Raw genomic sequence first — 57,671 nt, 5'->3', positions numbered from 1 at the left:
ATTAAGTAATGATTATGTTGCTCCTCGAAATAAAATTGAGGAACAGCTATTTGAAATTTGGCAACAAATCCTTGGCATTGAAAGGATAGGAATCCATGATAATTTTTTTGAACTTGGTGGTGATTCGCTGATAGGTATTCAACTTATTGCAACGTTAAATAAGATATTTAAGGTAAATATTTCTGTTGCAAAACTTTATGAATATCCGAACATCAGTTCGATGGCAAAGATTTTTACACCTGAAGAATCTCAGGAAAATATTTTTGAACAAAGACTAATGCGAGGACAGAAGAGAAGACAGATGAAAATCAAAAGTAACTAAAATATGTTAACTTCAGTTAGTTTATCTAGATCGAGAAATTATGAATACCAATATACAACAAGAACAAACAGCAAATATAGATATAGCAATAGTAGGAATGTCTGGCCGTTTACCTGGAGCAAAAAATATTGATGATTTTTGGCATAATCTTCAAAATGGTGTTGAGTCTATTTCATTTTTTTCCAATCATGACTTAGTAGATTTAAATATTGAAGAGGAAGTTTTAAACGAATTCAATTATGTGAAAGCAGCACCTGTATTAGAAGACATTGAGTATTTTGATGCTAAGTTCTTTGGTTGCAGCCCTAGAGAAGCTGAATTAATGGACCCCCAACATCGCCTATTCATAGAATGTGCCTGGGAAGCTCTTGAAAATGCTGGATACGATCCAGAAACCTATGAAGGTTTGATTGGGGTTTACGCTGGCGTAAGTACAAATAGTTACTTTTTTCACAATATATATGAAAACGTTAATTTAATAAATATTTCCAATAACTATACTCTGAACAAAGATTTTTTGACCACCAATATATCGTATAAATTAAATTTAAAAGGACCAAGTGTAGGTATCCAAACTTACTGTTCTACTTCATTAGTCGCTGTACATTTAGCCTGCAAAAGTTTACTTGATGAAGAGTGTGATATTGCTTTAGCAGGTGGGGTTACGATTATAGTTCCACAAAAGTCAGGTTACTTATATGAAGAGGACGGAATTTTGTCTCCTGATGGTCATTGTCGAGCCTTTGATGCTAAAGCACAGGGTACTATTTTCGGCAGTGGACTGGGAATAGTCGTTTTAAAAAGATTAAAAGATGCAATAGCAGACAGAGATTACATTCATGCAGTTATTAAAGGTTCAGCAATCAACAATGATGGCTCTTTAAAAGTTAGCTATACAGCACCTAGTGTAAATGGCCAGGCTGAAGTTATTGTAGAGGCTCTGGCAAATGCTGGAATAGATGCTGATGATATTTCCTATATTGAAACTCATGGAACTGGAACAGCTGCTGGAGACCCAGTAGAAATTGCTGCGCTCACTAAGGCTTTTCGTGCTTTTACGCGAAGAAATGGCTTCTGCGCTGTAGGTTCAGTAAAACCAAATATTGGACATCTAGACACAGCATCTGGTGTTGCAAGTCTGATCAAAACTGTCCTAGCATTAAAATATAAACAAATACCTCCTAGTATAAATTTTGAAGCTCCCAATCCTGAGATTGATTTTGCTAACAGCCCCTTCTACGTTAATACTAAACTTACCGAGTGGAAAGCTAACAATACTCCCCGGAGAGCAGGAGTTAGTTCCTTAGGTTTTGGTGGAACTAATGCCCATCTGATTCTGGAAGAAGCCCCTGACATTAAATATTTTGATGACTCTAGACCTTGGGAATTGATATTATTATCAGCCAAAACTAGCACAGCCTTAGATACTGCGACTGAAAATTTGGTTACGTATTTAAAACAATATCCAGATATAAATTTAGCTAATGTTGCTCACACTTTAAAAGTGGGTCGTAAAGCTTTTAACCATCGCCGAATTTTGGTGTGTGAGAGTGTTCAAGATGCTGTAAGTGTCTTGGCGACACAGGCGCAGGAACGGATTTTTACTGTATGTCAAGAGCATAGAGAACAGCCAGTCATCTTGATGTTTTCAGGACAAGGGTCACAGTATGCAAACATGGGTCGGGAACTGTATGAAGTCGAACCGACGTTTAAAAAACATGTAGATACTTGCGCTGTGATTTTGCAAGAGCATCTAGGTATTGATATCCGTTCCTTACTTTATCCCAGAGAAGAAGACACTCAAGCAGCTAGTTTGCAACTACAACAAACAGCCCTGACCCAAAGCGCGTTATTCGTTACAGAGTACGCCCTGACTCAGTTATTAATGTCTTGGGGTGTGCGACCAGAAGCAATGATTGGTCATAGTATTGGGGAATATGTCGCCGCAACCATTGCAGATGTATTTTCTCTCGAAGATGCCTTAAAAATTGTGGCAAAAAGAGGACAGTTGATGCAACAGTTGCCCTCTGGGAGTATGCTGGCAATTAGGCTGCCAGAAAAAGATGTGCAGTTGCTGCTGTCTGCACAAACGTTGTATCAAACATCTCTACAAATCGCAGCGATTAACAGCCCATCTTCTTGTGTAGTTTCCGGAACAAACCAAGCAGTTGCAGCCCTAGAAAAACAATTATCCTCTCAAGAAGTTGAATGTCGGCTGTTGCATACATCTCATGGATTTCATTCGGCGATGATGGAGCCAATATTGCCAGCATTTATTCAGGTGATAAAAACAGTCAAACTGAATCCACCACGCATCCGGTTTATTTCTAATGTAACTGGCAGTTGGATTAGTCAAGAGCAAGCGACAAATCCGAATTATTGGTGTCAACATTTACGAGAAACTGTCAGATTTTCAGATGGGATATCCCAACTCATACAGCAATTTGAAGGTGTTTTTCTGGAGGTGGGACCAGGGCGAACTTTAAGTACATTAACGACACAGCATTTGGACGGAAATGCCAAGCAACAGGTATTGACTTCCTTACGCCATGTTAAAGAACAGCAATCGGATGTTGCTTGGTTGTTGCAAACATTAGGTCGCTTGTGGCTTTCTGGTGTCGAAATAGATTGGTCGGGATTTTATACCCATGAGCAGCGTCATCGTTTGCCTTTGCCTACTTATCCTTTTGAACGACAAAGGTACTGGATTGATGCGAAATCCCCATCCACTTTAGTAAATACAAAATCAATAACATTAGATCATAAACAAGATATTGCTGACTGGTTTTATATTCCTTCATGGAAGCGCTCTTTACTGCATAATTCATCCTCTTATCCAATAAAATCTGCACAACAAAAATGGCTATTTTTTGTGGATGATTTGGGAATGGCGGAAAAAGTAATTGATGTATTAAAAAATCAAACTAAAAATATTATTTTTGTTAAAAAAGGAGAATATTTTAGTAAGTTAAATGAGGATATTTATACAATTAATCCATATATAAGTGAAGACTACAATACTTTAATAAAAGAATTAGTATTATCAGGTCAAACTCCAGAAAAGGTTGCTTATTTTTGGAGCGTAAGCTATGTTGAAACCCGTCAAAAATGGAATTATTTAGAATTAAACAGTTTACTATTTTTAATGCAGAGCTTTAGTAAACTGAAAATTAGCGATCGCTTGCAAATTTTGGTCGTATCGAACAACATCCAAGAGGTGAATGGGAATGAAAAATTAGACCCAGAGAAAGCAGCCATCTTAGGTTTATGCAAAGTCATCCCTCAAGAGTATCCTAATATTACTTGTCGATGTATTGATATTGCTTTAACTAATCGCAAAGACGCAGAAAAAGGACAAGAAGATTGTGAGAGTAATATTATTGACCAACTTTTGGATGAGTTGACCTCTGTATCGTCAGACATAGTAGTTGCTTATCGCGATCGCTACCGTTGGGTACAAACGTTTGAGCCAGTTCGCTTAGAGTCAGTAGTTAACGAAAAAACACCATTGAGAAAACAAGGTGTTTACCTGTTTACTGGCGGTTTAGAAAGTATTGAAGTTGTGCTTGCAGAATATTTAGCAAAAACTTTTCAAGCAAAACTCATATTTATCGAGGGTTCTAGCTTCCCAGAAAAAGACGATTTCTCGCAATGGCTGGAATCTCACACTCAAGAAGATGAAGTGAGTTGCAAAATTCAACAATTGCTTGTATTAGAGAAATTAGGTGCAAAAGTTTTGGTAATGCGTGCAGATACAACTAATTATGAGCAAATGTCTCATAGTCTTACATCTGAAAATATTAGACAAATCAATGGGGTCATTTATTCAACTAGAATAAAACGCGAAAATATATTTGGTTCAATTACAGAAATTAGTAAAATAGAATTACAAAAACTTTTAGACTCCCAACTTTGTAAGATTACAGTATTAGAACAAGTCTTACAAAATATAAAATTAGATTTTTGTATTATTTTTTCTTCTTTATCTTCCATTTTAGGAGGATTTGGATTAGGCTTATATTCAGCAGCTAATCAATCCATTGACACCTTTACTAATCGACACAACAGGAATAATTCTTTTCCGTGGTATATTATAAATTGGGATAAATTACAACTGAATACTAACCAAGAAGAAACAACACTTGCTCAAGTATATGGGTCAAAATTAGATATTACCCAAACAGAAACTGTAGAACTATTTAAACGAGTATTTTCTTTAAGAGAAGGAACTCACATTATTCTTTCTAAAGTAGATATTAATATAAGAAAGAATCATATATTTAGCCTCAACTCTCTGGCACGTTCAACATCAACTAATCAATTAAATTTATCTTCACACTACTCTAGACCTAGCCTTAGTAATTCCTATGTTGCTCCGACAAATGAGTTGGAAAAACAAATTACAGAAATATGGCAAGAGGTACTTGGGATTGCAGAAATCGGTATTTACGACAACTTCTATGAGTTAGGAGGTGACTCACTAATTGCAACTCAATTAGTTTCTCGATTGCGAACCAAATTCCCTGTAGACTTACCACTACGTGATATTTTATTTGAAGCAATGATACCAGCCAAACAAGCAGAAATAGTTGAACAACTTCTATTGGCAAAGATTGAAGAATTATCCGAAGAAGAAGTAGCAGTTCTTTTGTTATAAGTTTCCCAAAATACTTGATTTTAAATTTTTATCTAGAAATAGGAAAAACAGTTTATGTCTTTAGCCAATAATGATGGAAATCACAATCCTATTGCTTCGGTCTATAACGCTATAGGTGTCACTTCCGAGGCGGAAAGTATAGCACTAGTTTTAGAACAATTAATGCTAAAACACCTCTCTAAAGGAACACATATTCTTGACATTGGTTGCGCTAACGGACAGTTAGTCCAACAGTTTCATATCAGAGGTTATCAAACAACTGGACTTGATTGTTCTGAAAAACTATTGCACCACGCCCAAATAAATGCACCTGAAAGTAAATTTATTCTTAGTGATATACGTAATTTTGAGTCGCTACCCACCTATGATGCAGTTTTTTCAAGAAACACTCTCGGCTTCATTCTAAACCTTGAAGAATTGACAACTGTCTTCCGAAACGTATATGGAGCGATGCATAATAATGGTATTTTTGTGTTCGCCATAGTAACTGGGGACAGTGTATTGCGTGATAGTTTTCTACAAGATTACAATATATGTGATGTCAATGATAAATATGTTTATCTTGAAAAAGGCAAATACAACCCAGAAGAAAGGATACGGGAACTCAAGTCCACCACGTTTGAATTGATAAATGGAATTTGGGAGCGTTCGGACAGTACTCTACTGGAAAAAAATTACTTCTCATCAGAAATTCAGTCGGCTTTAGAAAATGTGGGGTTTATAGAAATTAATCAGTATGATAGCAAAGATTTTGGAGACCCTACTCCAGCAGGTGAAGATTGCTTCGTTTGTCGAAAACCATCCCTGACGCCATAGTATAATTGCAGAGATTAGTGGCTAAGTCAAAATTAATTTTTTTGATGATAGGACTTGTCACTTAATAAGCTTTTGATAACAGTATAGTTATCTGAATCAAGAGTTTGGGAATGAAAATTTTTATTAAGCGGCAAGTCAAAATTTAGCTAAAAAACTAAAAGTAATAAATATTAATAATTTCTTGGCAATGGATAAACAAGACTTTAATTTATCACCAGCAAAAAAAGCCCTTTTAGAAAAATGGAAGAGAGGAAATATTCAAGCTGATATTATCCCCAAACGTCAAGTATTTAAAAATATTCCCTTATCTTTTTCCCAACAAAGACTGTGGTTTATCGACCAGCTTTATCACGGGAGTTCTTTCTACAATATTCCCATCGCTTTTCATATCAAAGGACAGCTGAATATTAAAGTACTTCAGCAAAGTCTGAATGAAATTCTCAAGCGTCATGAAGTTTGGCGAACAACTTTTACCGTTGTAAATGGAGAGCCAGTACAGGAGATTGCACCCCAATTAACTTGGGATTTATCTATTATTAATCTTGAGCATTTGTCTGGTAAAGATTGGGAATCTGAGGTTAAACAACTTGTAGCAGAGTCAGCGAAAAAACCTTTTAATTTAGCTAAAGGACTTTTAGTCAGAGCAACTTTACTTCGCTTGAGTGAAGAAGAACACATTTTGCTTGTGACCATGCACCACATTATTACAGATGGATGGTCTTGTAGTGTGTTCCTGCGCGAGCTGTCAATGCTATACGCTGCTTTCTTGACAAATCAACCTTCTCCCTTACCCGAACTCCCCATTCAGTATGCAGATTTTGCAATTTGGCAACGCGATCGCATCCAAGGTGAATTTCTCGCAACCCAACTAAATTATTGGAAGCAACAACTCAAAGGTGAGTTACCTGTACTACAATTACCTACATCCCGTCCGCGACCGAAAGTTACTACTTTCAGTGGTGCCAAGCAGTACTTTACATTCTCAAAAGCCCTGACCGATGTACTCAGACAATTAAGCCAGCGAGAAGACGCAACTTTATTTATGAGTTTGCTGGCAGCATTTAACATATTATTATATCGCTACACAGACCAAGAAGATATCTTAATTGGTTCTCCAATTGCCAACCGCAACCGCGCAGAATTAGAAGGGATGCTGGGTTTATTTGTTAATACTTTGGTGTTACGTAATAACCTCAGTGGTAATCCCAGTTTCCGCAAATTTCTACATCGAGTCCGTGAGGTGACTCTCGATGCTTATGCACATCAAGATTTGCCTTTTGAGATGCTTGTGGAAAAATTGCAACCCGAACGCCACTTAAGCCGAAATCCACTTTATGAAATCATGTTTGTCCTGCAAAATACTCCAACGTCTGTGCAGGAAGTGTCTGGATTAACCTTACGTACTTTGGAATTTGATAGTGGAACAGCTCAACTAGATATTTTCTTGTCGATATCTGAATCTCAAGAAGGGTTAACAGGGTCTTTGGAGTACAATACAGATATTTTTGATTCAACAATGATTACTCAATTTATCAACAACTTCCAAACATTATTAGGGAATATTGTTGATAATCCAGAGCAGCGCATCAGTGAGTTGTCACTACTAACTGCTTCTGAGCAAGAACAACTATTATTTAAATTTAATCAAAATATTGCTGATTATCCTCAAGATGCATCTTTGAATCAATTATTTGAGCAACAAGTAGAATTAACACCTGATTCTTTAGCGTTAATTAGCCAGTCTGAGAAACTGACTTATCGTCAACTTAACCACAGAGTTAATCAACTTGCACATTATTTACAGAAACAGGGTGTAACAAAAGAAACGCTGGTAGCTCTATGTGTGGAACGCTCCATAGAGATAGTGACAGGAATTTTAGCTATTCTTAAAACTGGTGGTGCATACATTCCCCTCGATCCAAGTTATCCAGTGGAACGCCTGAATTTCATGCTTTCTGATTCCCAAGCATCGCTGTTAATTACCAAGCAAGAAATATTAGAAAAACTATCATTATCTTCGGCTAAAACCGTTTGTTTAGATATCCAAAAAGATGAAATTAGTCGAGAAAGTTCAGAAAATCCCATTAGCATCTCTGCATCTGATAAGCTTGCCTATATTATCTATACTTCTGGCTCAACAGGAACACCTAAAGGCGTTCTTGGCACTCATCGCGGTACAGTTAATGGCTTACATTGGCTATGGAAAACCTATCCTTTTACCCAAGGAGAAGTTTGTTGTCAAAAAACAGCTATTAGTTTTGTAGATTCTGTATGGGAAATTTTTGCTCCTTTACTTCAAGGAATTCCTACAGTAATTATCAGTAATGCAACTATACTAGACCCGCAACTATTTATAGAAACTCTGGCCGTTCATCAAGTAAGCCGTATTATACTTGTACCCTCACTACTGCGCTTACTGATTAACAATTACAGTCATCTGCTCAAGAAATTATCGCAGCTCAAACTTTGGATAACTAGCGGGGAAACACTATCTATTAACTTAGCTAAAAGTTTCCGAGAATTAATCCCATTTGCAAAACTAATTAACCTTTATGGCTCCTCGGAAGTTTCCGCCAACGCTACTTACTATGATACTAGTTTATTAGAAGACCAAGCAAGCAGTGTCCCTATCGGTCGTGCTATTGACAATACTCAAACTTATGTGTTGAATCGGGTTTTACAATTAACACCTATAGGAGTGATTGGAGAGCTTTATATTGGTGGTGATGGATTGGCGAATGGTTATTTACATCGTCCGGAATTAACTCAAGAAAAGTTTATTGATAACCCCTTTATTCCTGGAACCAACCTTTACAAAACAGGCGATTTTGTGCGTCATCTAAACGATGGGAGTTTAGAGTATTTTGGTCGTCAGGATGAACAAGTAAAAATTAGAGGTTTTCGAGTAGAATTGGATGAAATTACATCTGCGATCGCACAACATCCAGATGTACAAGAATCTGTTGTAATTACCAGCAATGATGCTCAAGAAAATCAGCGTTTGATTGCCTATGTCGTCACAAATAAACAGGATATAGCTACACAACTGTTGCCCTATTTGCAGCATCATTTGCCTAATTATATGCTACCGTCTGCTTTCGTTGTACTGGATAAGCTTCCACTTACACCTAATGGCAAAGTAGACAAGCATTCTCTGCCAATTGATGAAGTTATCCGACCAACTACTATCCAATCATTTGTTGCTCCTCGGAATTTTACAGAATTATCATTAGTAAAACTTTGGGAAAATCTCCTAAATACTAATCCTATTGGGGTAACAGATAACTTCTTCGAGTTGGGTGGTCACTCGTTTTTAGCTGTACGCTTAATGGCTCAAATTCATGACAGATTTGAGCATAATCTTCCCCTGTCTACTCTTTTTGAAAACCCAACAATTGAAAAACTAGCAAGCATTGTCAGTCAGCCAGCCCGTCAGAGTTCTAATTCTCCTTTAGTAGCAATTAACTCTTCTGGTTCTAAGATACCTTTTTTCTGTATGCATGGTGCTGGTGGAGGTATTAGTCACTATTTTAATTTATCCAGAAGACTTGGTGAAGATTATCAATTTTACGCTTTGGAAGATACCTTAGAACAAGACAAACCAGAAATTATTTCAGTAGAAGAGACAGCAACTCGCTACCTCCAAGAAATTCGCAAAATACAACCAAATGGCCCTTATCTTTTAGGTGGTCATTGTTATGGCGGTGTACTTGCTTTTGAAATAGCGCAACAATTACAAAATAAGGGTCAAACAGTAAGTTTATTAGTTGTCATCGATGCCATACTATCAGAAACACCCATTGAATCTACAGACGATGACGATGCAAAATTTTTACTCCGTATCGCTGAATCAATAAAAACCGATAATAATATAGACTTTTTAGTACCTTTTGAAGAACTTCGAGATTTGCCATTAAATCAGCAACTTAATTTTATTAATCAAAAAGCAAATTTCATTTTTAGCGAGCCGGAGATTAACGATTTCCTTCACCATTACAAACTGTTTAAATCTCATGTTCAAGCTATGCGAGGTTATATCCCGCAGATTTATCCTGGAAAACTGACTTTATTCCGAGCAAATCAGGAAATAATTCATGATTTTGAAAACCCCGAATGGAATACCGACGATCCATTTCTAGGTTGGAAGAAATTTTCAAAGCAACCTATACAAATGATTGAAATTCCTGGCGACCATTTCTCAATTTTTGTAGAACCTTATATTCAGGAATTAGCAAGATATCTGAGAGTTTGTATTGATAATGCTGTATAAAATAATGGGAGTAAAAAAGACTGATGAAACTACCTCCAGGGCCAAAAACTCCTGCTTGGTTGCTAGCTCTGCAATTCGAGGCTAACCCCTTTGGCTATATGGATGCTAATTCCCAACTTTATGGGGATATGGTGACTAGAATGCTTGGTTCTACGCCGATGATTTATGTTAGTAATCCTTTAGCTATCAAGCAACTTTTCACCAATACTAGAGAAATTACCGCATCTGGTACCTTGAACCAAGATTTTGCCCTGTTCACAGGAACTCAAGGAATACTGCAACTTGATGGTTTAATTCACAAAAATCGACGTAAGCTCCTCATGCAGGCTTTTCATGGAACGCGAATGCAAGCCTGTGGACGACGTATCTGCGAACTTACACAAAAAATTATGGCTCGACAAGCGATTGACAAACCTTTTATCGCTTACTCAAGCATAGAAGAAATTACGCTGTCGATAGGTATAGAGGTTGTACTGGGATTACCTGAAGGTAAACGCTATGACAAACTCAAGCATTTATTTGTTTCTATGTTCAAATCCGAGCGATCTAAACTTTTTAAATTTATTACCAAACTACCTTTAGGAAACCGGGATTTAGGTCGGTGGAGTCCAGAAGGATATATGCTTCATCTCCGACGGGGAATTTTTCAATTGCTATATACGGAAGTGCAGGAACGCCGCCAGCAAGCAGATTATTTACGCACTGATATGCTTACCGATCTGATATTTGCTGCTGATGAAACAGGTGAACCATTAAGTAATCAAGAAGTGCGCGACCTTCTATTATCGCCTATATTTGCAGCTCAAGACGCTTCCGGAACTGCGATCGCTTGGTCTTTGTACTGGATTCACCGTTTACCTGCTATACGATCGCGCCTGCTGGAAGAAATTGATAGTCTTGGTGAAAACCCAGACCCTATGAACATTGTCACATTACCCTACCTAAATGCTGTTTGCAACGAAGCTTTACGAATTTATCCAACTCAGTTGTTTGCATTTCCCAGGTTGGTAGAATCGACCGTTGAGATGATGGGTTACGAGTTGAATCCCGGTACAATACTTATTGCTAATATTTATTCTACACATCAGCGAGAAGATTTATATCCCAATCCCAAAGAATTTCAGCCAGAGCGCTTTTTAGAAAAACAATTTTCTCCCTACGAATTTCTCCCATTTGGTGGTGGTTCTCGTATTTGTATTGGCGGGACTTTTGCTTTATTTGAAATGAAACTTATATTAGCAACTATTCTGGCAAATTATGAATTAGAGCTAGTTAGTCAGCGCCCAGAACGTCCCAAATATGGAGGTCTGATTTGTTATCCAGCTAGCGGTGTGAAGATAGTCATACGTAGTCTGCGTCAAAATCAAAGACAATCGCAACCATCCGTAGTCGGTTTAGTTTAAGAACTATCAATTATTTAACATTTGTCAGAAAAATACCAATGAAACTACCTGATGGACCAAAAACTTCTCCCCGATTACTCAATCAATTTGAAACCGATCCTCTTGCCTTCATGGATGCTATGGGCGATCGCTATGGCGACATTTTCACTATTATGGCTGATTCAATACCTCTAGTAATAATCAGCAACCCAGAAGGGATGAAGCAGATTTTTACTAATGCAAAAGAGATTACAGCTTCTGGTAAGTTGAATCAAGGTGGAGAATCAATTGTCGGCAAGTATGGGTTGCTTGCACTAGATGGGTTGCGTCACAGAAATCGCCGTAAGTTGTTGATGTCACCTATGCGCGAAACCCAGACACAAGAATATGGACAGCATATTTGTAGAGTAACAGAAAAAGTAATGAATCAACTGACTTTAGGTAAATCTTTTTTTGCTTACCCCACTATGCAAAAGATTACCTTAGAAGTAGTTTTGCCATCATTATTTGGATTACATCAAGGAGAGCGTTACGAACAATTTCGACAACTGTTTTCTAATTTAATAAGTTACGCTCGGTCTCGCTGGTTAGATATATCTCTGTCCTACCCTTTTCTCAAAAGGGATTTGGGTCGCTGGAGTCCTTGGGGATACTGGCTTCACTTACAACGGCAATTTGACAAACTACTCTACATCGAAATTGAAGAGCGCCACCAACAAGTAAATCTTTTGCGTACCGATGTATTATCAGAACTGGTCTTGGCTTGCGATGAAATGGGTCAACCAATGACCTATGAATATATACGAGATTTGTTTCCATCATTGCTATTTGGTGGTCAAGATGCGTCAGCTACTGCTATAAGTTGGTCTTTGTACTGGATTCATAGTGTACCTGGTATTCGCGATCGCTTATTAGAAGAACTTGACACTCTTGGTGAATCCCTAGAACCTGCGAAGATTATCGCATTACCTTACTTAAATGCTGTTTGTAATGAATCCCTACGAATTTATCCAACTCAGGTTGTGACATTTCCACGACTTGTAGAATCACCAATTGAAGTCATGGACTACAAATTAGACCCAGGAACCGTAGTAAGAGGATGTATATACTTGACTCATCAACGAGAAGATTTATATCCACAACCAAAGCAATTCAGACCAGAGCGCTTTCTAGAAAAAGAATATTCTCCTTATGAGTTTCTACCATTTGGTGGTGGCGCTCGTCGCTGTCCAGGTGAGCTACTAGCACTTTTTGAAATGAGACTGGTATTAGCAACAATTCTCTCACGCTATCAATTAGCGTTAGCACATAAAAGAGTAGAGAAACCTAAAGCTAGGGGCGTTAACTATCCTCCTGCTAGTGGCTTGAAGATGGTAATGCTTGGGTCACGGTAATAAGTAAATCAATTAAAAATGACTTCAAAAAATCAATCTAAAATAAAAAATGAGATACTTCAAGGTAACATCTTAAAACTGATGTTAAAGTTATCAGCTCCTGGCATTATAGTAATGCTGCTGATTAATATGAATGCTTTTATTGATGCTCTATTTGCTGGGCAGTTTATCGGAGAAACAGCAATTGCTGGCATATCTTTAGCTCTACCACTTACTGCTATCATTGATGGTTTTGCTTACTTAGTTGGAACAGGTTCAGCTTCTGTACTGAGCCGAGCTATTGGTGCGGGAGATATAAAAACTCAGTCCAAAATATTTGGCAATTTAATTATAATGGGTATTTTTATATCCTTTTTTATTACTATAATTGGCTACAGTTTTAGTGAAGAATTAATTAAACTAATGGGAGGAAGTGGTCAAGTAGCTTTTGCCGGTTCTGAATATTTTAAAACTTATATACTAGGCTCAGTATTTTATATTTTAGCAGTAGCTTCCAACCAACTTATTAAGTCAGAAGGTAAAGTTAGATTAGCTATGATTTTTGCAGGTATTTATGTCATTATTAATATAATTTTAAATCCTATATTTGTTGTAGTTTTTCATTGGGGTATCCGAGGAATTTCTCTTGCTACCGTTATTGCTATGATAGTATTTTGCATAATAAACTTTATATATTTCTTATCTGGTAAAAGTTCTATTCCAGTTAATCCTAGAAAGCTTGCTCTAGCAATAAATTTACTTCCGGGAATTTTATCAGTGGGAATGTCAGCACTACTCGCTAATGTTATGGAATTAGTTCAAAATTTTGTTGTTTTTAAATCTATCTCTTATTATGGAACAAATAGTGATATTGCTTTCTATGGAGCAACTATAAGATTAACTTTATTAGCATTCATTCCTTTAAATGGATTTGTTCAAGCATTACAACCAATGATTGGCATAAATTATGGAGCTAGAAATTACGATAGAATAAAAAAAGCTTATTTTACTTTTAGTATTTGTGCGACTGCTTTGGCTGTATTATTTTGGTTACCAATGCAATTATCACCAGAAACATTTCTAAGTTGGCTATTGCCAAATTCGACTTTCACAAACAATGATTTACTCAATTTTCGCGTTTTGAGTTTATTAATACCAACAATAGCTTTTGTTCCCTTTGGTTCAGTTTTATTTCAGTCTATAGGAAAGGGTAAAACTGTTTCTATAATAATTATTTTAAACAATATAGTTTTATTTATTCCATTAGTGGTAATTCTATCAAAATTACTAGGTGTAAATGGTGTATATTATGGAATAGTTCTAACAGATTTTTTACTTATGATTGTTGCCCTTTTGTTAACATTTATTGAATTCAAAAAAATGACGATAAATCATCTAAAAGATAATCCTTATTAGACTATTTATAAAGATTCAATTGTATTGATTTTAAATTGTAGTTCTCACACATCCATATATATTCATTATAAAGGCCAAAAAAATGAATCCAAATAATACAGACCTTCAAATCAGCCCAATGGAATGGGTACATGCTTACTGGGTTTCACAGTGTGTCTATGTCGCCGCTAAATTTGGTATTGCTGATTTGCTTAAGGATGGTTCTCAACATTGCGATACTTTAGCTGCTGCAACAAATACACATAGTGATTCTCTATATCGAGTTTTACGGGCACTCGCCAGTATCGGAATTTTTGCTGAGACACAAACTCGATGCTTTGAGCTAACACCGTTGGCAGATTGCTTGCAAAGCAACGTTCCTGACTCAATTCGTGCTACAGCTATTTTGCGAGGTGAAGAACACTACTATAAATCCTGGGGAAATTTGATGTATAGCGTACAGACAGGGAAAAGTGCCTTTGAAGATTTGTACGGTATGGATTTGTTTAAGTACAACGAGCAAAATCTTAGCCGAGGAGAAATATTTGATCGGGCTATGTCTTCGTCAAAAGACGAATATGCCCCATTAATAGAAGCTTATGATTTTTCGTCAATTGACAAGCTAATTGATATTGGTGGTGGTAATGGTAGTTTACTCACTGCTATCCTCCAAGCTTATCCCACAATAAAAGGAGTGTTGTTTGACCATCCAGATGTGATTGACAGAGCTAATAATTTGCTCGAGACAACAGTTGTGAATGATCGCTGTCAATTAATAGGGGGAAATTTCTTTGATTCTGTCCCAGCAGGAGGAGATGCCTACTTGCTCAAGAATGTTCTTCATAATTGGGATGATAAGCGTGCAAAAGATATTCTTAGGCGCTGTCATAATGCCATGAAAGAACAAGGACGACTATTAGTAATAGACTTCATAATTCCTGCTGGCAATGAGTTTTCTACAGGTAAGTTTATGGACGTAAATATGTTGGTGATGTGCCCTGGTGGACGCGATCGTACTGAAGCTGAGTTTGAAGATTTATTTAAATCAGCAGGTTTCAAACTTACTAAAATTTATCCAACACAATCGGATGTTAGTATTATTGAAGGAGTTAAAATAGATATCAATTAATAATGAAGAATGCTGAGTTAAAAGTGCTGAGTTCTGTGTTGAAAGACAACCCATGTGTATGGTGAAGGATAATGGAAAGTTCGCACACATGGGGTAGGTAAACGACGGACGTGGCGGAAGTTGCATTTGGGAGTCGATCGAGGAAGCGGAGAGATTTTGGCTCTGACTTTTCCCGTTAAGTCTCTCTAGCAAGCTTCCACCCCTCACAGAGGTCGTGTAATTTTAACCAACCTCGCTACAGTACCTGGATATCAATAGGCCTTTTATGTCGATGTTCCAAGTAACCCCCTAAACGAGCGATGCCTACGGTGGTCACTGAAGCTCACTCGAAGTGCGGGCTTCTCTACGAGACGCTTCGCGAACGCCAACGCTTCAACAGCCCAACTAACTGTTAACACCTTGGGTTATCTGGGAGATTTAGCTTTCAAAACGCAAAATTGAAGGGGATTGAGAATTTCAATGGCTGGTGCTAAAGGCTGGGTACGATGTAGGTAAGTCAATTGCAAAAGTTCTACAGCAATCACGCTCAAGAAACCAATTAAAGCCTTCATACCATCAGCAGCAAGTCTGTATCGTTCTACTTGACAAAGCGGTAGCGCAACTAGTAGAACGTCCCATAGAAATAGTTGAGTATCAACGCCATACCTGTATATGTGATTGTGGCAATTTACAAACAGCCGCCTGGCCACAAGACATTATTCCAGGACAAGATTTAGGAACGTCGTTACAGGCATTTTTAGGGTGGGCAAATAATTATGCACATATGCCCTATGAAAAACATATGGATTCACCTTATGGAGCATTTCCTATTTCCCTAGAGGAATTAGAAAAAGCAGATGGCGATATTTTATTTGTGACAACTTATTCAAGGGGTGGCAATCAATAGACCTCTTGCAAAAGTGTTTTTTGCAAGAGGTGGGAAAAGGGAAAAGGTAAAAGGGGAAAGCGAAAATAACATACCTTTCCCCCTTTCCCTTTCCCCTTTTACCGACTTCTGCAAGAAGTCTAATTTCTTGAAGATAAACAACGAGAGCCACTTTGGAAAACCCTTAAAGCTGTTCAAGAGAATCATGTTTATTATGTTGATTTTATGTCATGGGCTGCGACAAATATGCTTGGAACTGATGCAGTAATTGATGATCTCTTTAAATATCTCGTCAACACCCCTGAATCCAAATGACCAAACACACGCTATTAGTCTGCAAGTCTTGCCACCGTTCATCTGAAGAACGACCAGAAAATCCGCCTTTTGATGGTGCTATTTTAATTGATCGACTAAACACTTTATGTGTCGAACAATTTCCGTCTGATGAAATTAAAATTCAGCCTGTTGGATGTTTATGGGCTTGTAGTAAAGGCTGTGTTGTATCTGTATCAAGCCATAACAAAGCCACATATCTTTTTCTTAATCTTACCCCAGAAGATAGCCCAGCAGCATTATTAGAATTTATGCAACTGTATATCAAGAGCCGTAAAGGAGTTTTAGCATGGGAACAGCTTCCTGAGCTTTTACAGTCTGCGATTTTCGCGCAAATTCCGCCTGTAAAATCATAGCTTTGATAATACAGCACTTCCTGCTGTTATGAAGTACAGTCTCTGTGCATCCACACTCCCTGGTTTTAGACCCTTTCAGCACTAAATACGTACCTCACAATAGCAGGAACTGCTGTATATGTTTTTGCGATCGGGATAAATATCACTTTGACACCCTACTTTTTATTTCATCCTTGACTGCACGTTCCATAAACCAGCATAAATCCCATTTTTCTCTAACAATTGTTCGTGTGTTCCCGATTCCACTAATTCTCCATATTCCATCACATAAATACAATCAGCGTTGCGGATAGTGGAAAGACGATGGGCTATGGCTATCGTCGTTCGATTTACAATAATCCGTTCCAAAGAACGCTGAATAGCAGCTTCAGTTTCATTATCTACTGCTGAGGTAGCTTCATCTAAAATCAAAATTGGTGGATTCTTTAGAACAGCCCTAGCGATCGCAATTCTTTGGCGTTGTCCACCAGATAATTTTTGACCCCGTTCTCCAACTATTGTCTCATAACCTTGGGGTAGGCGGATAATAAAATCATCAGCTTCGGTAATTTTCGCAGCTGCAATTATTTGTTCGTCGGTAGCATCGAAAGTACCATAGGCAATATTTTCAGCAATAGTACCATGAAATAAAAATACGTCTTGGCTGACCAAACCAATACTGCGACGCAAATCATCCAGATTTAATTTTTGGATATTAATACCATCAATAGCGATCGCTCCAGAAGAAATATCATACAATCGCAATAATAATTTAACTAAAGTGCTTTTACCAGAACCTGTAGAACCAACAATAGCGATCGTTTTACCTGCGGGTATATGTAAAGATAGTTTTTTAATTACTGGCTCTCTATTGTGATAAGCAAAAGTAACTTCTTTAAAGTCTATTTCACCACGCACTTGCTCAATAGGTAAAGATTTCTCTCCCGCCGTAATGTTGATAGGAGTATCTAATAAATCCATGACCCGCTTGGTAGAAGCCATTGACCTTTGATATTTGTCAAATATTTCTCCTAATTCTACGAAGGGCCACAACAATCTCTGTACTAAAACGAGTAAAACACTGTAATTACCAATAGATATCTTACCAGCATACGTTGCCATTCCTCCCCAAAATAATAAAGCTGTAAACCCTGCTAAAACTAGCATTCTAATTAAGGGCACAAATGCAGCAGAAAGTTTAATTGCTTTGGCATTACTTTTTCTATATGCTTCGCTTTCTCCTGCCAGTCTAGCGCTTTCATAATTTTGAGCAGTAAAACTTTTAATTGTGGTAATACCACTGATATTATTTGCTAGCCGTGAGTTTAGAAAGCTTACCCTTTCTCGCACTTCAGCATAACGAGTTTCCAGAAGCTTTTGATATGTAAAGGAACCCCAAATAATAAATGGTATTGGCAACATTGCTACCAAAGTTATAGAGACAGGTAAAATTAAAAAACTACCACCAATTAAAATAATAATTGAGGCGATTATACTAATAATTTGATTGGCTCCAAAATTTAAAAAATCTTCTAGTTGGTTGATGTCATCATTCAGAATTGACATTAAACCACCAGTGCTACTTTCTTCAAAGTAAGCTGAATCTAATTCTTGTACATGATTGTAAGCATCCAAGCGTAAATTATGCTGAATGTTTTGGGCTAAATTACGCCAAAGTTTATTATACGCATACTCAGAAATTGATTCTAGTATCCAGACAATAATAGTGATAAATGAAAGCAATAAAAATTGCCAAAATACATCTTTTACACCCAACTTGGCAAATACAGAATTTTGCTTTTCCACGAGAATATCTACTGCAATACCAACTAACCACGGTGGTGCTAAATCTAAAATTGTATTGATGATAGAACATGATGTTGCCTGCCAAACTTGTTGACGATATTGACTACCATAGTTGAGCAAACGTTGTAAAGGTTGGGCTGAGTTTGTTCGATTTTTAGATACTTTAGAAGATTTTGATGTGATTGTCACGACTGTTTATAATTTGTACTTATGTGATTGATGAGAGCGATATCTCTAGTAGAAATCGAATTAGGAATTTAAGTAAATTTCTTTATTATTTATTTTTCCCTTTCGTCCTATTGGTACACACATTGGCGTCTCTACCACTGGATCAGGAATAATCCGACACTCCAACCCAAAAACCTCTTGAACCATTTCTTGAGTCATCACTCGCTTTGGTTCCCCAGCAGCAAAAATTCGACCATCTTTGACTGCAACTAAGTAATCAGCATAACGACACGCTTGATTTAAATCATGCAGTACCATCACAATTGTCCGTCTCTGATTTTGGTTTAACTCATACAACAAATCCAAAATTTCTATCTGGTGCGCTAAATCTAAAAAAGTAGTCGGTTCATCTAAAAGTAAAATCTCTGTATCTTGCGCCAACGCCATTGCAATCCAAGCTCTTTGTCGTTGTCCGCCAGACAAAGTATCTAATGCTCTATCAGCTAATTTCAACAAATCTGTAATTAAAAGTGCCTGCTGCACGATTTTTTCATCTTTTGTCGACCACTGCTGTAACCAATTTTGATAAGGATAACGTCCTTGTGCTACTAAATCTTGCACTGTTAACCCTTCCGGTGCTACTGGTCCTTGGGGCAAAATACCCAACTGCTGTGCTACTTGTTTGGTAGAAAGATTGAAAATAGACGTTCCATCAAGATAGACTGTACCGCTACGGGGTTGAAGCAATCTTGCCAGACCTCGTAACAAAGTTGATTTCCCACAACCATTAGCACCAACTAAAGCACTAATTTGTCCAGCCGGGATTGCCAAATTTAGGTCACGGATAATCAGCGCCCCATCATAAGCTAAAGACAGACTTTTAGTTGAGAGTCCTTTCATAGGTGATATTTACCAGCTTTATTTTTTGCGATTACGAATTAATAAATAAAGAAAATAAGGAGCGCCAATAGCAGCAGTTACAATCCCACAAGGAAGTTCGATAGGTGCAAATAGTGTTCTTCCTAGCAAGTCTGCCATCACAACAATCACTCCCCCCAAAAGTGCGGAAGTAGGAATCAAGCCTTCATGGGTTGCACCTACCAACTGTCGTCCTAAATGGGGTGCGATTAAACCAATAAAACCAATATTTCCGGCGGTGGCGACTCCTGCACCTGCTAAGGCTACACCTACCAGTACGAGTAAACCACGTTGCCATTCCACTTGACTACCTAAACTTTTGGCAACATCATCTCCTAAATTAAGAGCGTTCAAATGCCTTGCTAGTGTCAAAGCCATTGGCACAAAAATAATTAACCAAGGTAACAAAGAAAAGACTTGCTCCCAAGTCCGGCCGTAGACGCTCCCAGCTAACCAAACCAAAGCATTGCTAACATCATAAATTTCTCCAAAGGTAATCATCAAGCTGGTTATGGCACTAGCGATCGCAGACAAGCCAACACCCATTAAAATTAGTAAAATCGGAGAACTACCGTTATTCCAAGCCAGCGAGTAAATTAAAATCGCCATCAGCAATGCACCAGCAAAGGCTGATAGAGGTAAGGTATAAATCGGTGCTGATGGATATAGTATAATTACTGTAACTGCCGCCAAACTCGCCCCAGCATTGATGCCGATAATACCTGGGTCAGCCAATGGATTGCGTGTCAATCCTTGGAAGATAGTGCCAGAAATTGCCAGCGCCACTCCCACCATAAAAGCTACAAGGGTGCGGGGTAAACGCAGATTCTGAATCACGAATACATGGTCTGGGTTTCCTGTATCTAAACCCAATATAGTTTTCACGATATCCAAAGGCGAGATTGGATATTCACCCCGCCCTATATTCATCACCATCGCCACTACAATCGCTACTGCCAAACATAACAGTATGACTGGTACACGTCGGTCGGTGCGGAAAGATATCGCTTGGGAACGAATGACTAGCCAATCAAAACTCATTTTTTCACCTTTGACTTAGCTAGGTAGACAAAAAAAGGAGCGCCAACTATTGCTGTCATTACACCTACAGGTAACTCCTGTGGTTTAAACAATATACGGGCAGCAATATCTGCAACCAACAGTAAAATAGCACCCAAAACTGCACAATAAGGTAATATCCAACGATAATCGGCTTTAATGTAAAATCTCACTATATGGGGAACGACTAAACCAATGAAGCCGATTGGCCCTGCAAGGGCAACGGAACTTCCTGCTAGTAAAACTACGGTGATAGCGGTAAATATTTTGATCCAAGCTGTCTGTTGGCCCAAGCCTTTAGCGACATCTTCACCTAGACTCATAGTGGTAATTTGTCTGCCGAGGGTAAAAGCTAATACTAATCCCATACTGATGAAAGGCAGTAGTAGTAAGAATAAATTAAAATCTTGACCAGATAATGAACCAGCTAACCAAAATCTCACTTGTTCGAGTGTTTGTTGACTGACAATGAGGATACCAGTGGTGAAGGAAGAAATCAGAGCAGTTAACGCCGCTCCCGCTACCGTCAAATTCAGTGGGGTGGCTCCTCCCCGTCCTAGAGAACCAAGAATGTAAACTAACACTGCTGTTAATCCCGCACCCAAAAAGGCCACAAGAGCGTAAATACTTGGGGAAGAACTGCCAAAAACAAAAGTTGACACCACGATAAACAGGGCGGCTCCTGACTCAATACCTAAAATACCTGGGTCTGCTAAGGGGTTTCGTGTCAAACCCTGCATCAATGCTCCCGATACAGCAAGGGCTGAACCTACAACAATAGCAATTAGCGATCGCGGTAATCTCACGGTCTGAATAACTAAGCGATCGTAGTCACCATCAGAAGCTATAAAAGATGTCAAAATTTTGTCTAAAGGTATTTCTGTTGCACCTAGCGTCACACTGTACACCAAGCAAATTAGCAGCATACATAGCCCTAAAACCAGACCAAATAAAACTGATGTTTGTGGCTGTTTCAATCCTCTAGGTGAGACTGTAGTCGCTTTTATCATGATCCTGCCGTAATTTGAAAATATTACGCTCTGCTTGGCTAGTTGTTTTTTCAATAGATAATATCAATATTTCACAGTATTTTAGTCATCGAATTGATAATCTTTCTTGATAATTATATAGATTACATGATTGTGTAGCCTTTTAGCCATTTTTTAAACGGAATAAAGGATACTGTCACAATTTTGATATTATTTCTCAATAAAATGTTATTGTTAGATCGACTTAAATCTGCTATAACTCTCTTTATCTAGTAGTCTGCCAACCCAGAAATGCGTTTGTAAGGACTGGGGAAAGAGGAAAGGGAAAAGAAAAAACCTTTAACCTTTACCCTTTAACCTTTTCCCCAAACCCAATTCCGAGTTAAAAATGCACAAAGCGAGCAGTATTGACTAAAGCCTGATTACGAACTTACTAGTAAATCAATTTGTATTAATTGGATAACACTCCTGCAATACTCGTCAATTCCATAATTTTCTCAAACTGAAAATCATGAGCTAAATTTTTGATAAAATTTTGCAGTACAGCATTTTCTGAAGGGATTTGCTCAATTAATTCTAAAATCAGGTCATCACTACATTGAGCTGCGGCAGTATATAACTGTTTCACCCATTCAGGGGACATTTCAGATAATAGATTCACTAAATCCGTGAGCGTCAATATTGATTTTGGTCTTTGTTGCTTTAAGTTTGTTAGCTGATAGCTTTCTTGTTGATAAATATATTGAACTCCCAAATATTCGCTCAACTTTTCTAGTAATTCTTCCTCGCGGAAAGGCTTGTTAATATAATCATCGCAACCCGCTTTGATTATTGCCTCTCGTTGTTCCTCAAAAGCATTAGCAGTTAAGGCAATAATAATTGTCTTCCAATTTGGAATTTGGGATTCGGTATTTTGGTTTGAGGTTTCTTCTTTAGTTTTAATTAGGTTTGTGGCTTCGTAGCCGTCCATAATTGGCATCCGCATATCCATTAAGATTAGATGTGGTTGCCATGTCTGCCAAAGTGCGATCGCTTCAATGCCATTTATTGCTTCTTGGACTGCAAAACCGATAGATGTCAAAATTTTCTTTAACACTAAACGGCTGTCTGTGGAATCATCAACCACTAAAATACGGTATTCACTTTGAGCAGGCGCTAAACTAATAACTTGGGGTTTAGTTTGTTCAATCTGGATTTCGCTGGCTATGGCTAAACCAATTTGAATATCAAAAGTAAATTTACTTCCCTCGCCAATAGTGCTAGTGACGCTAATATCTCCTCCCATTAGTTGCACATATTTGCGGCTAATTGCTAAACCTAGTCCTGTTCCCTGTTGCGATTTTCTTCCGGTTTCAGTTTGCCCAAAAGCTTCAAAGAGCAAGTCAATTTCTTGTGGGGCAATACCGCGGCCAGTATCTTGTACCTCGAAGGTTAGGAATTGGGCATTGGGGAGGCAGTGCGGTCTTTCCCCAAGTGGAGCAACTGCCGTCATTGGGCATTGGGAAAGAGAAGGCAGGAGGTGAGTCCAGTCCCCATCTTGGCTTCTGTCGAGAGGGGGAACTGGCGAACCCGAAGGGCAGGAGGCAGGAGGCAGAAGTTCTTTAATTTTGAATTTTGAGTCGCACTTTTGGTGCGCTTCTAGCGCAACTTGAATTTTGAATTGATTTCTCTCCTGCTCCTCTGCTCCTCGGTCACTGAGCGTAGTCGAAGTGCTGCTCCCCTGCTCCCTAATCCCTACCCGCAGTGTTACCCTGCCAGTATCGGTAAATTTGATTGCATTTCCCAGGAGGTTAAGTAAGACTTGACGTAGTTTACTTTCGTCAACTTGGATGTATTGGGGAAGGTGAGATGTATATTCAAAGACCAATTCCAATCCTTTGGAGGTGGCGCGGAAGCGCAACATCTCTTCAAGGTTTTCCAAGAGGCGAATTAAGTCAAAGCTGTTGAGATTTAAGGTTATTCTGCCAGCTTCGATTTTAGACATTTCCAAAATGTCGTTGATTAAATTCAGGAGATGTTCGCCAGCACGATTGATGATTGCTAGATTTTGCTGATGTTCAGTTGATAAATCGCGATCGTGGCTCATGACTTGGGTAAAACCGAGGATGGCGTTAAGTGGAGTACGCAGTTCGTGACTCATGTTGGCCAGGAATTCGCTTTTAGCACGATTAGCAGCATCAGCAACGATCACAGCTTCTTGCAATGCTTGTGATTGCCTTTGAGTTTGCGCTAGCAATTGTGCCTGCTGTAAAGCAACACCCAACTGATTGCCAATTTGAACTACGATATTGATTTCTCCTGGTTTCCATTGGCGGGGATCGGAATTTTGATAACTCGCCAGCAACCCCCAAAGCTGACTACCGTGTAAAATCGGAACAATAATGTAGGCTTTAGCCTGAAAGCGCTCTAAGAGGTTGATATAAGCAGAATGAAAATCAGCGTTGTAAATGTCTGAAACACAGATGAAACTCGCACCTGGGGTTACTTGCAGATCGGGATATTCCACTTGATTATCGGCGCTATCCAAAATTTTCGCCAGACAACGCCCATCTTGTAAAACACCTTCTGTGAGATGAGGATCGTTGTTGTGTTCTTCTATGAGAGAAATCCAACCGTTACCCACCGATTCCGAAACAAATTCGCCATTCCAGTTGGGATTGAAACGATAAACAACAACCCGATCGCAGTTTAGTACTTGGCGCAATTCTTCGGTTGTCGCTGCAAATATCGTCTCTAAATCCAGTGTTTGGCGCATTCTTTGAATCACTTGCGCGATCGCTCTTTCTCGCTCTGCACTCTCACGCAAGGCTTCTTCTGCCAATTTTCTCTCGGTAATATCAGTAATTGTACCGATGTAGCCTTTAATTTCTCCATCATCTCTAAATTCTGGCAAAGCATGACAAATTACCCAGACAACTGTACTATCATCATGCAAAAAACGATGTTCGTATTTATAGGTTGACTTAGCAGCTGTTGCTTGATTCCATGCCAACAATAGCTGCTCGCGATCGTCTGGATGTACGGCATTTGCCCAATGTGTTCCCAGAGATTCTTCTAAACTATATCCAGTAATTTCACTCCAGCGTTGATTAAAATATAAAACATTGCCATCCACATCAGTATGAAAGATACAAGCTGGTGAAGCTTCTGCCAGAAGTTGATATCGTTGCTGACCTGATTGCAAAGCTAGTTCTGCCAATTTGCGATCGTTAATGTCTGCCCAATAACCAACCCATTCGATCGGGGAATTCGCTTCGTCACGAATTAACCTCATCTCTTCGTAGAACCAGTGATAAGTTCCGTCAGCGTGTAACCAACGGTATTCGTAAGAAATGTACTCCTGCTTAATAAAATGGGAAAATTTTTCTGAGATCGGTTTAATATCTTGTGGATGGACGCGATCGAGCCAAAAACTGGAGTTATCGATAAATTCTTGCGCTTCATAGCCCACCATTTCTTTAACGTTTTCACTGATAAAAGTAATGCTAAAATTCTCTGAGGTTTTGCTGCTATAAATGACTACAGGGCTAGAGGTGAGCAGATATTGTAGGCGTTCGTTGACTAAACGCAGTTCTTGTTCGACTTGTTTGCGTTCGCGTAAAGCTGCATGTAATTCGCTAATTTCTACTAAAACTGTGCCAACACCAGAGGGGCGATCGCCTTCACCAACAATCGGAAAATAAGAAGCTAAGAAGTGGCGGGTAATATCTAGTTGTTTGATTGATGTGCTGCTTAATTCTTGATTAATAATCGGTTGACCAGTTATCAGAACTTGTTGATAAATTGGTTCTACTAAAGGAGCGATGTCGGGTAAAACTTCATGGATGGTCTTGCCAATATGAGCTTGCTGGGGTAATCCATTAATCTCCGCCAACAGTTGGTTAATTTGGACAAATCGCAGCTGGTTATCTACAATATTCATACCGACGGGAGCGCTGCTAAAAAAGGCATTGAGACGAGCTTCTCTGAGCGCTAATTCTTGTTCTAAGGTTTTGCGCTCAATCAACCCACCCAATTGAGCCGCCACAGCACTGACTAGCAAGAGCAAACGTCGATCTACCAATACTGAGCTACGTTTAAAAAATACTAAAACAGCTAATACTTGGTTCCCAGCCAGTATGGGAACACCAAAACCAGCTTTTAATCCCACCTTTGCGGCTTGTGGCGATCGCAAGAAAACTGGTTGTGTAACTTTAGAAACATCTTCTATCCATTCTGGTTTTTGACTCTGCCAAACTCTCCCTGGTAATCCCACTCCCAGAGGAAATTTCAAAGTTTGGCTTTGCTGGCAGAATTCTTTTAAGCTGCTCTGTTCTCCGTACCAGCTTAAACTGTGTTTTAAAACAGTCGCATCTTCATTAGGTATCCAGGCTTCACCAAAATCCCAGCCAATGGTGTGACAAATTAAGCGCAAGACCACTGCTAAGGCGCTGTTGACATCGCTAGCGCGAGTGATAGCTTGGGTTGTCAACAGCAACAAACGGCTTTCATTTTCTGCCTGTTTGCGTTCAGTAATATCTTTAGTGGTTCCCAGTACGTACCATTGCCCATCAATCTCGATCATTTCTGCACTCAACAGTGTTGTTTTAATTTCTCCTGTTGAAGTGCAGACATCAATTTCATAGTTGCGGATGGCTTTTGCTTGTTGCAGAATGTGGATGAGAAAATTATATTCTTCTGGATTCACCCAAATATGCAATTCTTCATCGGTGCGATCGATCGCTTGAGAGCGAGAATAACCAAAAAACCGACAAAAGCTGTCGTTTACTTCGATGTAGCGTTTGCCCTGAACAGTAATTAAGGCAATTGGATCGGGAGATGACCGAAAGGCTGATGCTAACTTTTCTTCAGAAGCCCGTCGTGCTGCTTCTGCGCGTTGGCGTTCTTTTGCCTCCAATACCAAGGATACTAAATTACCCAGAGAGCGAGCGAAATTTTGGTCTTCTAGCGTCCAATGATGAGTAACTTTCACTGCCTCCAAACATAAAACTCCTACGGTCTTTCCCTCCAGCCTAATAGGTGTATCGAGGATAGAGGTGATGTTTAATCTTGAGTAAGAGGCAGAAAATTCTTTAATTCTGGGATCGGTATGAGCATCATCTGCGGCGATTGATTGGTTTTGCTGCAAAGCTGTAAAATAAATTGGATAGTCTGCCACTGATAAGAAAAGTCCTTCGCTATGTTGATTGCGACTGCCCTCAAATAGATCGAAACACTGGATTTTTATATCTGTTGCGTCATACAGCCAGACACTAGCTCTTTCTACACCAATATTTTTGACAGCTGTTTCTGTGATTTTACCCAAGGCTGCTTTCAAATCACCCTGATAAAGTATTTGATTTTGTGCCAATTGTGTGAGCACGAGATTATGATTGCGGAGCTTAATCGCGCTTTCTCGAAGTAATTTTTCTACACCTCGACGCTGCGTAATATTACTAGCAGTGCCCGTCATGCCTATAACTTGACCGTCTTCGTTGCGTAATGCGATCGCATTCAACATTAGATAAAGTAAAGTACCATCTTTAGCTACACAGGTAGTTTCATGCTGAAAGATAGACTTTCCCTGAAGAACACGCTCAAAGGCTACTTTATCTTGAACAACTTGTGTAGGAGAAATGAAATCAATTAAGGCACGCCCGATCATTTCTTGCGGTTCGTAGCCATAAATCTGCTTGACTGCTGGATTGACAAAGGTAATTAGTCCATCAATGTCCACCGACCAGATCATGTCCTGGGATGTCTCCACTAAAAGCCGATACTGACTTTCACTCTTCTTCAGGGCGGCTTCGACTACCAGGCGTTCGCTTTGATAAACTTCTCTACAAAAGGCTTTGCTAATGCTAACGGGAATTTCTTTAAAAATATCTTCTATTTGTCTGTTGCGAATATTTAACTCAACTGTAAGTCGTTGACGCTCTTGAATTTCCTGTTGCAGTTGGGCATTTGTTTCTTTTAACTGTTTTTTCAGTCTTTGGACATTGAGTTGATTTTGGACGCGTAATAAAACTTCTTTAGTTTGGAATGGTTGAGTAATATAGTCAACATTGCCTAAATTTAAAATGTTTATTTTTTCAAATAAATCATCGATAATTCCGAAAAGAATTATCGGAATATCTTGAGTTTTATCGTTAGCTTTCAGATATTGACATACTTGATAATCATCCCTCTCTATAATGAGAACATTTAGCAAAAGCAAATCCGGGGGAAAAACGAGTGCCGTCTTGATTGCCAATTGCCCAGAAATCACACTTTCTACCTGATAACCTTGGTGTTGAAGGATGTGTGATAAAAAATGTAAATTTTCTAAGTTGTCATCAACTAATAAAATTTTTATTTTTTGAGCATCCATATCAGTTACTAAGTTAATTTTAAATCAGGAAGAATTTCTGGAATAAAACTGAACATGAAATCATAAAGCAAAACTCTGTCACCGGATTGTAAATAAAATCATCCTCGCTTACAACTATACTTCAGCGCTGGGTGTATATAAAAGTTGCATATCAAGCAGGATAACTGTTCATATCATGTCTGCTTGATTACTTAATTAAATCCGAAGAATCCCAAACAGCCAAAGCTACGGTGTACATACAAGTCCTAAAAATTTAGGTTGATGAGGCTTGACTCGTTCCCAGTCTCCGACTGGGAATGCATTCATTGAGTCTCTGACTCAATCTCTGACTGGAGACAGCAGCCCCAATCAGCCATTGCCATGCTCTGTATGAGAACGAGATAAATCTAAGAACAATCCGAAATCAAGCTTTTTTCTACTTGTGTCCACATCGTAGCCCTTCCCATTGGGGAGACGCCAAAAGCGTTAGCAAGTCTTCATACGGCAAGCTACGTCCAGCGTCTTTGTCAATCTCACCCTGAGATCGGGCTAGAACTTCTGACTACAAGCGAATTTAATTAAATTTACATTACAAGAAATAGTGGGAAGTTTGAAAGCCCACCAGTAGCATCTTGAAAATCCAAAAAGTTTTCAAGATGCTACGTCCTTTAGGGGTGGGATGAAAAACGACTCAAGCGGACAACAGTTGCTTTATGCAGGCGTTCCCGTCCACCGCACTGTCTCCTTCAGCCCCAGTGATACCTTGTATTTGGTAATTTACGATTGCCTACTTCCTTGACATTCAATATTTTCAAGCTTTTCATCCTTTTTTTATTTGATACGGTAAATTCAACCTATGGCTGTACGGTTTACCCAACTATTTTGAGATTCTTCTTTTATTAAATTACTTACTAGAGAGAAGAAACAAAGCAAATAAAGCTCCTCTCTAAAAAATACCTCTAAAACTTTGTTTGATTACCCAAGATTGAATTAGAAAGTTAAGGAGAGATTAAAATATGGCACTCATTCGTTGGGAACCATTCCGTGAAATGGAAATTCTGCGTCGTCAAATGGATCAACTATTCTCTGAGCTGACAGCAGCCGAGCGCGATAACTCCGAGATTTCTGCATCACCGAGAACAGCGTGGGTTCCTGCGGTTGAATTACATGATAATGGTTCAGAGTTGCTATTAAGAGTTGAGATTCCAGGCGTGGAAGCTAAAGACTTGGATATTCAAGTTACTCAAGATGCAGTTTCGATAGCTGGTGAGCATCGTTACGAAAAACATTCCCAATCTAACGCTAAAGTTCATTCGGAATTCCGGTATGGCAAGTTCGCGAGAGTAATTCCTCTGCCAACCAAAGTTCAGAATCAAAAAGTTAAAGCAGACTTGAAAGATGGGATTTTAATTTTGAATTTACCCAAACTGGAGCAAGAACAAAGCAAAGTCTTTAAAGTGAATTTAGGCCAATCTCAAAGTGCTACAGCTTCTATAGAAGCTGGCAATGGCAACAACTAACCCAACATAACATCACAAAAGTGTTCCAACTGCTTGAGAAGATGTTCTATTTTCTTATTCAATGATTCCTATCTCTCTGGAATAGGTAAATTTTGATAAAAACCCCAGCTAAACTTATCGGCTGGGGTTTTTATCGTTTTTTTACTTAGCACTGTTTGGATAATACCAATTCTGTATCAAGATGCACATGAAAGACCCTCTTGTTAATCCTCTCATGCTTTGGGAGACGGCGTAGCTGGGGGTAAAAATATGCAGCTTCACGAAGAAACGGTATCAATTCAGCAGAGGGTGCTATTCCTCTTGGACATCAACCCAGATACTGCCTTCTTCAACACGAATCGGAAATACTGGCAGTGTTTTTGGTTGTGAAACCAACGAGAGTACCTTACCTACACCAGGTGGCCAGGCACACCATCCTTGTACTTCACCAGTCCGCAGGTCAAAGGCACTGCGATGGAAGGTACAAACTATTGCCCCACTTTCAGTGATTTTCCCACTTTTCAACGGTAATTTTAAGTGAGGGCAGTTGTTATCTACAGCATAAAGCTGACTTTCGTGATTCAAAAGCAAAATTTTTCGGTTGCCAACTTTCACCACTTCTCGCGCACCAGGGGAAAGTGCTTCGACTGCAAGAACTTTAGTCCAACTCATTAGGTTCTCTTCTCCTAATATATCTGCTTACAGTTTCCCGCAATAGTGACCAGTGCGATCGCCTTTCACTACCAAAGAGCCGAGAATGTCGACAACGAGCTTTGTCTAAGATACTAATACTATAAAATATTACATTAAATACACTTTTTATACTGAATAAAATTATTTCTGGGTAAACTAAATAAAGCGCTTACTATCTATGTATCACAAGGCTTATAGCTGAAAAATACAATTTTGAGGAATATAAAAAATGATTAAGACAAGTTACGAATTTGACCAGTCTATCCTCGCCGCAGGATCTTCATTAAAGACAAATATTCTGCTACGTTTTCGTGCTGACATAGCTAAATCTCCTCGACGTAACCTTAACCTTTCGCTTGTAATTGACCGTTCCGGCTCTATGGCAGGCGCTCCCTTGCATCACGCACTCAAAGCCGCTGAGTCTGTGGTAGAGCGACTTGAGCCAGATGACATTCTCTCAGTAGTTGTTTACGACGATGAAGTGGATAGTGTTGTGCCACCCCAAGCTGTGACTAACAAAGCCGCACTGAAAAATTCCATCCGCAAGGTGAGAGCAGGCGGTATTACCAACTTATCGGGGGGATGGCTCAAAGGCTGCGAACACGTGAAGACGCGACTAGATCCCCAAAAAATCAACCGTGTTCTCCTGCTTACCGATGGTCACGCCAATATGGGCATTCAAGACCCCAAGATTCTGACGGCGACAGCAGGGCAAAAAGCTGAGGAAGGCATTATCACAACGACGTTAGGTTTTGCTCAGGGTTTCAACGAAGACCTGCTGATTGGTATGGCAAGGGCAGCCACAGGCAACTTCTACTTCATTCAGAGCATCGACGAAGCAACTGAAGTATTTAGTATTGAGCTAGATAGTTTAAGAGCAGTAGTGGGACAAAACCTCAAGGTGACACTTGAATTGGCTGATGGTGTCAGCTTGGTTGATACCTTAAGTCTGGCTCAAGTTAGCCAGAATGACGCCAGTCAAGCTGTCATCACCTTAGGAGAGCTTTACGAGGATGAGGACAAACTTCTCGGTTTGAGTCTGGGGATATCAAGCGCTCAAGTTGGTGATTTACCTGTGATGAAACTGCATTACAGCGCTGATGTTGTGCAAAATGACCGCATTCAAAGCGTTTCAGGTACGGTCGATGTCGTTGCCAAAGTTGGCACTGTTGAGGAAGCAGCTTTTGCTGCTACAAGCCATATCATTCTGGAACTGAGTCGCCTTACCATTGCTAAGGCCAAAGAGACTGCCCTTAATCTCGCTGAACATGGCAAGCATCAGGAAGCTGAACAAACCCTGCGGGCGCTTGTGAAAGATTTGCAAGATAAAGGGTTGAATGAGAATTTTGAAATTGCTGAAGAAATCGATCAGCTCGAATATTTCGCTGGTCGGATTGCTCAAAAAGCTTTGGGCAATGCCGGACGGAAAGAGATGCGAGATCAGACTTACCAAACGATGACGCGCAATCGCAGCGATTTGGTAGGCCGCGGTGTGACTACTGGCGATGAAGTGTACGCTATGCCCATTGTGAATGAAGTCGGTTCAGGTATTGAATTGCACTGCGTTCGTGAAGGGGGTAAACTGCGGGTCAAGGTCATGTCTGAAGGCTACGATCCAACCAAGAACATCCAGTTTCCCCGTGCTATTCGTGCCGAAGGAGCGCGCTATGTCGTTGAAGGATTGGAACTCTCAAGCGATCGCACTTTCTATCGGGTACGTGGTAAGATTACCCGTTTTGCTCAACCCGGTGAAACAGATATCTTCGTTGCCCCTAGACAATCCAATCGAGCTAACACAGGTAAAGCTTCCAAAGGCCCTGCCAGTGCTGCCGATCTGCCCACAACTGACAGTGTAGGGGACAGCATTTTAGTTCAGTGTGTCAAAGATGGCAGCAAACTACGTGCTAGGGTGGTTTCCGACGGATATGAACCGGATTGGAACATGCGCTTTCCGCGATCGGTGCGCGAAGAAGGAATGCTTTACGTCGTTGATGAAGTCAAAACCGCACCAGATGGCAAATCTTATATTGCCTGTGGTGAAATTAAGCGATTTGTCCAACCCACTTGAATTGGGGGGCAGGGGGGCAGGGAGATGAGGGGACAAGGGGACAAGGGGACAAGGAGATAAACAAAACTCCTAACTCTTAACTCCTAACTCAGCACTCAGCACTCAGCACTCCTAATGCCCCATGCCCAATCCTTAAAATATGCCAAGTAAATATGCCTTAGCTGACTGAGACTGTCAGGATCAAAGAGTAAAGAGTAAAAGGCAATCTATTTTGACTTTTAACTTTCTCCTTTTGTTCAACTTTCCACAACGGGAGTTTTAATCTTGACTAAATTGAAAGTTGGTATCAACGGCTTCGGTCGAATCGGGCGACTTGTACTTCGCGCTGGCATCGATAATCCCAACATTGAGTTTGTGGGCATTAACGACCTAGTACCACCAGATAATCTCGCTTACCTATTAAAGTACGACTCAACCCACGGTCAATTAAAGCACAAGGTTGAAGCCAAGGAAGACGGCATCCTGATTGACGGACATTTTATTCCTTGTGTGTCGGTGAGGAATCCAGCAGAGTTACCTTGGGGAAAATTAGGTGCAGATTATGTAGTGGAAGCTACCGGACTCTTCACTGATTATGAAGGAGCTGCAAACCACCTGAAGGCAGGTGCAAAGCGAGTGGTAATTTCCGCTCCCACCAAAGATCCAGATAGAGTTACTACCCTGTTAATGGGTGTCAATCATCAACTGTTTGACCCTAGCAAGGATATCATTGTCTCCAATGCTAGCTGCACTACAAACTGTCTTGCTCCCATAGCTAAGGTCATTAATGATAACTTTGGGTTGACTGAAGGGTTGATGACCACAGTCCATGCTATGACAGCGACTCAGCCAACTGTAGACGGCCCCAGCAAGAAAGACTGGCGGGGTGGTCGCGGTGCATCCCAAAATATTATTCCCTCTTCCACAGGCGCAGCGAAAGCCGTAGCATTGGTTTTACCAGAATTGAAGGGCAGGTTAACTGGGATGGCATTACGAGTTCCGACTCCCGATGTCTCTGTAGTAGATTTAACTTTCAAAACAGCCAAAACCACCAGTTATCAGGAAATTCGTGCTGCGATGAAGGAGGCTGCCGCAGGTTCACTAAAGGGTATTTTGGGCTACACAGATGAAGAAGTAGTTTCCACAGATTTTCAAGGTGATACTCATTCCAGCATCTTTGACGCAGGTGCTGGGATTGAGTTGAATTCCAACTTCTTCAAGGTAATTGCCTGGTATGACAACGAGTGGGGCTACTCAAATCGTGTGATTGACCTGATGTTGTCTATGTCACAGAAAGAAAAACTCGCCCCGACTGCGGCTGTGGTTTGATTAGTCATTAGTCATTAGTCATTAGTCATTGGTCATTGGTCATTGGTCATTAGCTTTTGACTGCTGACTCTTGACTAGGGACTTTTGGGATTTGGGTCAAATGGTAAATACTCCGAAAACAAAGCGGAATCTAGTATTTTTCTTTAGCAAACCAGTGATATGAAGCACGTGTGAATTTGGATGTTTTGTGCGATCGCTTCGCTCAATGCATCCAAATTTGCAGGTTACTCCTCAACCCCCAATCCCTATGCGTCGAACCAAAATCATTTGTACTGTTGGCCCGGCTACATCTGCACCTGAAAAGCTGCAATCCTTGGTAAAAGCTGGAATGAATGTGGCACGGCTGAATTTTTCCCACGGAGCTTATGAATTCCACGCCCAAACGGCTCACTATCTCAGGCAGATTAGTACTGAGTTGCAAAAGCCGATCGCCATTATGCAAGACTTATGTGGCCCGAAAATTCGCTTGGGAACTTTACCACCGGAAGGGTTAAATTTAGAAGCTGGTACTGAAGTTACTTTTGTTTTGCAAGAAAAGGGTGAGAGTGTTGACGAACTACCCTTACCATTGCCGACTTTATTTGCAATGGTGCGACCTGGCGAACCGATTTTGATTAATGATGGTCGCGTCAAATTGATTGTTAGCGATCGCGATGCCGATCGCATTCGCGCACAAGTTAAAATTGGCGGGCTAATTTCTACGCACAAGGGAGTAAACCTACCCCAAACTCCTTTACCTGTCAGTTCGATTACCGAAAAAGACTTGCTGGATCTGCGTTTTGGGATTCAGTTGGGTGTAGACTGGGTGGCGGTATCCTTTGTGCGATCGCCACAAGACTTAGAACCCGCCAAGCGCATGATTGAAGCCGCTGGCGCTTCGATTCGCTTAATTGCCAAAATCGAAAGAGCAGAGGCAGTAGAAAACTTTGACTCTATTCTGAACGTTGCCGACGCAATTATGATCGCCCGTGGCGATTTAGGGGTGGAAGTGCCAATTCACGAAGTACCCCTAATTCAAAAAGATATTATTCGCCGTTGCAATCGTGCTGGCAAGCCAGTGATTACAGCCACCCAAATGCTAGAGTCGATGATTAGCGCTCCCGATCCCACCCGCGCCGAAGCAACCGATGTTGCTAACTCGATCTTGGATGGAACAGACGCAGTAATGCTTTCTGGTGAAACAGCTGTCGGACAATATCCCATCGCTGCCGTCGAGATGATGCACAACATCGCCGTGCGGACAGAACAAGCTCTAGATGAGGGTAGCAAAAATGCTTGGTGTCATGAAGCAGGCAGTCTGAGCGTTACCGAATCTGTGGCAGAATCCGTCTGTCGTATCGCCTATGAAACTGGCTCACGGGCAATTCTTTGTAACACTACATCAGGAAGTACGGCGAGAATGGTTTCTAAATATCGGCCGACTTCTCCCATTATTGCCCTCACCTCCGACATCACCGCTTACCGCCAGCTAGCAATTTCTTGGGGTGTGGAAGCTTTGCTGATCCCACCAGTCCACAATGCCGAAGAGATGTTTACCAATGTGGTGAACACAGTTGTAGACATGGGTCTAGCGAATAAGGGCGATAAAGTAGTAATTACCTCTGGTGTTCCAATTGGTAAATCAGGAACAACTAGTTTAATCAAAGTGCATTCCATTGGACAGCCAATTTCGGCATAAGGCACTTAGAATAGGGCTGTGGCTCAAGATAGTAAGCAAAATTGGGCAATGATTAAGAAAAATTGCCAGAATCAGAATTGAAGGAAGAGTAAAGAGTGTAAAGAACTGGGGAATAAGTAAATCCTGTAACATTCATCACGGAGTATTTTATGTCTAAGAATTTACTGGAACAATTGCGACAAGTGACTGTTGTAGTCGCAGATACAGGGGATATCCAGGCAATTGAAAAGTTTAAGCCCCAAGATGCTACCACCAATCCTTCGCTGATTACTGCTGCGGCACAAATGCCAGAATATCAGGAAATTGTCGATCAAACTTTACTCCAAGCCCAGAAAGATGCTGGAGCCGGAGCCACCCAAGCACAGATAGTTTCTCTGGCTTTTGACCGTTTGGCAGTTGCCTTTGGATTAAAGATTTTGCAAATCATTCCCGGTCGCGTATCTACGGAAGTGGATGCTCGTTTGTCTTACGATACCGAAGCTACTGTAACTAAGGCACGGGAATTAATTGCTCAGTATAAAGCTGCTGGAATTGGCCGCGATCGCGTTTTAATTAAAATTGCCAGCACTTGGGAAGGCATTCGCGCTGCGGAAATTCTCGAAAAAGAAGGTATTCACTGTAACCTTACCTTGTTATTTGGTCTTCACCAAGCGATCGCCTGTGCTGAAGCTGGCGTTACCCTAATTTCTCCCTTCGTTGGCCGGATTCTTGACTGGTACAAAAAAGATACCGGACGCGATAGCTACCCAGCAGCCGAAGATCCAGGAGTTTTGTCTGTCACCAAAATCTACAACTACTACAAGAAATTTGGCTATAAAACCGAAGTTATGGGAGCTAGTTTCCGTAACGTTGGTGAAATTACTGAACTTGCAGGTAGTGACTTGCTGACCATTTCACCTTCACTTTTGGGTGAATTGCAAGCAACTGTTGGAGAACTGCCACGTAAACTTGACCCTGCGAAGGCAGCAAGCTTGGAAATCGAAAAGATATCCATTGACAAAGCTAGCTATGACAAGATGCACGCCGCTGACCGTATGGCAACCGACAAACTAGACGAAGGTATTAAAGGTTTCACCAAGGCACTAGAAGACCTTGAAAAACTTTTGGCAGACCGACTAGTTCGCCTGGAAGGAGAAGTAGTGGCAAGCCATTAGGGATTTCCAATTCAAAAACATCCAAAGTAATGTGCGTTACGGCTTAAGCTGTAACGCACTTCAAATATTATGTCTGGGTAATTAATTATGATTACCATAGTCATTTCATTCCACACGCTAGTCGCTCATCGAGGAAACTCCGATAAGGAACACCAATAGACTTCTTGGCATTTGTCGGGAAAAGGGGAAGGTGGGGTCCCCTCTGGGGATAAGGCTACCGTGTATACACAAGTCTCAAGTAGTTGATAAATCTTGGTTTTACCCCACCCTAACCCTCCTTTCTGGGGCAGGTTTTTTTGATTAGACAAATTTTTGGGATTTTAAAACCAAAACCATTGTCTGAGAACTTAAAACTACGTTCAATAATTGAGAACATTCTCAACTATTTATCGAAAGCCTAAAAGCCTGCCCTTGAAAGCCCTAACCCTCCCCCCTTCGACAAGCTCAGGGCATCGCTTATAAAGGGGAGGGCACAACATTTCCTCGTTCCCAGTCGGAGACTGGGAATGCATTCATTGAGTCTCTGACTCAATGCTAGATTAGAGGCAGAGCCTCAACGAGGAGCATTCCCATGCAGAGCATGGGAACGAGATAAACGAGAAAACAATGGAAAATCAAACTTTTTTTGACTTGTGTATACACCGTAGGGGGATAAGGGGAAGGGGAAAAGGTTCGTATTGTCCCTTTCCCCTTTAACCTTTACCCTTTTCCCCAAGAGTGCAAAAAGCACTTTTGCCAAGAGGTTTAATGCTTGTCTACGTAGGCGTAGCCCGTCGTAGATATTGCATCAAAAATTTACGCTGCGGACATGATACGACTCTTTTAATCTTCGTGGTCATCGAAGGGATCGTTCAATTGCTTGCTAGGAGGGCCAAAGGAGGTATAAATCGAAATTCCGGTGATGGCAATCACCACGGCAGCCACAGAAATGCTAAGAACTATTGCGGGTTCCATAATTGAAAGATAGATGATGAGTGCTATTCTTATAGAATATTACAGAAGATTAAAAAAAGCTTTGGCAAGTAATCTTAGGTGAACTATGGCACAAAGGACTAGGTTGGGAGATATCCTGAAACCACTGAACTCTGAGTATGGGAAAGTGGCTCCAGGTTGGGGTACTACCCCTGTAATGGCTGTTTTTATAGGGCTATTTTTCGTGTTTCTGCTGATTATTCTGCAACTTTACAATAAAACACTGTTGGTTCAGGATGTATTTGTCGATTGGCGCAGTTTAGGACGCTAACACATACACAGCAAGCGAGTTTGGATAACAAGTTAAGTTACACCCGGTTCTTCCGGGTTTTTTTGTGAGTTGCGATTTCCGACTAGACTAACTATATATGTGAGTTTTTGTAGTGGTTTTAGAGTTTACAGGAGACAAAAAATGAATATATTTGGTATCGGTCTGCCGGAAATGGCTGTAATTATGGTAGTGGCGCTGTTAATCTTTGGCCCAAAAAAGCTACCAGAGATCGGTCGGAGTGTAGGCAAAACAATTCGTAGTTTCCAAGAAGCTTCTAAGGAGTTTCAAAACGAGTTTCAAAAAGAAGCAGAACAGTTAGAAGAAGTTGTACAGACGACTGCTGAATTGGAATCTAAGCAAATCCACCCTGCTAAATCTGAGCAGGATACCGCTAGTTCTTCCCAACCTAGCTAGTCTGTCTAAGTTCGTAGTAAGGACTTTAGTCCTTATTTTCTAAGCACTAAAGTGCTTACTACAAACCCTTCATTACTAGCTTAGAGGTTGTACTAGAAGAGTGATGAATATCAATTGACTGTAGGCAAAATGACAGAAGCTGTTACGCAACCAGCTTTGGTAATTCCACAACTAATCGTCGGGTTAGGGAATCCAGAAGCTAAGTATGACCAAACACGCCATAATATCGGTTTTGCAGCTTTAGAAACTCTCTCCCGTTCTTGGCGCATTTCCTTAACAGAAAACCGCAAGTTTCAAGGTGAGTATGGCGAGGGTATGGCCCCAGGTGGAGGTAAAATTCGTTTGTTGAAACCGTTAACTTATATGAATCGCTCAGGACAAGCAATACAAGCGGTGACAAGTTGGTATAAATTGCCGCCTGAGTCAGTGTTGGTGATTTATGACGATATGGATTTGCCTTTGGGAAAAACTCGTTTGCGCTTATCTGGTTCGGCTGGGGGACATAACGGCATGAAAAGTGCGATCGCACATCTTAATACCCAAAACTTTCCTCGTTTGCGAATCGGTATTGGTAAACCCAAAGATGCAGCTAATAACGATGATTCTGGTGCTATCTCTCATGTGCTAGGGCGATTTTCCGCTGCCGAAAATCAGCAGATGTCTCTTGTACTTCAGTTCGTAGTTGAGTGTATTGAACTAAGTCTCAAGCAGGGAGTAGAAAAGGCGATGAATGTTTGTAATAGCCGTACCATTAATAATTCTGAGTCTTAAGGCTGGATGAATACTATCCTATCAGCCGATTAAAGAAAGCTAACCGATGTTTAAAGGCGCTTATTTTGGTTGATGGGCAGCGATTTTAGCTTGCTCCATCTAACCAAGATAAAGTCTCTAACGCATTCTACGTATAGGAAAAGTAACTCATTTACACCCTAATTAGCGGTGCGGCAGACTTTGCTTAATATTTGTATGAATAATGGCGCAAGCGCTATTGCTTGTCTTCGGTCATAACCTCAAGCAACGCCGGGATCGCACCAAATAGGTTTATTTAAAACGTCTTGTGCGTCTAGCTGCCACTGCCTTACGTTTGCGTTTTTCTATTGGTGTTTCAAAGTGCCGATGATATTTTACATCAGCTAATATCCCAGCTTTGGAAACCTGGCGTTTAAACCGACGCAAAGCTGAGTCTATTCCTTCGTTCTCTCCTAGAACCACCTGGGTCATTCTTCCCTTTTCCTCATCATTAATAGTTTCCATTCTAATATTACCCTCAACCTTAGTAAAACCCCTCTGAGCTAAAGTCACAATTAAGAGGCTATTTGTCCGGTTGACGCGGGTTATGTGTACTTCTATCTCGTAAAATCGTTACTTAACTAAAAGTTAATCTAAGTGCCCTAATGCACTCAATACGGTTCGGTGAAAGGGGAAAGGGTAAAGGGGAAAGGGGAATAAAAAACCTTTAACCGCAAACCCATTTCCCTTTCCCCAAACCCTATTTTGAGTTCAAAATGCTTATCCGAACCGTATTGCTAATGCACTCTCAGAAGCAATGGAGAAGATAGGAAAATTATAATACTAAATTTTTCTGGCTTTACTATGAACTAGCGAATAATGTAATCTTAGCTACTAAGGTAGATGAGTCAATCTGACTATATTTACAGATTTTAAAAGTTGATTCTGCCCTCATTTAGTAATTTATATCCAGCGGCTAATGCTGTAAAAGCAACTATGAAATTCCATAAGCTAGTTGGCTGTAAAATAACTCCACCGCTTAAGAAAACTAGTACTATACCAATGCCTAGAAAAATCCATCCTAAGTTACCAGTTTCTCTTTGAAAAAAGATTAATGCAAATACACCTATCATAGTTGCTAAAACTGAAGCTGTAGCCGGCAAGCTACGGTAAAAATATGAATAGTAACCGCTAACAAATATGATGTTTTGACCAAAAAAGTATAATCCTGTGAAAAGTAGAATTAAACCTATAAGTTTGATTAACAATCTACCCATAATATTTTGATGTTTTTAATAGCCCAAGCTAATTTTTATCCGATTATAGTGGGGTTTTTAAATCTTGCCAAATTTTACCTGAGAGGTTTGATTTTTTAAGTAAATATACTGGACAAAAATCCCGACTGTCTGAAAATGCCAGTGCAAGTAATGTTGATTACATCAATTAGTCCTTGCCAGCATTTGATCGAGGTGCTTTAATAGCGATGTCTGACGACAAGAAGCAGAGCTTCTACGCATTCTGCAAAACAGTCTCACTTACAGAATATGTACAAAACTTGCAGCGATTCCACCTCACTGCTGGTGTTGATAAAATTACAGACTCAAAACATTAAACTCAAAGATATGACAAGCTAGTAGCATATCTTTGATATTAAATTCTCCCCAAAGCTGAATAGGAGCATACATGGAGCCAATTATTGCTATAGTTTTAGCCCTTATAGGTTATGCATTAGGTTCTGCAAAACTGATTAATCAAGGAAATGAAGCCTTAGTCGAACGCTTAGGGCGGTATCATCGAAAACTTAAGCCGGGGCTGAACTTTATTGTTCCCTTGGTCGATCAGATTGTAATGGAAGATACTACACGAGAGCAGTTTTTAGACATCAAACCTCAGAATGTGATCACCCAAGATAATATTTACGTAGAAGTGGACGCTATTGTATACTGGCGGATTCGAGATATCGAGAAAAGCTTTTACGCGATTGAGGATCTGCAAGGGGCACTGACACAGATCACCACAACTACTCTGCGAGAAATCATTGCTCAGAATACCCTAGAGCAGACCAACGTCTCTAGAGCGGAGATGGACTCAGCTATCTTAGACCAGTTGAATAGTATAACGGCAGATTGGGGAGTTGATATTCTCCGGTTAGATATTCAGAGAATTACTCTACCTGAAAGTGTGCGAAAGTCTAGGGAAGAGGAACAAGCCGCTGTCATCAAAAAACGGGCACTGATTACCGAAGCAGAAGGGGAAAAGGAAGCTGCGATTAAAAAAGCAGAAGGAACTATGGCTTCAGTGCAAATCATTTCTCAAGCTCTCCGTTCCAATCCCGACAGTAGGGATATTTTGCGGTATCTTGTGGCTCAAGATTACGTAGATGCTAGCCAAAAACTTGGTGAGAGCAGTAATGCCAAAATTGTCTTTGTAGACCCAGCTAACTCAAGTGAAATGTTTCAGGAGTTGATAGCCCACCCAGAAAATCCAGAAGGTAACGGCAAAAAATACGAAGAACAGTAATACCTAGCAATTACCTTGTGTGGCTTGTCTTGATAGGGCATCGGCGACTAATGAAACATCGCGCATTTCTTGAACATCATGAACTCGGAGGATATCAGCCCCATTAAAAATAGCAGCACAACAAGCTGCTGCCGTTCCCCAAACTCGTGCTTTGGGATCTGGTTGATTTAAAATGCGACCAATGAAATTTTTACGAGATGCTCCTATCAAGATAGGACAGTTTAGTGGTGCGAGCGATCGCAAACCGCAAAAAATTTCTAAATTTTGCTCATAGTTTTTAGCAAAACCAATACCAGGATCGATAATAATTTTACCCAGATCGATGCCCGCAGTAGTTGCTGCCTCAATTTGCCGAGCCAAAAAACTATAAATCTCACCAAGCAAATCTTGATAATCAGTCTGTTGTTGCATTGTCTGTGGTGTTCCCCGGATGTGCATTAAAATCATCGGCACACCTAAGTTTGCGACTGTTGCCAACATTTCTGAGTCAAAAGTGCCGCCAGAAATATCATTAATAATATCCGCCCCAGCTTCTACAGATGCCTTGGCTACAGCAGCACGGGTTGTATCTACAGAAATTGGGGCTGAAATTTTTGGTCTTAGCACCTGTAGTACCGATAGTACCCGATGGAGTTCCTCCACCAGAGTTATTTGCTTTGCCCCTGGTCGAGTTGATTGACCGCCCACATCAATGATGTCAGCACCAGCAGCCACCAGTGCTTGCGCCTGTACTAAAGCGGTAGAGGTAGTGTTAAACTCACCCCCATCACTAAAGCTATCGGGCGTTACATTTAAAATGCCCATCAAATAAGTCCGCTGTCCCCAATTGAAACAGCGTTCTCGAATTATCAAGTTCCTTGGCATAACCCTGTTTTGTCACTCTTGGAAAACAATAATCGAAGCAAGATTGTGAAACTTTCTGCCAAAACGGGATGCTCCCCATAAGAAAGTTAGCACTGCTATGCGCCCTTATCAATCAAAACCTTGATTGATAATCGATCGTTTTTGTCTTCTGGTACTAATAGCTTTCCATCTTTAGTTAGCTTCAGTTGTTGCCCCCGCCACTCTATAGTGTTGCCAATAAAGCCAAAACACCAAATAACAAAGCTTAATAAGTCGCACCCAAGAACGAGCCACAAAAACTTTTTGACTATTGGATCTTTCAAACTGATAGTACCAACAACCCAAGCCATTACCAATCTTGTTATCCAACAGATAGATAATCCTAGCCATCCTAATATTGAACCATTAGTGGTAATCAGTAGCAACAAGCTGGTGACAACACCATAGGTAAAAATTAGTCCTAGATAACCCCAAGGACGAGAAACTCGTTTACCACGCGCCCAACGAATCTGTCGTCTGATGGCATCAACTAAGTTGTTGCTTATCTGTACGTGTTCAACTATGTAGTCGGAAAGGACAACTTTATAACCTGCTTGGACAGGTAGATAGCCTAATTGAAAATCATCTGCCAGATAATCAGCGATCGCTTCAAATCCACCGATAGCTTCTAGTACTTTTTTCGGGATGACAATGGTAGAACCAAAGGCAAATTTTATACCATTTTCTTTAATATTGCTGACTAAAACCCCGGCGTGAAATTCAGTAGTAGTACTAATAGCTTCTAATATCGATATCCATCCTTGAGTTACGGTTCGATACATACAGGTAACTACACCCACGTTTTTATCTTGCAACGGCTGGATAACTCTTTGCAAATAGTCACCTCCAACTCGAATATCACTATCAGCAAGGACTAGAATTTCATATTTCGCTTGAGCTGCGGCATTGGCTAAGTTGCTAATTTTCAGGTTTGTACCAATGATGCGATCGCTTACAATCAGCAAAATATCCAAATCTGAAAAATTGCGGATAATTTTCTCTACAATCTCTATGCAAGGGTCTTGAGAGTTTCGTACTGCAAAGATAATTTGATATTTGGGATAGTCCTGCTGGCAAAATGAAGCGAGGTTTTCATAAGCATTACTATCAAGTCCACAAATAGGTTTGAGGATACTAACAGGTGGATGAAACTCTCGATTAACTGCTTGGGGAGCAGCAAAAAAAGTTATTGCTGCATAAATTGCATAGCAATAAAACAAAACAGACGCTATGCACAAAATTAGGAGAAAATAACTAGCGATCGCATGAAGATTTGTTAAGAAGGTAGATGCAAACATAGCCATTCATTACCAGGCAATTAGTATTAGCATTTTCTAGATTCACTGCCGATAAGTTTAGGATTTTTGTATGTATGTTAAATGAAATCTGGATGACAAAGTTATTACTTTGAATTATGGAAAATCAAATTTAGGTGATACGTTGGGATAGAAAATGATGGTTAGTAAGTTCAAAGCCGTTACTCAGGAGCGCTTCGCGTACCTGACGACTTAACAATGCAGCCAGTTCTGCTTCTCCTGTACTTAGTTCTCCATTGGCGATTGCTGGGTGAGAGTAAATCTCAACCAAGTTTGCCTGAATCTGAGGTATCAATCCAAGTAAATATTCTTCTGTAATGCCTCCAGTTTGCAATAAACCGTAAACTCTTTGGGTAAAGTTAATACCTTGGGACTCTAGCAATTTCTCACCATAGCGGCGTAGTCTGCCAAATACTCCTGACCAAACTAGTTTTGTCAGTAGATGACTGCGATTCACTCTTAAGTTCATTCTCAGTTCTTCACTGGGAAGACGAATTACTTTAATATCAAATTCTGCTGCCAAATCAACTAAAATACGCAAGACTACTGGATGTATGTGCAAATGCAAATGTCCATCGACATGAGAAAGAGGTAAATTAGTAGAACGGTATTTTTCTAATTGGGCGCGAATTTCTTGGCGCAGTTCTTGATGGGTTTCTTTGACAAATTGATAGCGCAAACCGGCGAAAAATGGACTGTTGGAAAAGTTACCCTGTTTGTCAACTAAATGAGGAATTTGCTCTGGCGGTAAGACAGAACGACCACATACCAACACAAGATGTAGTCCAACAGCCAGGTTTGGATTTGCTTTTGCCAAAGTCACAGCCTCTTTTGCAGCATCAGCACTCACCATCAGGCTGGTACTAGTTAGCACTCCTTCTTTATGTGCTTTGATAATTGCTTGATTAACTCCTTCAGAGAAACCAAAGTCATCACCATTGATGATGGCGAATCGCTGTGCTTGCATAAGTTTTGGATTTTTAAGGTTCCGATAATTGAGCTATTGAATTAGACTGACGCCGAGGTATAAGCCTAAAAGTTGCTAAGGCAGTTTTCGCTAGGTTTGGTATCAGTTGCGGTTGAAGTAATTCTCGATTAAAGACACCAAGCCGTCGAGTATTTTCTTGCAAGCAAGTAGATAACAATAACTCTGGGGTTAAATTATCTATAAAGTTGCTAGCACCGGTAGCTGTGAAACCCTCTTGTTGTTCTTCGTTAGAACCACTAAAGGCTTTAATCTTATCTTGTAATGCTCTGCTGTAATGTACAAGAGCATTAATTCCCCGCGACCAATTACTTTTACCCTCCTGAATTTGCTGGTATGTAACCCAATTCACAAAAAACATGATATGACGAGCTTCTTCATTAAGAACTGCATCGAAGATATCAAATAATGATTCTGGAATGTAGTTGATATGACGACGAGCAAGCCCAAACAAGCCAAAGGCTAAAAAAGAGTCAAGACATTCACCAAAACCAAAGTCAAGGAAGGCGGTTTTAATATTACTAGGAAGTACAGGTTCAGGAGGCGGGGAAATTTGAAGATCGTAGCGCTCGATCAGGAATTTAATTAGTTTACCGTGGCGAACTTCTTCCATCCCTTGGAGAGCGATCGCTTCTTTTAATACAGGGTCGCTAATTGTGGCTGCAAAAGCGTTTACCATCACTCCTGCTTCTTGTTCGGTATTGAGTGCTTCTCTCCAAAAAGGAATGCTTCGCAAGCTTTCGAGAGCAACATTATCCAGATTCGGCCAAGGGAGGCTTTCTGGTTCATACTCCAAGTGACTTTCAAGAAAGCTACGACAAAAAAGCTCTTTGTGTTCTTTGCTTCCTATTTTCATGGCTGAAGAATTTTTAACTTGTTGATAAGTAGTTCAGACAGAATTAATTACACGGTGCGATCGCGATCGCAGTAAATTATTTTTGTGCGTTTACTTATTTGGCTGGGTTATCGTCAATTCCTCCATAAAAATAACCAATAACTAACCAACAACTACTGATTCTGCTTTTGCTGTTGCTTGGGTGCGACGGTCTTTTAAATATGAGAAAAATTCCCGCCCTTCGCGCAAGCGACGCACTAACATTTGGGGATCGGCGAGCATTTCGCTAACAATTGGAATAATCGCTCTGGGACGGAAGTAAAATTTCCGATACATTCTTTCAACTGCATCCTCAATTTCAGCACTGGAGAGATTTGGATATTGCAGTGTAGACATTTGAATTCCTGAACTAGCAACTAAGGAATTGTTGCTAAACCAATTATTTTCTTGTGCTTGGCGATAAAGTTCTGTTCCAGGATATGGAGCTGCGATCGAAACCTGAATTGTATGCGGACTAATATCGCAAGCAAACCGCACCGTTTCTTCAATTGTTTGTGGGGTTTCGTCGGGTAAGCCAATAATAAATGTACCGTGTACAGTAATGCCAAGTTTATGACAATTTTCCATAAACTTCCGCGCTACTTCCAGCTTGATTCCTTTTTTTATTCCATCTAAAATTTGCTGATTTCCAGATTCAAACCCGACTAAAAGTAGGCGTAAACCATTATCGCGTAGTTTTTTCAGAGTGTCATAATCTAGATTGGCACGAGCGTTGCAACTCCAAGTTAGTTTGAGTCGCCGCAGATGTTCGCTAATGGCGATCGCTCGCTGTTTGTCTATAGTAAATGTGTCATCATCAAACATATATTCCCGCACTTTATCACCGAAGATCGCTTTCGCTTCTTCCATTTCGCGCCCAACAGCTTCGGGGCTTTTTGTGCGGTATAAGTGTCCGCCAATTGTTTGCGGCCAAAGGCAAAAGGTGCATTTTGCCGGACAGCCCCGCCCAGTGTAAAAGGAAATGTATGGATGCAATAAGTAGCCAATAAAGTATTTGGTAATATCTAGATCGCGGTGATAAATCGGCAATACACTGGGCATCGAATCCCAATCGTGAATCAACGGACGATCTTGATTATGATGGATATTACCCTGGCGATCGCGATAGCTTAAACCTGTGATTTCTTCCCAAGATTTACCTTCAGCTATTTCTTTGCAAGTATAGTCAAATTCGTGACGACAAACAAAGTCAATGATTGGGTTTTCAAGCAACGTCTGTTCTGGTAATACTGCGACGTGCGCTCCAATCAAGCCAATCTTGACATCAGGGTTTTGAGCTTTGATTGTCTTGGCACACTTGACATCATTAGCCAGCGAAGGCGTGCTGGTGTGCATGATAATTAGCTCGTAATCTTGAGCAATTTCGATGACATCTTCTACTGTTTGACCGTGTGGGGGTGCATCAATAAGCTTGCTACCAGGCACAAGGGCTGCGGGTTGCGCCAACCATGTCGGATACCAGAAAGAAGTAATTTCGCGCTTGGCTTGGTATCGGGAACCTGCACCACCATCAAACCCATCGAAGGAAGGAGGACTGAGAAACAAAGTTTTTTTCACAGGTAGATTTCCCTTTGCAGGTTTTAGCTAACACTTTTTTAGGATAAAACCTAAAGGGCAGCTGATGCGATCGCAGTTCTAAATCATTCATTAAATTTCTTATTTCTCTCTCTTGAGCGAAAAATCTCTGCGTACCTCTGCGCTTTACTTTGCGTCCCTCTGCGTTTCAAAATATTATCTGTACCTCACTTAACTGGGAATCGCTATAACCAAGCTTTTGTTGATTTGGAATGACTGGTTTATTTTTGCCGTGTTGTACTAGATTGGTCAGCAAATGCTTTGAACTCGACAGCATCATGACTACAAAACAGGCGTATATCTTGATTGCGATCGCTTGATAATGCGCGTAGCCGGTCTTGATTGAGCAATCGAGCTTTGCGATCCACTTCCATCATCCATTGGTAGGCGCGTAAACCTGGAGTGCAGCTTTTTTTGGCTGAGTCCATCTCGTGCCGATAAAAATAGGCATCACCTGCGTGGAGAAGCCAACCCTCTGGTGTATCAATGGCGATACCAGCATGACCCCGCGTGTGACCAACAAGGGGAATGAGGAGAATTTCTGGCGGTAGTCCGTCGAGGTTACGTACTGCTTCAAAGCCGAACCAAGGTTCGCCTCCCGCCGAATAGTACTTCCAGTGCTTAACCTCATCCCACTGTTGTGGACGAAAGCGCCTTTTGGCAATGAATCCGCGCCGATCCTGGGCGGTTTCCATCTCAGTTTGCATTACATGTACGGTTGCTTCCGGGAAATCTTCCAGACCACCGGCATGATCGAAATCGAGGTGGGTAAGCACAATATGACGCACATCTCGCGCGGAAAATCCCAACTTTTCAATTTGATCGATTGCTGTGTATTTTTTATCAAACTGGATGCCATTGAAATGAATGAAAAACGGGCTGAGGCGGGAGTAAGGCGAGTTGATATCGCGCAGTCCGAAGCCAGTATCAATTAGAACAAGTCCCTGTTCTGTCTCGATCAGCAGACAGTGGCAGACGAGGTGAGCTTTCGGGCCGCGACTGAAGCCATCGAAGAGGGCCCCGCCAATCGGGCACATGCAGCCACAATTGAGATGATGAATTTGCATAAATCCTCCGTTACGACTTTGACGGTCAAAATAAGTAGTGATGCACATCTGTGCCTTGGTGTCAACTTAGCGTGAAACCCTTGAAAACCACTCACTTACCATGACTATCCTCGTTACCCCACCCTAACCCTCTCCTTGTAAAGGGGAGGGAACAAGATTTCTCTTGTTCCCAGTCTCCGACTGGGAATGCCGTCCTAGAGGCTCCGCCTCCCTTGCTGGCGGCAGAGCCGCCAAGAGCAACATTTCCAGCCTCTAGGCTGGAAACGAGATTTGAAAAGGCTTTTAGCTGAAGTTGACACCAATGACAGTTGTACGCCCCTACAGATGTGCAAATAATTTGGGATAATTTATTTTTTGCAAGTCCGTTAGCCCAGGCGATCGCACCCTGCTTAAAATGAGTCTTGATTGGGTACAAATTAGTTGTTGCCCGATCCTGGCTCACTGAGTTTGCGGTGCAGTTCAGCATTGACGGTATCAGGTAAGACCTTGCTCACAGTTCCCTGAAGCTTCGTTTTCAGCGAACCAGCGATGATGTCATCTTTGCCTGCCATCAAAGCTTCAAAACCCTGCTTGGCCACCTCAGCCGGATCGTCCTTTTGATCCGTGCCCACTTTTGTGTCGTCCATACCCGCGCGGTGGAAGAAGTTGGTATCGGTGGGCCCCGGCATCAGGGCGGTGACGGTAACGCCCGTGTCCTTCAATTCGTTGCGTAACCCTTCTGAAAAGGAATGCACAAAAGCTTTGGAGGCGGCGTAGACTGTCTCGAACGGGCCGGGCATCAAAGCGGCAATCGACGACGTGAAAAGGATTCGACCCTTGCCAAGCTCAACCATATCCTTTACCACCCGTTTGGCAAGATGTACAGAGGACACGACATTTAGATCGATCAGATTGAGTTCGTCCTTTAAATCGGTTTCACGGGCGAAATCACCACCGACACCAACACCTGCGTTGATGGCGATCGCATCCACTGGTCGCCCAGTTGCCTTAATCTGGTTGTAGAGTGTCTCAACTCCGTCATAGTTAGCGAGATCGGCCTGCACCGTCTCAACTTTAGCACCCAGTTCCTCGAAGGCAATAGCCGCTTCGTCAATGCTCGATCCGGTGGCTGTAACTAGAAGATCGAAGCCGTTTTGAGCAAACTGTTTTGCGAGTTCATAACCGATGCCGTTAGAGGCACCTGTCACGACAGCCAAGGGTCGGGTCACTGAACTGTTCATAACCATTAAAAATTCCTATGTAACTGCTCCACACTCGCTTGCTATGGTTTTATTGCTACCAAATAATTGCATAGACTGTGGGCTTTCAACCCTTACAATCTTAGGTAGGTAGCAGTGCGATCGCGTCTTTCCCAGGAAGTATCGCGAGTGTATCTTCAAGGTTACTTTTTTACAGTTCTGTATATACCTCTAACAGACTTTCAGGCTCTCAAGACTTATTTTAATAGTTACCTTAGCTACGAACTTTCGTAACGATTTTCTGGGAATAAAACGAAGCCGATTCTTCATTTTTGGCACAATCTTGGGCAAACTTAATCAAATGGTGTCCAACAAGTCCAACGTGAACTAAGTTTTCAATATTACCTGCTTTTAGTGCTGGCTTGGCCATTTTCCAGAAAGTCTGACGATAGTTACTAAATAAGCCTATCCGCACCAAAATATTAGTTAAATAAGTTAAACCCTTGCGAATATTAGCCGCAGAAGTTCGAGAGGGGCTGTTAGGAACTTCGATGCGATTTGGATAGGTGTGTTCCATATTGTAGGCAAATCGCTGATATAAAAATTCTGGCTCATAAGCAGTTGTAATGCAGCGCCGCCACATCTCAACAACTTGCTCGTAGGGCATCAAAAATTCAACATTTGATTCCCGGTTTTCATCATAGACAAGTCGCCCTTCTGCTTCTAATCTCCGCCATAATGGAGTTCTCGGTAACGCATGAAGCAGGTTAATTGTCAACATGGGAATTTGCGATGCCCGAATAAATTCGAGAATTCGGTCTGCTGTTTCTGGTGTATCTGTATCTAACCCAATAATGATTCCCGAAACTACTTCCATACCATAACTATTTAAAACCTGAATCGCTTTTAAGATTGGCATACTCAGATTTTGGTCTTTGGAAATCGCATGGAGGGCATTTGGTTCTGGTGTTTCGATCCCGCAAAAGATTGTACAGAAATAAGCTTCGCGCATCATTTCCAGCAGTTTGGGACTTTGAGCGAGGTTAAGGGTTGCTTCACAGGCAAATTGGATGGGATAGCCATTGCGTTTTTGCCAGTCAATCAGATGAGGAAGTAACTTCATGGCGGCGCGGCGATCGCCAACAAAGTTATCATCAACAAAATATACTGCTCCTAAATTGCCAGATTGTCGCATTGCATCTAACTCCGCGACTACTTGCTCTGGCGTTTTCATCCGGGGATTGTTGCCATAGAGTTCGGGAATATCGCAAAACTCGCAGCGATAAGGGCAACCACTGGAAAACTGCACATTTGCCAAGAAGTAATCATTGATATTCAGCAAATGATAAGCTGGGGTGGGAAACTCTGTTAAGGGTAAACGTTCCTTGGTTTCAAAGCGAATTTGTTGTTGGGGACGTTGAGAGTTTTGGTCTAGATATTCGATCATGCGATCGCTAGCATCTCCCAATTCGCCCAAGTGTAAAATATCAAACTCAGGATAATATTCTGGACACCCAGATACGGAAGGGCCGCCGACAACGGTAATTTTCCCGGCTCGATGGGCAAGTTCGTTAATTTGATTAATCTGTGGTTTTTGGATATGCATTCCACTGACAATCACCACATCAGCCCATTGATAATCAGCCCTAGTTGCTGATTTGACATTCTCATCAATAAACCGCACTTCCCATTCTTTAGGTAAGTAGGCAGCCACAATTAAAATACCTTGGGGTGGCATAAAAGCCCGGACACTACCCATCAGTGGGTAAGCATGATGAAAAGTACCAAAGGAACGGCTGTACTTAGGAAAAATACACAGAATGCGTCGATGGTGCGAAGGAACGTAGCGGGTTCCTTGAGTGACAGAAGCGGTTTGAGAATTGCCGGCTACATTAATTTGATTCTCTAAAGACTTTAAATTCACAGTCATTGCAAATTTCACCCTGAAAAACTGAGCAGGTAATTTGACAGTTTCTTGACATAATTAGCTGTAATTCCAACTAGCTTACCAAAGAAAGGCAGAAGGCAGAAGGAATTATAAATGTATTTTTGCTCAAAACAAAGTCCTAAAGATTATAAATCGTCCAATGTTGCCTTCTGCCTGATTCATCGTCATATTTGAAAGGGTATTTAACTGGTAAAATATAAAATCTACCCTCGCAATGCAAATTTGATTGGTTGGCAAACAACTATTATGGAAATCGCGCATGGGACATAAAAAGAGAGATTTTCATTTTTTGTTGTGTCCAACTGGGTATAGGCATCTGTCATGAATTTGATTTACTTTCTTTTGCGTTCTTCGTGGGGGATGGTGGCGATCGCGATCGCTACCGGATTTTTGAGTGGCGGTAGTAGTGCTGGCTTGATTGCCTTAATTAGCCATGCTGCAAGTAGCGGTAATGCTTCCCGCCTCACATCGATAATCTGGGGTTTTGCGGGGCTGGCTATAGTTGCACTAATTACCAGTATCGTTTCTCAAGTGATGCTGATTCGCCTTTCTCAGAATGCAGTCTTGCAATTACGGATGCGTTTAAGTCGTCAGATTCTCGCTTCCGAGTTGAGTCATCTGGAACGCTTAGGGAATCCTCGATTATTGGCTACTTTAACAGAAGATATTCAGGCGGTTGCTAATGCTGTTTATCAGATGCCTTTTATCTTTATTAATTTAGCGATCGTCCTGGGTTGTATAACATATATAACCTGGCTTTCTTGGTTAGTATTGTTAATGGTTTGTGGGATTTCAGTAGTTGCGATCGCTAGTTGTCAATGGCTACTCAACAGAGGCGGGAAATTACTTACTTTAGCTCGTGAAGATGAAGATCGGTTGTTTAAAGATTTTCGCACCATTACCGAAGGAGTCAAGGAACTTAAACTAAATTACAAGCGACGTGAAGACTTTTTAGAAGAAAAATTACAATCAACTGCTAACGATTTTCGCAATCACAACGTTAACGGTCTAAGCCTTTTTGCCATAACTTCAAGCTGGGGCCAACTCATATTTTTTTTCGCTCTCGGTTTTGTATTGTTTGTCTTGCCTAATCTGCTTACTATTAATCCCGAAACTCTCTCTGGCTACATTTTGACCTTCACTTACTTGGTGTTACCAATGGATAACATCATTAGTAAACTTCCTCTATTAAGCAAAGCTAGCATTGCTTTACAAAAAATCGAATCGCTGGGTTTATCTCTAGCTAGTCGAACTGAAATATCCACTGTTCCACCTGCTCTGAAATCTGACTGGCAGAGGTTAAAAATTCAAGGTGTCACCCACACTTACTACACAGAGCAAGAAGACAATAGCTTTATTTTTGGCCCCGTCGATCTAACACTTTATCCTCAAGAATTAGTCTTTATTGTTGGCGGTAATGGTAGCGGTAAATCTACATTAGCTAAATTAATTACTGGGCTTTATATCCCAGAAAACGGCGAAATCTGGTTTGATGATGAGTTAATTAGCGAAGAGAATCGAGAATGGTATCGCCAGCATTTTTCCGTGGTGTTTTCCGACTTTTATTTATTTGAAGAACTTTTAGGATTAAAAAATTCTTACTTGGATGCTCAAGCCAGAAAATATTTACAAAAACTGCAACTAGACCATAAGGTGAAAGTTGAGAATGGACAACTTTCTACCACTGCTCTTTCTCAAGGACAACGAAAACGGCTAGCTTTACTCACAGCCTACTTGGAAGATCGACCAATTTATCTGTTTGATGAGTGGGCAGCCGATCAAGATCCAGTATTCAAAGAAATATTCTACACTCAACTTCTCCCAGAACTGCGATCGCGGGGCAAAACAGTACTGGTAATTAGCCATGACGATCGCTATTTTCATTTAGCAGACCGAATTATCAAACTTGACTATGGCAAAATAGAGTACGATAAAACTTAATCTGGCAAAACAATTCATAATTATTAAAAGAATATTTGGAGTTTGACTAAATAAAACTAATGTCTGAACAAAAGCCCATAAATCCTTGGAACTACAAACCTTGGTGGTGTCAACCCTGGTCTATAGTTCTCACAGGTGTAACACTGATTGGTGGTAGCTGGTTACTATTTAAAACTATCTGGCTAACAGTTCTCGTTTCCATCCCAATAGGAACGTGGATGGCATTTTTTGTGTTGTTTTGGCCACAACTAATGATTCGCAGTGGAATTTTAGAGTCGTATAAAGAGTAGTTTGAGCTTAATGTAATGCGGGAAATTAATCTAGGTAGAGAAAATTATTCCACCGCGTTCGAGATTTAGCATCTTAGATCGTGTCCAGCTAATTATATCAAGTTCGGGTGATTAAGTAGGTAGGCGTAAATATTTGTCATTGGGATAAGCCAGTCTTGCTGGAGGCTCAGTTGGCAGGAGGGAAGAGGATTTTAGCCTCGTTCATTTTTGTTAATATAGTTTGGTTTTATTCTGCCGACCTACTTTCTTGTAATAAAATCTATTAATGTAGCGACTGCCTTAAAAGTCAAGCAATTGATTGGTTTGTGAAAATTTATGAAAGCGATGCCTACGATGGTCACTGAGCCAAGTCGAAGTGTGGGCTACGCCTACGCACCTGTGTACTCGATCGCGGTGCGATAAAGTTTGGAGTACCTCAAAACGACTTTGGAGTACCTCGAAACGACTTTGGAGTACCTCAAAACGACTTTGGAGTACCTCAAAACGACTTTGAAGTACCTCGAAACGACTTTGGAGTACCTTGAAACGACTTTGGAGTACCTCGAAACGACTTTGGAGTACCTCGAAACGACTTTGGAGTACCTCGAAACGACTTTGGAGTACCTCAAAACGACTTTGGAGTACCTCGAAACGACTTTGGAGTACCTCAAAACGACTTCGAGGTATCTGTTGCTTATATAGCAGTCCTAAATCATTCGTGACAATTTAAGATCGTTTTAATCCCCTGCCTTGGTCTACCGTGTATATACAAATCCTTCTGACCCCCTTAATCCCCCCGATGTATTGGGGGGAAACAGGAATCTAGTTCCCTCCCCAATATATCGGCTACGGTGTATACATAAGTCGAATTACCCCCCTTAATCCCCCCTTATCAAGGGGGGAAATAAGAAATCTTGTTCCCTCACCAATACATACGGGGAGGGTTAGGGCTTTCAAGGGCAGGCTTTTAGGCTTTCGATAAATAGTTGAGAATGTTCTCAATTATTGAACGTAGTTTTAAGTTCTCAGACAATGGTTTTGGTTTTAAAATCCCAAAAATTTGTCTAATCAAAAAAACCTGCCCCAGAAAGGAGGGTTAGGGTGGGGTAAAACCGTGTATTTCTCAGCTATTTCAGACTTGTGTATACACCGTAGCTGCCCTTGGTAAGGAGGGACGGTCTACCACTTCTTCTAAAATACGTATCATATTTGCGTAAGCGTGCAGAGATGAGCAAAACTGTGCTGCAAAGTTAAGCGTAGGCGTAGCCCATCGTAGACATCGCTTAAGCAAATTATGAGAAGAAGTTCTCCTAATCCGTTTCTAATCCTCGGAACTCACGTAGATATAAACAAATTAATGGTATCAAAAACATTAATTCATGATAAAGAACTTTAACAACATAATAAGTTTTGATAATTTTTTGCGAATATTGATATTTTTTAAGATTTCTTTGGGCAAAAGACCTTGTAAGTATCTAGATACTTAAGGAATTTGCACAGGGAAAGTTAGGGTGACATGAACAACAGAGCAAACCAAAGGCATGAAGAACATCATGTAATAAAATATTTCTGTATATTCAACCGAATGTTGATTTTTGTTGCAGAGATATTTATGTTACCCAGCTTTGTAGCTGGAGAGGTAGTACTGCGGTTGTTTCAAAATTTACAATGTCTTAGACTTTCCTGGCTAAGGCGTAGACACTCATCTGTGAAAACCCAACCTGTTCCTCTACCTGACAATGAAGCACAAAGGCTCAAAGCGCTGGCAGACTACAATATTCTAGATACCCTACCCGAACAAGCATTTGATGACCTAACTGCGATCGCTGCCTACATTTGTAAGACTCCAATTGCTTTAATTAGCTTAGTTGATTGCGATCGCCAATGGTTTAAATCTAAGCTTGGACTAGAAAGCAGCGAAATAGCCAGAGATGGGTCTTTTTGTTCCTATGCCATTCTACAACCAGAGGAAATATTAGTGGTTCCTAACGCCCTTAAAGACGATCGCTTTAATAACAATCCCTTAGTCAAAGGTAATCCCAAAATTCGTTTTTATGCTGGTGTTCCTTTAATTACGCCTGATGGTTTTCCAATTGGGACGTTGTGTGTTCTAGATACCATTCCTCATCACTTAAGTTATCAGCAGTTAGATGCACTGCGCCGTCTAAGTCGTCAAGCGATCGCTCAAATAGAACTCATTCAGGAAGTTCGCTACCGCAAACAAGCAGAGATCGAAGGAAGACAGTTATCGCTGACAGATGAACTAACAGGTTTGCATAACCGACGTGCATTCTTGCTGATGGCTGCACAGCAGTTGAAAATTGCTCACCGCATGAAAGTGTTTTGCTGGGTTATCTTCATTGATTTAGATGGACTAAAACAGGTTAACGACACCCTTGGTCATGACATGGGAGATGCCTTGATTATTGATGCTGGTCGATTACTTAAGCAAAGTTTTCGGAACTCAGATATTGTTGCCCGTTTGGGTGGGGATGAGTTCATTGTTTTCATCTCAAGCTACTTTAAGGACGCTGATACTATCCAAGCGCGTCTACAAACAAATATCGCTAACTTTAATCAACAGCAAAACCGTAGCTATAAACTTTCGATGAGTATCGGCATAGAGCGTTACTCACCAGAGAGCAATATGTCACTAGAACAACTAATCGCCAGGTCTGACAAATTAATGTATGCTCAAAAGCGTCTCAAGCGGCAATCTCTTACATAAAATATCCCATTACATAACAGTCTTTAACTACGAATTACGAACTTGTACTGAGCTTGTCCTGAGCGTAGTCGTTGGCGCAGCCTCTCGTAGAGAAGGGCGTAGCCGAAGTATTACGAATTATTTTAATTTACCACCTGGCTCCCATGACTGCGGGGATCGTCTTGATTCGCCGTTGGTGCTACTGGAGCTGAAAATTTGGAAACTTTGCCGCTAGCTTGAGCATAAGGCAGAGAAGAACCAGTAACCAAAGCTTCTAAATTACTAGCCATAATCGTCCGGGGTTGATCGCCGATGGCTTGGGCTATGGTTTCTCCTTGCTGACTCAAAAATACAAAATGGGGAATTCCATCCACCCGATATCTCAGCATTTCCGGCAGCCACTTAGTATTATCTACATTCAGCATGACAAAATTCATCTTGTCAGCATACTCTGTTTCTAGTTGAGTGATATCTGGTGCCATTTTTTGGCAGACAGTACACCAATCAGCATAAAACTCGACTAAAGATGGTTTGCCATTGCTGATTGCTACTTCTAAAGGTGTGGAAGTCTCGCTTAACTTAGCTAGAGTTGCCGAGGTTGTTTCAGTTCGCAATCCTAAGACCAGAGAAACGCTAAGAGCGATCGCTCCCATTACAATTAAGAAGTTTCTCAGACGCTTCCCGAATGTAGATTCAGGTTTTTCGGGAGAATTAACAGGTGAATCAGTACTCATAACAGCAGAATTATTAAAACTTCTTAAGCAATTTCTTCTTTAGTTTAGCTGACTCCAAGCATTCTTCTAAGAAACAAGGGAGGAGGCAGAAGGGAGGAGGCAGAAGAGAAGAGGATTTGACTTGTTTGTTCCATCCATAATAGAAGCGATCGCGTCCGTAAACAGCTTTAATCTCGCCAGCATTGGAAGGTTGAACTGTAAATTGGGCATGGGAAGAAGCAAAGGGGCAGAGGGTAAAAACTTACTGCAACTTTCTCCTCTACTCCCCTGCTCCCCTGCTCCCCTGCTCCCCTGCTCCCCTGCTCCCCTGCCCCATTCGCTATTTACTTCACTTACAAAATTGCTCCAGTTTCCTTCAAATAAACCCGTGTAAATGGTTCATCTTCACCCAAAGTATAATCTTCAATCAACCCTTTGCGACGAATAGAAATATCGTTGCCTTTTTTAATCACCACAGTCGAACCATCGAAAACATCTCGCGCCAAAATCATCTCAGTTTCGGTGGGATTATCCAAAACTACGATATTACTATTTTGGTAAAATATGCCCTGTTCTTCGAGGATTTCTTCAGAATACTCGGCAATTAGCAAATCAAGTTTGGGATGACGTAGCAAAGTTTGAACATTACTGTTGTAATCTTTGCTTAATACTTTTTTCGAGCGATTCACAAAAACGGCATCACGACAAACAGCACCTATTGTCCAGTTGGGATTTTGCAAAAGG

General features: G+C 40.8%; 41 protein-coding genes and 3 pseudogenes (2 of these 44 cut by a window edge). 23 read left to right on the top strand and 21 right to left on the bottom strand.

Features of this window, described 5'->3' with window-relative positions:
• The 9 genes and pseudogenes from ACR5KR_RS31035 to ACR5KR_RS30995 form a co-directional block, all read left to right on the top strand.
• Nucleotides 1–322, top strand: the 3' end of a protein-coding gene (locus ACR5KR_RS31035) for an SDR family NAD(P)-dependent oxidoreductase (protein WP_448269186.1). Its footprint begins 4,361 nt before the window's first position; the window shows 322 of its 4,683 coding nt (coding positions 4,362–4,683); its start codon lies off the left edge, out of view; the stop codon is at nt 320–322.
• Nucleotides 323–362: 40 nt separating this feature from the next.
• Nucleotides 363–4,979 carry a beta-ketoacyl synthase N-terminal-like domain-containing protein gene (locus ACR5KR_RS31030; protein WP_448269185.1) on the top strand — a complete coding sequence of 1,539 codons (4,617 nt, stop codon included), beginning with the start codon at nt 363–365 and terminating at the stop codon, nt 4,977–4,979.
• Nucleotides 4,980–5,033: 54 nt separating this feature from the next.
• A complete protein-coding gene (locus ACR5KR_RS31025; protein WP_448269184.1) occupies nt 5,034–5,795 on the top strand; it encodes a class I SAM-dependent DNA methyltransferase in 762 nt (253 codons plus the stop codon).
• Nucleotides 5,796–5,982: 187 nt separating this feature from the next.
• On the top strand, nt 5,983–10,065 hold the full coding sequence (locus ACR5KR_RS31020; protein WP_448269183.1) for a non-ribosomal peptide synthetase: 4,083 nt from the start codon (nt 5,983–5,985) through the stop codon (nt 10,063–10,065).
• A gap of 23 nt (nt 10,066–10,088) precedes the next feature.
• Nucleotides 10,089–11,468 carry a cytochrome P450 gene (locus tag ACR5KR_RS31015; RefSeq protein WP_445629003.1) on the top strand — a complete coding sequence of 460 codons (1,380 nt, stop codon included), beginning with the start codon at nt 10,089–10,091 and terminating at the stop codon, nt 11,466–11,468.
• 38 nt (nt 11,469–11,506) lie between these two features.
• A complete protein-coding gene (locus tag ACR5KR_RS31010) occupies nt 11,507–12,841 on the top strand; it encodes a cytochrome P450 (RefSeq protein ID WP_448269182.1) in 1,335 nt (444 codons plus the stop codon).
• An 18-nt stretch (nt 12,842–12,859) separates the two neighbouring features.
• On the top strand, nt 12,860–14,236 hold the full coding sequence (locus tag ACR5KR_RS31005; protein WP_445629001.1) for an MATE family efflux transporter: 1,377 nt from the start codon (nt 12,860–12,862) through the stop codon (nt 14,234–14,236).
• 82 nt (nt 14,237–14,318) lie between these two features.
• The gene (locus tag ACR5KR_RS31000) at nt 14,319–15,344 is read left to right on the top strand and encodes a methyltransferase (RefSeq protein ID WP_445629000.1); all 1,026 of its coding nucleotides are present in this window, start codon (nt 14,319–14,321) and stop codon (nt 15,342–15,344) included.
• A gap of 54 nt (nt 15,345–15,398) precedes the next feature.
• Nucleotides 15,399–15,503: pseudogene (locus ACR5KR_RS30995) on the top strand (IS5/IS1182 family transposase); the annotation flags it as partial.
• Between the two features lie 79 nt (nt 15,504–15,582).
• On the opposite strand, the pseudogene ACR5KR_RS30990 reads toward ACR5KR_RS30995, so the two are convergent.
• A pseudogene (locus ACR5KR_RS30990) lies at nt 15,583–15,928 on the bottom strand (hypothetical protein); the annotation flags it as partial.
• Nucleotides 15,929–15,933: 5 nt separating this feature from the next.
• Between ACR5KR_RS30990 and ACR5KR_RS30985 the strand changes: the two are divergent.
• A pseudogene (locus ACR5KR_RS30985) lies at nt 15,934–16,131 on the top strand (IS66 family transposase); the annotation flags it as partial.
• Between the two features lie 389 nt (nt 16,132–16,520).
• Nucleotides 16,521–16,898, top strand: a complete 378-nt coding sequence (locus tag ACR5KR_RS30980; RefSeq protein WP_322711383.1) for a DUF1636 family protein — start codon at nt 16,521–16,523, stop codon at nt 16,896–16,898.
• 162 nt (nt 16,899–17,060) lie between these two features.
• Here ACR5KR_RS30980 and ACR5KR_RS30975 read toward each other — a convergent pair whose 3' ends face one another.
• The 5 genes from ACR5KR_RS30975 to ACR5KR_RS30955 all read right to left on the bottom strand — a co-directional run bounded on the left by ACR5KR_RS30975 (nt 17,061) and on the right by ACR5KR_RS30955 (nt 28,166).
• Nucleotides 17,061–18,872, bottom strand: coding sequence for an ABC transporter ATP-binding protein (locus tag ACR5KR_RS30975; RefSeq protein ID WP_448269181.1), 1,812 nt, complete (start codon nt 18,870–18,872; stop codon nt 17,061–17,063).
• A 60-nt stretch (nt 18,873–18,932) separates the two neighbouring features.
• Nucleotides 18,933–19,751, bottom strand: coding sequence for an ABC transporter ATP-binding protein (locus ACR5KR_RS30970; RefSeq protein ID WP_448269180.1), 819 nt, complete (start codon nt 19,749–19,751; stop codon nt 18,933–18,935).
• Between the two features lie 18 nt (nt 19,752–19,769).
• Nucleotides 19,770–20,810, bottom strand: coding sequence for a FecCD family ABC transporter permease (locus ACR5KR_RS30965; RefSeq protein WP_448269179.1), 1,041 nt, complete (start codon nt 20,808–20,810; stop codon nt 19,770–19,772).
• Nucleotides 20,807–21,838, bottom strand: coding sequence for a FecCD family ABC transporter permease (locus tag ACR5KR_RS30960; protein WP_448269178.1), 1,032 nt, complete (start codon nt 21,836–21,838; stop codon nt 20,807–20,809). Before ACR5KR_RS30960 ends, ACR5KR_RS30965 begins: the two co-directional genes overlap by 4 nt.
• A 430-nt stretch (nt 21,839–22,268) precedes the next feature.
• Nucleotides 22,269–28,166, bottom strand: coding sequence for a PAS domain S-box protein (locus ACR5KR_RS30955; protein WP_448269177.1), 5,898 nt, complete (start codon nt 28,164–28,166; stop codon nt 22,269–22,271).
• 995 nt (nt 28,167–29,161) lie between these two features.
• Here ACR5KR_RS30955 and ACR5KR_RS30950 point away from each other — a divergent pair.
• Nucleotides 29,162–29,665, top strand: coding sequence for an Hsp20/alpha crystallin family protein (locus ACR5KR_RS30950; protein ID WP_448269176.1), 504 nt, complete (start codon nt 29,162–29,164; stop codon nt 29,663–29,665).
• A 291-nt stretch (nt 29,666–29,956) separates the two neighbouring features.
• Here the strand turns inward: ACR5KR_RS30950 and ACR5KR_RS30945 are convergent, their stop codons facing one another.
• Entirely contained in the window at nt 29,957–30,316 is a 360-nt protein-coding gene (locus ACR5KR_RS30945; protein WP_334934083.1) for a Rieske (2Fe-2S) protein, read from the bottom strand.
• Between the two features lie 250 nt (nt 30,317–30,566).
• Between ACR5KR_RS30945 and ACR5KR_RS30940 the strand changes: the two genes are divergently transcribed.
• The 4 genes from ACR5KR_RS30940 to ACR5KR_RS30925 all read left to right on the top strand — a co-directional run bounded on the left by ACR5KR_RS30940 (nt 30,567) and on the right by ACR5KR_RS30925 (nt 36,545).
• A complete protein-coding gene (locus tag ACR5KR_RS30940; protein ID WP_448269175.1) occupies nt 30,567–32,405 on the top strand; it encodes a vWA domain-containing protein in 1,839 nt (612 codons plus the stop codon).
• 264 nt (nt 32,406–32,669) lie between these two features.
• Nucleotides 32,670–33,713, top strand: coding sequence for a type I glyceraldehyde-3-phosphate dehydrogenase (gene gap, locus ACR5KR_RS30935; RefSeq protein WP_445628992.1), 1,044 nt, complete (start codon nt 32,670–32,672; stop codon nt 33,711–33,713).
• 247 nt (nt 33,714–33,960) lie between these two features.
• Nucleotides 33,961–35,391, top strand: coding sequence for a pyruvate kinase (gene pyk / locus ACR5KR_RS30930; protein WP_448269174.1), 1,431 nt, complete (start codon nt 33,961–33,963; stop codon nt 35,389–35,391).
• A gap of 149 nt (nt 35,392–35,540) precedes the next feature.
• On the top strand, nt 35,541–36,545 hold the full coding sequence (locus ACR5KR_RS30925; RefSeq protein WP_448269173.1) for a transaldolase: 1,005 nt from the start codon (nt 35,541–35,543) through the stop codon (nt 36,543–36,545).
• Nucleotides 36,546–37,367: 822 nt separating this feature from the next.
• Here the strand turns inward: ACR5KR_RS30925 and psbN are convergent.
• Nucleotides 37,368–37,499 carry a photosystem II reaction center protein PsbN gene (psbN, locus tag ACR5KR_RS30920; RefSeq protein WP_109011889.1) on the bottom strand — a complete coding sequence of 44 codons (132 nt, stop codon included), beginning with the start codon at nt 37,497–37,499 and terminating at the stop codon, nt 37,368–37,370.
• An 85-nt stretch (nt 37,500–37,584) separates the two neighbouring features.
• Between psbN and psbH the strand changes: the two genes are divergently transcribed.
• From psbH to pth, 3 genes are all read left to right on the top strand, one after another.
• Nucleotides 37,585–37,788, top strand: coding sequence for a photosystem II reaction center phosphoprotein PsbH (gene psbH, locus ACR5KR_RS30915; protein ID WP_322674201.1), 204 nt, complete (start codon nt 37,585–37,587; stop codon nt 37,786–37,788).
• A gap of 141 nt (nt 37,789–37,929) precedes the next feature.
• Nucleotides 37,930–38,202, top strand: coding sequence for a TatA/E family twin arginine-targeting protein translocase (locus ACR5KR_RS30910; RefSeq protein WP_448269172.1), 273 nt, complete (start codon nt 37,930–37,932; stop codon nt 38,200–38,202).
• A gap of 129 nt (nt 38,203–38,331) precedes the next feature.
• Entirely contained in the window at nt 38,332–38,973 is a 642-nt protein-coding gene (pth, locus tag ACR5KR_RS30905) for an aminoacyl-tRNA hydrolase (protein WP_448269171.1), read from the top strand.
• Between the two features lie 270 nt (nt 38,974–39,243).
• Here the strand turns inward: pth and rpsU are convergent, their stop codons facing one another.
• Both rpsU and ACR5KR_RS30895 read right to left on the bottom strand, forming a co-directional pair.
• On the bottom strand, nt 39,244–39,423 hold the full coding sequence (rpsU, locus tag ACR5KR_RS30900; protein WP_069073049.1) for a 30S ribosomal protein S21: 180 nt from the start codon (nt 39,421–39,423) through the stop codon (nt 39,244–39,246).
• A 440-nt stretch (nt 39,424–39,863) separates the two neighbouring features.
• Complete coding sequence (locus tag ACR5KR_RS30895) at nt 39,864–40,208, bottom strand: hypothetical protein (protein ID WP_445628989.1); 345 nt, start codon at nt 40,206–40,208, stop codon at nt 39,864–39,866.
• A 406-nt stretch (nt 40,209–40,614) separates the two neighbouring features.
• Between ACR5KR_RS30895 and ACR5KR_RS30890 the strand changes: the two genes are divergently transcribed.
• The gene (locus tag ACR5KR_RS30890; protein ID WP_445628988.1) at nt 40,615–41,451 is read left to right on the top strand and encodes an SPFH domain-containing protein; all 837 of its coding nucleotides are present in this window, start codon (nt 40,615–40,617) and stop codon (nt 41,449–41,451) included.
• Nucleotides 41,452–41,454: 3 nt separating this feature from the next.
• Here the strand turns inward: ACR5KR_RS30890 and folP are convergent, their stop codons facing one another.
• The 9 genes from folP to ACR5KR_RS30845 all read right to left on the bottom strand — a co-directional run bounded on the left by folP (nt 41,455) and on the right by ACR5KR_RS30845 (nt 51,279).
• Complete coding sequence (gene folP / locus ACR5KR_RS30885; RefSeq protein WP_448269170.1) at nt 41,455–42,315, bottom strand: dihydropteroate synthase; 861 nt, start codon at nt 42,313–42,315, stop codon at nt 41,455–41,457.
• 95 nt (nt 42,316–42,410) lie between these two features.
• On the bottom strand, nt 42,411–43,631 hold the full coding sequence (gene hpnI / locus ACR5KR_RS30880; protein WP_448269169.1) for a bacteriohopanetetrol glucosamine biosynthesis glycosyltransferase HpnI: 1,221 nt from the start codon (nt 43,629–43,631) through the stop codon (nt 42,411–42,413).
• Between the two features lie 130 nt (nt 43,632–43,761).
• On the bottom strand, nt 43,762–44,616 hold the full coding sequence (hpnK, locus tag ACR5KR_RS30875) for a hopanoid biosynthesis-associated protein HpnK (RefSeq protein ID WP_448269168.1): 855 nt from the start codon (nt 44,614–44,616) through the stop codon (nt 43,762–43,764).
• Nucleotides 44,617–44,629: 13 nt separating this feature from the next.
• On the bottom strand, nt 44,630–45,490 hold the full coding sequence (locus ACR5KR_RS30870; protein ID WP_448269167.1) for a ferritin-like domain-containing protein: 861 nt from the start codon (nt 45,488–45,490) through the stop codon (nt 44,630–44,632).
• Between the two features lie 141 nt (nt 45,491–45,631).
• Nucleotides 45,632–47,086, bottom strand: coding sequence for a hopanoid biosynthesis associated radical SAM protein HpnJ (gene hpnJ / locus ACR5KR_RS30865; RefSeq protein WP_448269166.1), 1,455 nt, complete (start codon nt 47,084–47,086; stop codon nt 45,632–45,634).
• A 239-nt stretch (nt 47,087–47,325) separates the two neighbouring features.
• The gene (locus ACR5KR_RS30860; RefSeq protein ID WP_448270391.1) at nt 47,326–48,141 is read right to left on the bottom strand and encodes an MBL fold metallo-hydrolase; all 816 of its coding nucleotides are present in this window, start codon (nt 48,139–48,141) and stop codon (nt 47,326–47,328) included.
• A 121-nt stretch (nt 48,142–48,262) separates the two neighbouring features.
• Nucleotides 48,263–48,613, bottom strand: coding sequence for a hypothetical protein (locus ACR5KR_RS30855; RefSeq protein WP_448269165.1), 351 nt, complete (start codon nt 48,611–48,613; stop codon nt 48,263–48,265).
• Complete coding sequence (locus ACR5KR_RS30850; protein ID WP_448269164.1) at nt 48,588–49,397, bottom strand: SDR family NAD(P)-dependent oxidoreductase; 810 nt, start codon at nt 49,395–49,397, stop codon at nt 48,588–48,590. Before ACR5KR_RS30850 ends, ACR5KR_RS30855 begins: the two co-directional genes overlap by 26 nt.
• A 226-nt stretch (nt 49,398–49,623) precedes the next feature.
• Nucleotides 49,624–51,279 (bottom strand): B12-binding domain-containing radical SAM protein, encoded by a 1,656-nt coding sequence (locus ACR5KR_RS30845; RefSeq protein WP_448269163.1) that lies wholly within the window; start codon nt 51,277–51,279, stop codon nt 49,624–49,626.
• A gap of 339 nt (nt 51,280–51,618) precedes the next feature.
• Here ACR5KR_RS30845 and ACR5KR_RS30840 point away from each other — a divergent pair, with 339 nt between their 5' ends.
• The 3 genes from ACR5KR_RS30840 to ACR5KR_RS30830 all read left to right on the top strand — a co-directional run bounded on the left by ACR5KR_RS30840 (nt 51,619) and on the right by ACR5KR_RS30830 (nt 56,235).
• A complete protein-coding gene (locus tag ACR5KR_RS30840) occupies nt 51,619–53,238 on the top strand; it encodes a cyclic peptide export ABC transporter (protein ID WP_448269162.1) in 1,620 nt (539 codons plus the stop codon).
• A gap of 59 nt (nt 53,239–53,297) precedes the next feature.
• Nucleotides 53,298–53,528 carry a DUF6737 family protein gene (locus ACR5KR_RS30835; protein ID WP_099099524.1) on the top strand — a complete coding sequence of 77 codons (231 nt, stop codon included), beginning with the start codon at nt 53,298–53,300 and terminating at the stop codon, nt 53,526–53,528.
• A 1,495-nt stretch (nt 53,529–55,023) separates the two neighbouring features.
• Nucleotides 55,024–56,235, top strand: coding sequence for a sensor domain-containing diguanylate cyclase (locus ACR5KR_RS30830; protein ID WP_448269161.1), 1,212 nt, complete (start codon nt 55,024–55,026; stop codon nt 56,233–56,235).
• A 122-nt stretch (nt 56,236–56,357) separates the two neighbouring features.
• Here ACR5KR_RS30830 and ACR5KR_RS30825 read toward each other — a convergent pair whose 3' ends face one another.
• Complete coding sequence (locus ACR5KR_RS30825; RefSeq protein WP_448269160.1) at nt 56,358–56,948, bottom strand: thioredoxin family protein; 591 nt, start codon at nt 56,946–56,948, stop codon at nt 56,358–56,360.
• A 332-nt stretch (nt 56,949–57,280) separates the two neighbouring features.
• Nucleotides 57,281–57,671 carry the final stretch of an ATP-binding protein gene (locus ACR5KR_RS30820; protein WP_448269159.1) on the bottom strand. 1,520 nt of this gene lie beyond the right edge of the window, so 391 of the gene's 1,911 nt are visible here — the last part of the coding sequence; its start codon lies beyond the right edge, outside the window; it ends in the stop codon at nt 57,281–57,283.

The organism is Nostoc sp. DSM 114159 (genome assembly GCF_053470285.1).
The sequence above is the reverse complement of the archived record's forward strand: the minus strand, read 5'-3'. Positions and strand labels throughout refer to the sequence as shown.

Coding starts and splice junctions, on each gene's coding strand:
- ACR5KR_RS31030 (WP_448269185.1), top strand. CDS start 363: ATGAATACCAATATACAACAAGAACAAACAGCAAATATAGATATAGCA.
- ACR5KR_RS31025 (WP_448269184.1), top strand. CDS start 5,034: ATGTCTTTAGCCAATAATGATGGAAATCACAATCCTATTGCTTCGGTC.
- ACR5KR_RS31020 (WP_448269183.1), top strand. CDS start 5,983: ATGGATAAACAAGACTTTAATTTATCACCAGCAAAAAAAGCCCTTTTA.
- ACR5KR_RS31015 (WP_445629003.1), top strand. CDS start 10,089: ATGAAACTACCTCCAGGGCCAAAAACTCCTGCTTGGTTGCTAGCTCTG.
- ACR5KR_RS31010 (WP_448269182.1), top strand. CDS start 11,507: ATGAAACTACCTGATGGACCAAAAACTTCTCCCCGATTACTCAATCAA.
- ACR5KR_RS31005 (WP_445629001.1), top strand. CDS start 12,860: ATGACTTCAAAAAATCAATCTAAAATAAAAAATGAGATACTTCAAGGT.
- ACR5KR_RS31000 (WP_445629000.1), top strand. CDS start 14,319: ATGAATCCAAATAATACAGACCTTCAAATCAGCCCAATGGAATGGGTA.
- ACR5KR_RS30980 (WP_322711383.1), top strand. CDS start 16,521: ATGACCAAACACACGCTATTAGTCTGCAAGTCTTGCCACCGTTCATCT.
- ACR5KR_RS30970 (WP_448269180.1), bottom strand. CDS start 19,751: ATGAAAGGACTCTCAACTAAAAGTCTGTCTTTAGCTTATGATGGGGCG.
- ACR5KR_RS30965 (WP_448269179.1), bottom strand. CDS start 20,810: ATGAGTTTTGATTGGCTAGTCATTCGTTCCCAAGCGATATCTTTCCGC.
- ACR5KR_RS30960 (WP_448269178.1), bottom strand. CDS start 21,838: ATGATAAAAGCGACTACAGTCTCACCTAGAGGATTGAAACAGCCACAA.
- ACR5KR_RS30955 (WP_448269177.1), bottom strand. CDS start 28,166: ATGGATGCTCAAAAAATAAAAATTTTATTAGTTGATGACAACTTAGAA.
- ACR5KR_RS30950 (WP_448269176.1), top strand. CDS start 29,162: ATGGCACTCATTCGTTGGGAACCATTCCGTGAAATGGAAATTCTGCGT.
- ACR5KR_RS30945 (WP_334934083.1), bottom strand. CDS start 30,316: ATGAGTTGGACTAAAGTTCTTGCAGTCGAAGCACTTTCCCCTGGTGCG.
- ACR5KR_RS30940 (WP_448269175.1), top strand. CDS start 30,567: ATGATTAAGACAAGTTACGAATTTGACCAGTCTATCCTCGCCGCAGGA.
- pyk (WP_448269174.1), top strand. CDS start 33,961: ATGCGTCGAACCAAAATCATTTGTACTGTTGGCCCGGCTACATCTGCA.
- ACR5KR_RS30925 (WP_448269173.1), top strand. CDS start 35,541: ATGTCTAAGAATTTACTGGAACAATTGCGACAAGTGACTGTTGTAGTC.
- psbN (WP_109011889.1), bottom strand. CDS start 37,499: ATGGAACCCGCAATAGTTCTTAGCATTTCTGTGGCTGCCGTGGTGATT.
- psbH (WP_322674201.1), top strand. CDS start 37,585: ATGGCACAAAGGACTAGGTTGGGAGATATCCTGAAACCACTGAACTCT.
- ACR5KR_RS30910 (WP_448269172.1), top strand. CDS start 37,930: ATGAATATATTTGGTATCGGTCTGCCGGAAATGGCTGTAATTATGGTA.
- pth (WP_448269171.1), top strand. CDS start 38,332: ATGACAGAAGCTGTTACGCAACCAGCTTTGGTAATTCCACAACTAATC.
- rpsU (WP_069073049.1), bottom strand. CDS start 39,423: ATGACCCAGGTGGTTCTAGGAGAGAACGAAGGAATAGACTCAGCTTTG.
- ACR5KR_RS30895 (WP_445628989.1), bottom strand. CDS start 40,208: ATGGGTAGATTGTTAATCAAACTTATAGGTTTAATTCTACTTTTCACA.
- ACR5KR_RS30890 (WP_445628988.1), top strand. CDS start 40,615: ATGGAGCCAATTATTGCTATAGTTTTAGCCCTTATAGGTTATGCATTA.
- folP (WP_448269170.1), bottom strand. CDS start 42,315: ATGCCAAGGAACTTGATAATTCGAGAACGCTGTTTCAATTGGGGACAG.
- hpnI (WP_448269169.1), bottom strand. CDS start 43,631: ATGTTTGCATCTACCTTCTTAACAAATCTTCATGCGATCGCTAGTTAT.
- hpnK (WP_448269168.1), bottom strand. CDS start 44,616: ATGCAAGCACAGCGATTCGCCATCATCAATGGTGATGACTTTGGTTTC.
- ACR5KR_RS30870 (WP_448269167.1), bottom strand. CDS start 45,490: ATGAAAATAGGAAGCAAAGAACACAAAGAGCTTTTTTGTCGTAGCTTT.
- ACR5KR_RS30860 (WP_448270391.1), bottom strand. CDS start 48,141: ATGTGCCCGATTGGCGGGGCCCTCTTCGATGGCTTCAGTCGCGGCCCG.
- ACR5KR_RS30850 (WP_448269164.1), bottom strand. CDS start 49,397: ATGGTTATGAACAGTTCAGTGACCCGACCCTTGGCTGTCGTGACAGGT.
- ACR5KR_RS30845 (WP_448269163.1), bottom strand. CDS start 51,279: ATGACTGTGAATTTAAAGTCTTTAGAGAATCAAATTAATGTAGCCGGC.
- ACR5KR_RS30840 (WP_448269162.1), top strand. CDS start 51,619: ATGAATTTGATTTACTTTCTTTTGCGTTCTTCGTGGGGGATGGTGGCG.
- ACR5KR_RS30835 (WP_099099524.1), top strand. CDS start 53,298: ATGTCTGAACAAAAGCCCATAAATCCTTGGAACTACAAACCTTGGTGG.
- ACR5KR_RS30830 (WP_448269161.1), top strand. CDS start 55,024: ATGAACAACAGAGCAAACCAAAGGCATGAAGAACATCATGTAATAAAA.
- ACR5KR_RS30825 (WP_448269160.1), bottom strand. CDS start 56,948: ATGAGTACTGATTCACCTGTTAATTCTCCCGAAAAACCTGAATCTACA.